Below are 54,934 nucleotides of genomic sequence, written 5' to 3' on the forward strand. Positions count from 1 at the left end.
CCCTCCTCCCACGGTGTCCCCGGCTACCCGGGCCGGGCGATGTTCCGGCCCGGTGCGAGCAACCCGTATGTCACCCGGCTGGGGAGGCAACTGGTGCGGAAGGGGTTCGGCAGGTTCTACCCGGACCGGCCGGGCCCGCGCTGGGGCGAGTCGGACCGGCGAGCCGTCGAGGCCTTCCAGCGTTCCCAGGGCTGGCGGGGCGGAGCGGCGGACGGCTTCCCGGGGCCGGAGACGTGGCGGCGGCTCTTCTCCTAGCACCCCGGCACGGGGCCCACCCGTTGTGACGCATCTGGCGCGGAGGCTGGAGGCACGCATGACCACGACCACTTCCCACACGTCCGAGCCCGACGGACCGGCCGAGGGGCCGGCCAGGCCCGCCCGGCTCATCCAGAACGAGTCGACCACCGAGATCCCCGTCCATCTGCTGTTCCGCGACGACCCGGACCCGGCGCCGCTGAAGCCGGCGGTCGTCGGCCGCCGGCAGGGCACGGGGGAGCAGCCGCGCCTCAGGCGCCCGGCCGCCCTGACGCCGCGCCCCGTGCCGCAGGTCGACCCCGACCTGGTGGAGCGGCCCGCGCGGGTGCTGCCTGGTGGGGCGGGCGTGCTGGCCGGAGCGTGCGGGGTGGCCGGGTGCGTGGCCACCTCCTGGTGGGCCGGGGTGCTGCCGCCGCTCGCCGTGGAGGCGCTGCGGCTGCCCGCCCACGCCGGGGCCGGGCTCGGCATGGCGCAGTGGGCGGCGTACGCGGGAGCCGGGGCGCTCGCGCTGTTCGGGTTCGGCGGGCTGGCCCGGGGCCGGACCGGGCGGGCCTCGGTGCTGGATCTGTTCGGCCGCTACCGGGGGACCGTCCGGCGCTCCGGCCTGCTGTGGGTCAACCCACTGCTGCTGCGCCGCCGGGTGGACGTACGGCTGCGGCACTGGCGCAGCGAGCCGGTGCCCGCGACCGACGCGCACGGGGTCGCGCTGCGGGTGGTCGTCCTGGTGGTGTGGCGGGTGCTGGACACCGCGCGGGCCACGCTGGGCGTCGAGGACCACGAGTCGTACTTGCGCGAGTGCGTCGAGGCGGCGCTGGCCCGGGTGCCGGTGGTGCTGCCGGGCGGCCCGAGGGGAGCCGGGGACGCGGCGGCCGAGGCGCTGACCCGGCTGGTGACGGCTGAGGCGGCCCCGGTCGGCCTGGAGGTGTTCTCGGTGCAGCCGCTCCGGGCGGAGTACGACCCCGAGGTCGCCGCCGCGCTGCACCGCCGCCGGATCGCCGCGCTGGACGCCCAGCACCGGGCGAGCGTGCTCACCTCGGTCGTGGACTCGGTGGAGGACACGGTGACCCGGCTGACCATGCGGGGGCTGGTCGAACTCGACGACTACGAGCGGAAGGTGCTGGTGAAGGACCTGACGGTGGCGTTCTGCGCGGGGCGCGGAGAAACGGGCCCGTGATTGGTATGGACATGTTCAACTAACCCTCCTACATTCAGACTTGGTCTAGACCTACCTGCACGGCTCACTGAACATCCCCCACGTTCTCCAGGAGCGGCAGCATGCGCACAAGGACCAAGTTGTCCGCAGCCGCGGTGGGACTGGCCACGACCGGAGCCCTCGTACTCTCCTCCGGCGGCGCCAGCGGCCACGGCTACACCGACCTCCCCATCAGCCGGCAGAAGCTCTGCCAGAACGGCACCGTGACCAACTGCGGATCCATCCAGTGGGAGCCGCAGAGCGTCGAGGGCCCGAAGGGCTTCCCGGCGTCCGGTCCGGCCGACGGGCAGATATGCAACGCCGGTCTCGGCCACTTCGGCCAGCTCAGCGCACCGCGGACACCGTCCGGCGGCGCCTGGCCCGCCACGAAGGTGACGGGCGGCCAGAACTACACGTTCCGCTGGCAGTTCACGGCCATGCACGCCACGACCGACTTCCGGTACTACGTCACCAAGCCGGGCTGGAACCAGAACCACAACCTGGCCCGGTCCGACCTCAACCTCACGCCGTTCTTCACGGTCCCGTACAACGGCCAGCGGCCACCGTCGACGCTGTCCCACAGCGGCAGGCTGCCGTCCGGGCTGAGCGGCCGTCACGTCATCGTCGCCGTATGGACGATCGCCGACACGGCCAACGCGTTCTACGCCTGCTCGGACGTCACGTTCTGAACCTTCAGAGGTTCTCTTGAGTCACCGGTGCGGCCGGTGTGGGTAGGTTCCTCCCACGCCGGCCGATCGAAGGCCGCGCGGGGCCTTCGGGGGAGCTCATGGAAGTCCTGTTCTACATCGTGCCCACGCTCATGATCGCGGTGGTTTCCTGCGTCGCGGTCGTTGTGATCCGCCGCTCCGTGCGGGTCAGCCGCGCCTGGAACAGCGGCCTGACCGCAGAGGCGCGCTGTCTGCGGACGTACACCACGACGAGTGGTGGCGGCGACAGTTCGGTGCGCACGACTCTGCACCACGTCTACGAGTTCACCACGCGCGACGGTCGCGGCGTCCGGTTCGAGGAGCCGGGCGGGCCGGGGACGACCCTCGAGGGCGACATCGTCACCGTGCACTACCCGGCCGACCGCCCGGAGCACGCCACGGCCAGGCCCCCGGCGCGGGGGAGGCTGGCGGCGGGCACGGGATGCCTGCTCGCCTTCCTCGGCACGTTCATCCTCTTCGCCCTCGGCTTCATGGCCGTGACGTACGCGATGTTCTCCGCCATGGGCGAGTCGCCGCTGCCGTAGCGCTCCACATCTGACGGTACGTCAACTATGGTGCGCCTTCATGGGAGCCACTACGGGGCGCACGGTCGCGGAGCTCGTGGCGGCGCGGTGGGATGACCACCGGCCGGGGCTGTGGTTCGAGGGCGGGGTGCTCACGCAGCACGAGGTGGCGGCCGGGTCCGCCGTCCGGGCGGCGCTCCTCGCCGACCTGCTGCCACCCGGCGCCGAACCGCACATCGGTGTGCTGCTCGACAACACCCCCGAGTACCCGATGTGGCTGAGCGCGGCCGCGCTCGCGGGAGCCGCCGTCGCCGGGATCAACCCCACCCGCCGGGGGCCCGAACTCGCCCGGGACATCCTGCACACCGAGTGCCGGGTGCTGGTCACCGAACGGGCCCGTCTGCACCTGCTCGACGGTCTCGAACTGCCCGGCGTACGCCTGCTGCTGACCGGCTCGGAGGAGTACGACGCCCTGCTCGCCCCGTACGCCGGCGCCCGACCCGACCCCTCCCGCGCCGCCCCGCACGACCGGCTCCTGCTCTACTTCACCTCCGGCTCGACCGGCGCGCCCAAGGCCGCACTCTGCTCCCAGGGCCGCCTGGCGGCCGCCGGCCGCTCCCTGGCCGGCCAGTTCTCCCTGGGCCCGGACGACGTCCACTACATCTGCATGCCGATGTTCCACGGCAACGCCGTGATCGCCGACTGGGCACCCGCGCTGGTCACCGGGGCGGCCGTCGCTCTGCGCCGCCGCTTCTCGGCGTCCCGCTTCCTGCCGGACGTACGCCGCTACGGGGCGACCTACTTCACCTACGTCGGCCGGGCGATCCAGTACGTCCTGGCCACCGAGCCGCACCCCGGGGACCGGGACAACCCTCTCCGCCTGGGCTTCGGCACGGAGGCGGGCGCGGTGGACGCGGCGGCCTTCGAGCGCCGGTTCGGGGTGCGGCTGGTCGAGGGGTACGGCTCGTCGGAGGGCGGGGCGGCCGTGCAGTGGTCGCCGGGCACGCCGGCGGGAGCGGTCGGGCGGGCGGCACCCGGGCTGGTGGTCCTGAACCCGGAGACGGGCCGGGAGTGCCCACCGGCCCGCTTCGACGCGGCGGGCCGGCTGCTCAACGGGGACGAGGCGATCGGCGAACTGGTCAACCAGGGACCCAGCCCCTTCGAGGGCTACTGGCGCAACCCGGCGGCGGAGGCGGAGCGCCGCAAGTGGGGATCCGCCGGCTCGAGCGAAGCCGAGAGCGGGGGAGGCTGGTACTGGACGGGCGACCTCTTCTGCCGCGACGCCGACGGCTACCTCTACTTCGCCGGCCGCACCGACGACCGCCTCCGCGTCGACGGCGAGAACCTGGCCGCCGCGATGATCGAGAACATCCTCGCGCGCTACGAGGGGGCGGCGGCGGTCTGCGTGTACGCGGTGCCGGACCCGGTGACCGGCGACCAGGTGATGGTGACGATCGCCGGCACCTTCGACCCGCTGTCCTTCGCGGAGTTCCTGCTCGCCCAGCCCGACCTGGGGACGAAGATGGCCCCTCGGTTCGTCCGGGTGACGGACCGCATGCCGGTCACGGCCACGAACAAGATCCACCGGGCGGCGTTGCGCGGGGAGGGCTTCCACTGCACCGATCCGGTGTGGTGGCGGCCGCCGGGGAAGGGCACCTACCGCAGGCTGACCGGGGAGGACCTCGAACACGCCGAAGGGCCTCTCGCTCCCACGAGAGGCCCTTCACCGGTGCGCCGCCAGGGACTCGAACCCCGGACCCGCTGATTAAGAGTCAGCTGCTCTAACCAACTGAGCTAGCGGCGCATGACTCGCGCCGACCGGCGGAACCACGTTCCGCGGTGGGCGACGGGAAAATAATACCCGGTCTCCAAGGGTGCTCCGGACCACCCGGCGTCGTGCTAGATCGCCATGGACAGCAGGACCGGTGCCGCGTTGCGGTTGAGGGCGTCCGCGGCCTGGCGGAGGCGGTGGGCGTGCTCGACCGGGAGGGACAGGGCCAGGCAGCCGACGGAGGAGCCGGCGGTGATGGGGACGGCCGCGCAGACCGTGCCGACCGCGTACTCCTGGAGGTCCAGGACGGGCACGGTGGCCGGCTGGGCCTCCAGCCGGGAGAGCAGCAGGCGGTCGCTGGTGATGGTGCGCGAGGTGAGGCGGGCCATCTTGTGCCGGGCTAGGTGGTCGCGGCGGCCGGCGTGGTCGAGCTGGGTGAGCAGGCTCTTGCCGATGGCGGTGGCGTGGGCCGAGGAGCGGAAGTCGACCCACTCGTTGACCTTGGGCGTGGCCGGGCTGTCGGCGTACTGGGTGATGCTGATCTCGCCGTCGACGTAGCGGCTCATGTAGACGGCGGCGCCGACCGAGTCGCGCAGCCGGTCGAGGGTGTGCTGGAGCTTGTCGCGCAGGGCCTGCTCGCGATGGCGGGTGGAGCCGAGGCGGGCCAGGGCCTCGCCCGTGACGTACGCGCCGTCGGCGATCTGCTCGACGTAGCCCTCGCGGCGCAGCATGCGCAGCAGCGCGGTGAGCCGCTCCGGTCCGATGCCGGTACGCCGGGCGAGCTCGGTGTCGGTGACGCCGGAACTGTTTCGCGCCACCGTCTCCAGGACGCGCAGGGCTTCCTGGGCCGAGTGGTACGGGGTGGTCGGCTCGTTCCTCAGCGCCACGGTGGTCTCCCCCTGCGCTTGCTGTTGGGCCGTAATCCGGACAGCGAATCATCTCCACGATAACCGGCAAAGGGGTTGTGGAGAGCGGGGGTTGACAAGATTTCGGGCCCTCGGGCTGGGGCATTGACCCTCTGGCATATGTCAGGAGCATGCCCCAATCCGAGGGCCCGACGTCGGCCTGCCTCACGGGCCGTAATTACAGCACCGCGCTGAGGAACTCCCTCGTCCGGTCCAGCTCCGGGTCGCTGAAGATCTTCTCCGGCGGGCCCGACTCGATGACCCGGCCCGAGTCGAACATCAGAACCTGGTCGGAGATGTCCCGGGCGAAATTCATCTCGTGGGTCACGCAGAGCATGGTGATGTCCGTGCTGCGGGCGATGTCCCGCAGCAGGTCCAGCACGCCCGCGACCAGCTCCGGGTCGAGCGCGGAGGTCACCTCGTCCAGCAGCAGCACCTTGGGCTGCATCGCCAGGGCCCGGGCGATCGCCACACGCTGCTGCTGACCGCCGGAGAGCTGGGCGGGGTGGGCGTCGCACCGGTCGGCCAGGCCCACCATGTCCAGCAGGCCCTTGGCCCGCTCCACCGCCTCGTCCTTCGACATGCCGAGGACGGTGACCGGCGCCTCGGTGAGGTTGCGCAGCACGGTCATGTTCGGGAACAGGTTGAACTGCTGGAACACCATCCCGATCTTCTTGCGGACCTCGCGGACCTCCTTGTCGGAGGCGGGGAACAGCTTCTGCCCGTCGACCGTGATCGTGCCCTCGTCGGGCTTGAGCAGGGTCATCAGCAGCCGCAGGATCGTGGTCTTGCCGGAGCCGGACGGCCCGATCAGGGTGACGTGCTTGCCGGCGTCGACCGAGAAGTCCAGGTGGTCCAGAACGGTGTTCTGGCCGAACCGCTTGGTGACCTGTTCCAGCCGGATCAGCTCGCCGGTGCTCTTGGCGGGGTTCTTCTCGGGATTGGGGAGAGTGTCAGTGGGCAAGGCGTCGCTCCAGGGCTCGCAGGGCAAGGGAGGCCAGGTAGGAAATGACGATGAAGGCCACGCCGATCACCGTGAGGGGCTCGGTGAACTGGAAGTGCTCCTGAGAGAACAGGCGCGCGTGGCCGAGCATCTCCAGGACGGTGATCGCCATGAGCATCGGCGTGTCCTTGAGCATCGCGATGACGTAGTTGCCGAGTGCGGGGACCACCCGGCGCACCGCCTGCGGCAGGATCACCGCGGTCCACGTCTTCCGCAGCGGCAGGTTCAGCGCCGTCGCCGCCTCCCACTGGCCGACCGGCACGGCCTCGATGCCGGCCCGGTAGACCTGCATCGTGTACGTCGAGTAGTGCAGCCCGATCGCGACGACACCGGTGGTCAGCGCCGAGAAGGTCAGGCCCCACTCGGGCAGCACGTAGAAGAGGAAGAACAGCTGCACCAGCAGCGGGGTGTTGCGGACGAACTCCGTTACCGCCCCGACCGGCCAGGTCACCCACCGCGACGGCACCCGCATGAGCAGCGCCCACACCAGGCCCAGCGCGAACGAGATCAGCGAGCCGAAGAGCAGGATCTGGAGAGTGACCAGCAGGCCCTCCCAGAAGTCCGGCATGAAGTCGGAGACCGCGCTCCAGTCCCAGTTCACGCGACAGCACCTCCACCCACACCGGTCGTCTCAGGCCGGCTCAGTTCCTGGTCGGCGGTCGACCCGACGGGCTTGCCCGTGCCGGCCTTGAGTTTCTTCTCCAGCCCGCGCATGACCCGGGTGAGCAGGAAGGCGATCACGAAGTAGATGAGCAGGATGTACGTGTAGATCTCCGCGCTCTCCTGAAGCGCGAGGCGCACCAGGTTGCCGCTGAACGCCAGGTCGCCCATGCCCATGATCGACACCAGTGCGGTGCCCTTGAGCAGCTCGATGAGCAGGTTGGAGAACGGCGGGATCATCTCCGGCACCGCCTGCGGCAGCAGGATCAGCCGCATCCGCTGCCAGGGCGTGAAGCTGAGGGCGATCCCGCCCTCCTTCTGTGCCGGGTCGACCGCGCTCAGCGCGCCGCGCACGATCTCCGAGCCGTACGCCCCGTAGGTCAGGCCGAGCGCGAGTGTGCCCGCCCACAGCGGCACCAGTTGCCAGCCGAAGGCCGGGGGCAGCACGAAGAACACCCAGAAGATCATCACCAGGGCCGAGGTCCCGCGGAACACCTCGGTGTAGAAGCCCGCCAGGAAGCGGACGATCCACAGCCGGTGGGTGCGCGCGACGCCGACCACGAAGGACACCGCGGCGGCCAGCAGGGTGCTGCAGACGAGCAGCTGGATCGTGACCCAGATGCCCTTGAGTACGAGTTCCCAGAGTCCCGAGGTCATCCGCCGCACAGCTCCTTCGCGGTCAGATCCGTCATCTCGGCCTTGGTGAAACCGAAGGGCTCGAGGATGCGGAACAGCTCGCCGCTCTTCTTGAGCTTGCGCAGCTCGACGTTGAAGGCGTCCCGCAGCTTCGTCTCGGTGGGCCGGAACGCGAAGGCGCCTCCGTCGACGTGCGGCTTGCCTCCCACGAGCGGCGCGAACGGCTTGGTCGCCTCCGCCTTGGCGGACTTCTTCACCACCTCACGGGCCGTGAGCGCGGTACCGGCGAACACGTCCACGCGTCCGGCCTCGACGGCGTTCAGGCCCGCGACCTGGTCCGGGACGATGAGGATGTCGCTCTCCTTGTACCCCGCTTCCACGGCGTACTGGATCTCGGCGTAGCCGGTCCCGGTGGCGAACTTCGCCTTCTTCGCGACGACGTCCTTGTAGCTGTGCAGCCCCTTCGGGTTGCCCTTGCGCACGATGAACGCGTCGAGCATCTGGTAGTCGGGGTCGGAGAAGATGACCTGCTCGCAGCGCTCGGGATTGACGTACATCCCGGCCGCGACGACATCGAACTGCTGGGAGTTCAGGCCCGGGATGAGCGAGCCGAACTCGGTCGGCACGGGCTGCACCCGGTCGACGCCGAGACGCTTGAAGATCACCTTGGCCAGCTCCGGTGCCTCGCCGGTGAGCTCGCCGTTCTTGTCGATGAACCCGAACGGGATCTCGCCTGCGATGCCGAGGCGGACGACGCCCGCGGCCCGGAGCCGGTCGAGCAGGTCACCGCCCTTGACGTCCGACGCGGTGGCGACCCGGCTGCATCCCGCGGCGCCCAGCGCGCCGAGCGCCGCGACCCCCGCGAGCAGCGACCGGCGTGTGGGCCCGGATACGGACCGGGCTATGGGTTCGTAACCTCTGAGTGGGCTTCTCTGTGGTGGAGCCATGGGCGCGCGGCTACCCGACCGCACCTGAGTTATGCCGATCTTTTCAAGCCCCGCACTCTGCCGATGCGCCCTTGACCGCGGAGCCGAGGGGCACTCCCATGGAGGGCATGGCTGATCGCTACATCGAACTCTCGCTGGTCAAGCGCGACGTGACCTGCACGGCCAAGCTGCTGGACGACCGCGCGCCGATCACCTGCGCGGCCGTCTGGGACTCTCTTCCGCTGGCCGGTGACGTCTACCACGCAAAGTACGCACGCAACGAGATCTACGCCCTTTTCCCGCCTTTCGCTCAAGCCGAGCCACCTCTGGAGAATCCGACTGTTACTCCCATTCCGGGTGACCTGTGTTATTTCACCTTCGCGGGTGCGGAGTTGGGGACCAAGTCCTACGGCTACGACCGCGAGGTCCGCGCCGGGACCACGCTCGTCGACCTGGCCCTGTTCTACGAGCGCAACAACCTGCTGCTGAACGGCGATGTCGGCTGGGTACCCGGCATCGTCTGGGGCCAGGTCGTCGACGGCCTGCAGAACATGGCCGAGGCGTGCAACGACCTGTGGAGGTCGGGAGCGGCGGGGGAGACGCTCAGCTTCCGGAGGGCCTGACCCCGCCGGCGGACGCCACCCCGGCCTCGTACAGCGCGTGGGCCGCCCGTAGCACCAGATCGTCCCGGTGCCGGGCGGCCACGAGCTGCAGACCGATCGGCAGACCGTCCCCGTCCGCGCCGACCGGCACGCTCGCCGCGGGCTGCTGCGTCATGTTGAACGGGTACGTGAACGGCGTCCAGCCCGTCCAGCGCCGGTGGCCTGATCCCTTCGGTACCTCGGCGCCCGCCTCGAACGCCGTGATCGGCAGGGTCGGGGTGACGAGCAGGTCGTAGGTGTCGTGGAAGTCGCCCATCCGGCGGCCCAGGTCCATCCGGACGTCCACCGCGGCCAGATAGTCCAGCGCGGAGTAGCGGGCGCCCTGTGTGCAGATCTCGCGCAGGCCCGGGTCCAGCAACTCGCGCTGGTGCGGGCCCAGGTGCTCGGTCACCCGGGCCGCCCCGCTGAACCACAGGGTGTGGAAGGCCTCCACCGGGTCGGTGAGGTCCGGGTCGGCCTCCGTGACGTACGCGCCGAGCTCCGCCAGCCGCATGACCGCCCGCCGCACCGCCGCCGCCACCTCCGGACGCACCGCCACCTGCCCGCCCAGCGACGGCGAGTACGCCACGCGCAGCCCGCGCACCCCGCCCGCCAGGCCGTCCGTGTACGAGCCGGGCGGCGCGGTGAGCGCCGACCAGTCGCGCGAGTCCGGGTGGCCGATCACATCCATCAGCAGCGCCGAATCCGCCGCGTCCCGGGTCATCGGCCCGACGTGCGCCAGCGTGCCGAACGCGCTCGCCGGGTAGAGCGGCACCCGCCCGTACGTCGGCTTCAGCGCGAAGATCCCGCAGAACGACGCCGGGATACGGACACTGCCGCCGCCGTCCGTGCCCAGCGACAGCGGCCCCGCGCCGAGCGCCACGGCTGCCGCGCTGCCGCCGCTCGACCCGCCCGCGGTGCGCGAGGGGTCGTGCGGGTTGCGGGTCACGCCGCTGAGCGGCGAGTCCGTCACGCCCTTCCAGCCGTACTCGGGGGTCGTCGTCTTGCCGATGAAGACCGCCCCGTGCTCTCGCAGCCGGGCCACGGACGGGGCGTCCTCGTCCCAGCGCCCCGCCGGATCCACGGCCTTCGACCCGCGCAGGGTCGGAGCGCCGCGCTGCAGCAGGATGTCCTTCACCGTGACGGGCACCCCGTCCAGCAGCCCCTGCGGCTCACCGCGCCGCCATCGCTCCTCCGACTCCCGGGCCCGGGCCAGCGCGTCCTCGGCGGTCAGCCGGACGAAGGCGTTCACCTCCGGCTGGATCGCCTCGGCCCGCTCCAGCGCCGCCCGGGTCGCCTCCACGGGACTCCACTCGCCCTTGCGGTACCCGTCGAGGAGCCGTACGGCGGTCAGGTCGGTGAGCTCGATCATCCACCCTCCAAGGAACGTCAGTGACCAGGTACGTACCCACGCTGCTTGTCGACCACGTTCCTCAGTGGCTCCCCGTTCGCCCAGAGTTCGTACAGGTCCACGAACTGGGCGCCGAGTTCGTCCCGCCAGCCGACGATGTCGCCGCTCATGTGCGGGGACACGATCAGGCCCGGGAGCTGCCACAACGGGCTGTCGGGGGTGAGGGGTTCGGCCTCGAAGACGTCCAGCGCGGCGCCCGCGATCCAGTGCTTGGCCAGGGCGTCGGCGAGGGCGTCCTCGACGACGAGCTGGCCCCGGCCGATGTTGACGAACCGGGCGGACGGCTGCATCACGCCGAAGCGGCGGGCGTCGAACATGCCGTGCGTCTGCTCGGTGAGCGGCGCCGCCGCGATCACCCAGTCGGCGCGCGCCAGCAGCCGGTCCAGGTCCTCCGGGCCGTGCACGCCGGTGCGCGGGGCGCGGCCCACGAGCGCGGTCGTGATGTCCAGCGCCCCGAGCGTGCGGGCGATCGCCCGGCCGATCGGCCCGGAGCCCACCACGACGGCCCGGCCGCCGGCGACCTTGTGCGACTCGCGGTGCCGCCAGGTCCGCTCCCGCTGCAACTCCAGCGTGCGCGGCAGATCCTTGGCCATCGCCAGCACGAGCGCGGCGACGTACTCGGCGATCGGCTGGTCGAAGATGCCACGCGCGTTCGTCACCACCGTGTCGGAAGCGGCGAGTTCCGGACACATCAGATGGTCCACACCGGCGCTCGCCGTATGCACCCAGCGTGGCCGCGGACCCTCGCCCGGCCACGCGTCCCGCACAGCGCGCGAGGTGAAGTCCCACACGAGCAAAGCGTCCGCACGCGGCAGGCGCTCGGCGAGACCCTCCGCGTCGGTGTGCTCGATATGGGCGCGGCCGGTGAGGCGGCCGAGGCGGGGGAGGGGTTCGGCGTCCAGGACGAGGAGGGTGGGAGTGGGCATGAGCAGCCGTTTCTCCAGCCGTGCGGCGGGGCGGGCCGATCTTCGGGCGTCGGCCGGTGACGACGAGTTAACCGGGTGTTGACCAAGGAGTGATCCGGGCGGATTGACCACGCTCGCACCCGAACCTACCGTCGTCAACACGGGCGTTCCCACGATCCGTTGCACACTAGTTGCCCAGCGTGAGGCCGGTGCCTGCCATGGACGTCTCTTTTCTCGGCGGGCCCAGCCCGCAGCGCGGGGTCGGCGTTGTCGCACCCTTCGACTTCGCACTCGACCGCGAGCTGTGGCGCTGGGTGCCGGACGAGGTCTCCCTGCACATGACACGAACACCGTTCGTGCCGGTCGAGGTGAGCCTCGATCTCGCCCGCCTGGTCAGCGAGCACGAGACGCTGAGCGAGGCGGTCCGCACGATCAACGCGGTCGCCCCCGAGGTCATCGCCTACGCCTGTACGTCGGGCAGCTTCGTCGGCGGCGTCATGGGCGAGCGGGCGATGTGCGAGGCGATGAGCCGGGCGGGTGCCGTACCGGCGATCACCACCTCGGGCGGGCTGCTGGAGGCCCTGGTGGAGCTGGACGTACGGCGGGTGGCGCTGGTGACGCCGTACACGGTGTCGGTGACCCAGTCGCTGGAGGCGTACGTCGCCCAGGCCGGCGTCACGATCTCCGGATGCGCCTTCATGGGCCTGACCCGGCACATCTGGAAGGTCCCCTACCGGGAGGTGGTGGACATGGCGCGGGAGGCCGTACGCGGCGACGCCGACGCCCTGTTCATCAGCTGCACCAACCTGCCCACCTACGACGTCATCCCCCAGCTGGAGGCCGAGCTGCGGATCCCGGTGATCTCGGCCAACCAAGTGACGATGTGGGCTGCGCTGCGCCGACTGGGTACCCGTGCGGTGGGACCGTATCAAGCGCTGATCAATCCGGAGGCGCGTTCCGGTCTGGTATCGCCGGGGGCCGACCCCGGCCCTGTAGTGCCGGAAGAAGAGCAGCAGCAGGAAGGCTGGACATGACAGCACTGGGATTTCTCTACCCGGGCCACTCCGCAGAGGACGACTATCCGCGCATCGAGCAGTTGCTGGGCAGCGACATCCGGGTGGACCTGGTGCACACCGATATCGGTGAGGACGCGCACCGGGTGGACGCGCTGCTGGAGATGGGCTCCGCCGGGCGGTTGGCGGCGGGCGTCCAGGAGCTGCGGCACGCGGGCGCGGAGGCCGTCGTGTGGGCCTGCACGAGCGGCAGCTTCGTCTACGGCTGGGACGGCGCCCAGGAGCAGGTCCGCTCCCTGGCGCAGACGGCTGGCATGCCCGCCTCCTCGACGTCCTTCGCCTTCGCGCACGCGGTGAAGGAGCTGGGAGCACAGCGGGTCGCGATCGGTGCGACGTACCCGGACGACGTGGCGCGGCTCTTCGCCGAGTTCCTGCGGTCGGACGGCGTGGAGGTCGTGTCGGTCAACAGCTCAGGCATCATCACGGCCGCCGAGGTCGGCACCTGGGGCGAGGCGGAACTCCTGGCCCTGGCCCGGAACTCCGACCACCCCGACGCCCAGGCCCTCCTCCTCCCGGACACGGCCCTGCACACGGCCGCGCACATCCCGGCCCTGGAGAAGGAACTCGGCAAGCCGATCCTCACCGCCAACCAGGTCACGGTCTGGGAGTGCCTGCGCCTGGCGGACCGCCGGGTGAACGCGCCGGAGCTGGGGGCGCTGTTCACGAGGGAGCCGATCGTCCAGGCGTGAGCGCGCCGCCCTCGCCGCCTGCACGGCTTCACGCTCTCCGTTCAGGCGGCGGGGGCGGGGGATACGGCGGCGGGGGCGCGGAAGGCGGTTCCCGGCGGCGGCGACGGGACAGGGCGTACGGGAACACAAACCCCGCGGCTCCTCCCGCAGCAGCGCCGACCAGCATGGCCAGCGGAAAGTCCCAGCTGATACCGGAGTCGAACAGCTCCTGCGGCCCTGCGACCACGCACCCGAAAAGACCCGCCGCGAACGCGCCGTGCCAACGGTCGTGCAGACCCGGCCCCTTCCTGCTCATGACGGCGCCCGTCCGGTCCTCGCGCGACGCCACCGAAGCACGCGCAGCACCACATAGGAGACAAGGGCGACCGAGAAGATCACGCTGACTGTCGCTCGAGCCACCAGCCAGGCGATTCCCCCCGGGTCCCAGACGGCCTCGACCAGATTCATGCCGACGGCCACCGCGAACGCCGCTTTGAGCCGGGTGGCTGCGGCCGCCACCCGGTACGCCGGGGGCGCGCCCTGCGCGGTCGGCTTGGTCTCGGGATTGTTCGCCATGGATTCCTACCTCGGGTGAGCGAACTCGACCGCCTGCCCCCTCTGCCGTGCCCTCGAACACGCCTTCCATGTGGGCCGGAATCGGTCCCACCTCTTCTTCGGTACGGATCGGGGCATACATGCTCCAATGGCCCACCCAAAGCTGAGGAATACTCAACTCCGCCACCTCAAGCGGCACTTGGGTTGTCCGAAAGCGCGTTCCCCTTCAGTTGTCCATCCCGTGCACACTGGCCACGTCCGCAGCCAGTCGTGCCGTGAAGGACTCCCCGATGGCCGGAACGGGCCCGTTCAGATCTTCTGTAAGCGCTGTCCAACTGTCCGGGCGCCTGCTGTGCTGGAGCCTGGCGGCGGCGATGATCAGCGCCGGCGTCGATGCCGTCCTCGATCCGCGGGCGGACTGGTGGGGTGCCGTGTGGTCCCTGCCCTGGTGGCTCGCCTGTGGAGCCGCCCTCGCGTGGATCGCCCTGCGGGCCCGCGAGAAGGCCAGGCGGCGACCGCCGCGAGGCGGAGCGCGAAGCGACTGGGCGCAGGCCGCCTGACGCCCCGGGGAATAACCGGAGACAGTCCCCTGTTAGAGCCGGAACGACAGCACACGGCCCACAGCAGGAGGCACCCCACCGTGGCGGCAGACGAGATACGCGGCGACGAGATACGCGGCGCGGCACAGGGCAGCGCCCCCGTCCCCCTCTCCGTACTGGACCTGGTCACCGTGGGGGCCGGCCGCACCGCCTCCGACGCGCTGCGCACCAGCGTCGACCTGGCCCGCCTCGCGGAGGCCCGCGGCTTCCACCGCTACTGGGTCGCCGAGCACCACTCCATGCCGGGCGTGGCCTCGTCGTCCCCCGCCGTGATCCTGGCCCATCTCGCCGCCCACACCGACCGCATCCGGCTCGGCTCGGGCGGCGTGATGCTGCCCAACCACGCCCCGCTCGTGATCGCCGAGCAGTTCGGCACGCTGGAGGCGATGGCCCCGGGGCGTGTGGACCTCGGCCTCGGCCGCGCCCCCGGCACGGACGGCGCCACGGCCGCCGCCCTGCGCCGCACCGACCGGCTGAACGAGGGCGCCGACGACTTCCCCGAGCAGCTCGCCGAGCTGATCCGCTTCCTCGACGACGACTTCCCCGACGGGCATCGGTACCGCCGTATCCACGCCGTACCGGGTCCGGTCCAGGCCACGTCCCCGGGCGGCGTCCAGTCCCCGCACCGGCCGCCGGTCTGGCTGCTCGGCTCCTCCGGCTTCAGCGCCCGCCTCGCCGGTGTCCTCGGGCTGCCCTTCGCCTTCGCGCACCACTTCTCGGCGCAGAACACCGTCCCCGCCCTTGACCTGTACCGGGAGTCCTTCCAGCCGTCCGCCGTGCTCGACCGGCCGTACGCCCTCATCGGCGTCTCCGCCCTCGCCGCCGACGAGGAGAAGGAGGCCCGCCGGCAGGTGCTGGCCGCGGCCCTCAGCATGGTCCGGCTGCGCACCGGCCGCCCGGGTCTCGTGCCCAGCCCCGAGGAGGCGGCGGCCTACGAGTTCAGCCCCATGGAGCGCGACTTCGTCGACTCCTGGAACGCCAACGTCATCCACGGCACCCCGGACGAGGTCCGCTCCGGCCTGGACGACCTCGCCAAGCGCACCGGCGCCGACGAGCTGATGATCACGGCCAACGCGCACGGCGGTGACGTGCGCGTCCGAAGCTACGAACTCATCGCCGACGCCTACGGGTTGCCGACGCCCGCCTGAACATCCGGCGTGCCCAGCAGCTCGGAGATACGGTCCGGCGACACCGGACGGGAGTACAGCCAGCCCTGTCCGGTGTCGCAGCCGATGCGCCGCAGCCGGACCGCCTGGGCCGAGGTTTCCACGCACTCGGCCGTCACGGTCAGCCCGAGCCGGTGGGCGAGCTGGATCATCGCCTCGACCACGACCTCGTCGGCGGGGTTCGGGCGCGCTGCCGCGTCCCGGTCGTCGTACTGGAAGCCCCGCACGAAGGAACCGTCCAGCTTCAGCACCGACACCGGCAGCCGGCTCAGGTACGCGAGGTTCGAGTAGCCCGTGCCGAAGTCGTCGATGGCGATGCGCACGCCCATGTCGCTGAGGGCCTTCAGTGCCTGCAGCGGCCGGCCGCCCGACCCCATCACCGCCGACTCGGTGAGCTCCAGCTGGAGCAGGTGCGGCGCGAGGCCCGTCTCGGCCAGGGTCTCGGCCACGTCGGCGACCAGGTCCGAGTCCCAGACCTGGCGGACCGCCACGTTGACGCTGACGAAGATCGGCGGCTCGTCCGGGTGCTCCCGCTGCCAGCGGCGGGCCTGCCGGCAGGCCGTACGAAGCACCCAGCGGCCCAGCGGGACGATCGAACCGTCCTCTTCGGCGAGTCCGATGAACCGATTCGGCGTCAGTACGCCGAACTGGGGATGATTCCAGCGGATGAGCGCCTCGACCCCGTGCAGCCGGTCGTCCTCCATGCCGACCAGCGGCTGGTACTCCAGCCGGAACTCGCCCCGGTCGATGGCCGGCCGGAGCGTGGAGGCGAGGGCCTGGCGGGTCATGCGGTGGGCGTTGCGCTCCGGGTCGAACAGCGTCCAGCGGGCCTTGCCGTCGGCCTTCGCCCAGTACAGCGTCGTGTCCGCCGCCTGCACCAGGGCGGTGGGGGTGGTGCCGGCCGCGTGCCGCTCCACGACACCGATCGACGCCGACACCGACAGCCGCTGGCCGGAGATGTCGAAGGGGGCCTGGATCGCCCGCAGCACGGCTTCGGCCAGCTCGGCCAGTTGTTCGGTGCCCGTGGAGTCCTCGACGAGCAGCGCGAACTCGTCGCCGCCGAGCCGGGCCACCAGAGGGGTGCTGGTGCGGGCGAAACCCGTCTCGTCCGCGCAGCGCCTCAGACGCTCGGCGACGGCGGCCAGCAGCCGGTCGCCGACGCGGTGGCCGAGGGTGTCGTTGATGGCCTTGAAGCCGTCCAGGTCCAGGTAGCACAGCCCGATCCGGCCCGTGCCGCTCTGCTCGTACGACTCCGCCTCCAGCGCGGCCGACAGGCGTTCGAAGAACAGCGTGCGGTTGGGCAGCCGGGTCACCGCGTCGTGCATCTGCAAGTGCCGCAGCCGGGCCTGGAGTTCCCGGCGGGAGCTGATGTCCGCGACGGACATGAGCACGCCCCGGTCGTCGGCGGGCAGCGGGGCGACCGTCACCTGCACCCACAGCGAGTGCCCGTCGGGATGTTTGAGACGGCGTGTGCAGCGCAGCCGGGACTGCCGGCCGCGCAGCACCTCGCGGTAGGCGTGCCAGGTGCGGGCGTCGGAGGTGAGGTCGACCAGATCGGCGGCGACGGCCCCGGCGAGTTCGTCCGGGGCGGTGCCGAGCAGCGCGGCGAGTGAGTCGTTGGCGCTGACGACCGTGCCCTCGCGGTCCACGACGGCCATGGCGAGTGGGGCGGCCGTGAAGACGGATCGATAGGGCGGCTGCGACACGTGCTCGGTACGGGGGGACGTATCGATCTCACTCTCTGTGACGACCGGCCGGTCGAGGTCTGCCGCGGGCGCCGGCCCTTCGGAGGTTCCGCTCACCGCTCGCTCCCGCATGTATTCGATCTCTGTCCGTGCAGGAAAGGTCAGGAAAGTGTGCCGATCATAGAGGCTGGCCCCAGGGCCTTCCAGCCGGTGTCCAGTGTTCCCGACCAACCGGCCCTTCTGCCAGATCGTTTCTGCTCGCACCTGGACGGCTTCTTCAGGCCCCCGACCAGTTGTGACATTCCGTGAGTGCTTCTGGGGTGTCGGCTTCCGCGATTTTTCGGCTCCTTCACCCAACTGGTGCAGGCAAACAGGGCGCAGTACTACAAATCACCACAGGCTGGGTGCGGTGTCCCGCGAACCGTACCCGGAGGTATCCGTGCCGCGTCAGTTCTCGCGCGCCCGACTGCGCAGTACCGCGGCCGTGTTCACCACCATGTCGGCCCTCGCCGCCACCTCCCTCGGCACCGGCCACTCGGCCGCCGGACCCGACTCGGCCGAGCCCTGCGCCCTGACCCGCACCGACGCCCACCACTCGGAGGGCCTGGACACCTGGAACGCCGCCTATCCGCGCCCGGCCCGCTCCCTGGACGCGGTCATGGTCTTCCTGTCCTTCCCGGACGCCCGTCCGCTGACCACACCGCAGGAACTGACCGCCGACCACTTCCCGGACACCACCCGGTTCTTCGAACGGGCTTCCTACGGCCGTTTCACCCTGCGTCCGCACCCGCTCGGGCACTGGATCCAGATGCCGCGGCCCTCCACGGCGTACGCCATACAGCGCGACTGGAGCGCCGAGCACCGGGCCGCGTACCTGCGGGACGCGCTCTCCGCGGCCGACCCGCAGGTCGACTTCTCGCGCTACGACGTCGTGTACTTCGTCGCCGACCCGGACGCGCCCGGCGTGGACTCCGACGCGACCAAGGTCGTCAACCTCACCAGTCCGATGCGGGCCGACGGCACCGACCTGCGCCGGGTCGTCACGGTGTTCGAGCAGCATCCGCCGGACCGGCTCGTCCTCGCCCACGAGACCGGGCACGTCTTCGATCTGCCCGACCTCTACCACCGGCCCGCCGACGGCAAGGGCGACTGGGACACGCACGTCGGCGACTGGGACCTGATGGGCAGCCAGTTCGGACTCGCCCCCGACCTGTTCGGCTGGCACAAGTGGAAGCTGGGCTGGCTGAATCCGCGGCAGGTGCGGTGTGTGCAGGACGCCGGGCCCGCCAGACTGACCCTGGAGCCGCTGGCGGCGGCGCCCGGAATGCCGGTCTCGGGTGCCGCCGGCGCGCCGGTCCTCGGTCTCGGGCGGGGCACCAAGCTCGCGGTGGTGCGCACGGGCCCCGACAGTGTGCTCGCCTTCGAGGCGCGGGGGCCGGTGGGCAACGACACGGCCGCGTGCCGGCAGGGGGTGCTCGTGTACCGGGTGCGGGGCGAGGCGCAGTCCGGGGGCGGTCCCATCGAGGTGATCGACGCCCATCCGCGGACCGAGGCGTGCTGGGAGGACTCGGTGTACCCGCCCCTCGCGGACGCGCCGATCGCCCTCGGGGAGAGCTTCACGGTGCCGGGGGAGGGGGTGCGGGTGGAGGTGGAGGGGCGTACGGCTTCGGGGGCGTGGACGGTGAAGATCATGGTCCGCTGAGGATGGTGCGGACATGCGGACATGCGAAAGACCCCCTCGCTCTCGCGAGGGGGTCTTTCACCGTCTGTGCGCCGCCAGGGACTCGAACCCCGGACCCGCTGATTAAGAGTCAGCTGCTCTAACCAACTGAGCTAGCGGCGCCTGCTGACGTCGTAGACCTTAGCACCCTGGTCGGCGGGAGGAAAAATCGAAATCCGCACCGCCGAACGGGCCGCCCGCACGGCCGCCCACAGCAGCACTTCCGGGCCCGGAAGCCAGGGCTGCCGGGTGTCGGGGGCGACGAGCCAGCGGCAGCCGGAGCGGGCGGGGGAGGTGGACTCCGTCGGCGCGGGGATGGTCACGGCGTCGCCCGTGCCGTGGCACAGCAGGGGCGGTACGGCGCCCGTGCGGCCGGTCTCCCCGCCGTCCCGGCCGTGTGCGCCCCACTCCTCCCACTCCAGCAGCGCCGGCAGCCGCTGGGCCGTGCCCGGTGCGGCGAACAGCAGCATGCGGCCGCGGAACTCCGCGACCGGGCCCGAGCCGGGTCCGTCGTCCCAGAGCCGGTCGAGCATCCGCCGCCCGAACATCGAGGGCGCGCTGACCACGTCGAAGACCGCCCCGCAGGGCAGCACGATCGGCGCGTCCGGCCGCTCCTCCCAGAGGGCGAGCGTGCTTCGCGGATAGGTTCCTGCCGAAGCGAGCCAGGCGGCTCCGTCCGGCGTGACATGGGAGGCGTTCCATCCGCTGCTCATGACATCTACATCTACCGGCCGTGAGCGTGCGGTTCCCGAGGGTTGCGGGAAACCGGGACAGGAGGGGGTGGGAGGGAGTATCTTGCCCGCCTGGCATATGCCACGTAGATCACACCGGGTCGACAGGCCCCCGGCCCTCGACGCCGCCCCGCAGCAGGTCCCGGCCGAACTCGACCATCTTCTTGGCGTAGTCCTCGGTCCACTCGGCCCGCTCGGCGATGTCCGCGGTCGTCAGCCGGTCGAACCGCCGTGGATCGGCCAGCTGCGCCGCCGCGATCGCCTGGAACTCCACGGCCCGGTCCGCCGCGGCCCGGAACGCCAGTGTCAGCTCCGTCGACCGGGCCAGCAGCGCCCGCGGATCGTCGATCGACTCGAGGTCGAAGAAGTGCTCAGGGTCGGAGGCTGCCTCCGCGGGCTCGAAGAGCAGGGGCGCGGGGCGTAGCCGCGGTTCGTTCCGACGCGGCGTGGGCTCCGCCATGTCTTCTCCTCCTCGTACGTCGCGCACGGCCCTCCCGGTGGAGTGGGCCACCGTCCATTGTCTCGCGGGCGCGCAAGTGGGCATCGCAGGAGTGGGTACGGCTGCCACACCACCCGGCGTTCGTCAGGCCCGCCAGGACACACGATGTTCGGCCAAATGTGCCAGCGGGTGTCTCTGCCTGTGCAGGCTACGGGCGCCACACCACTCGGTGCTCCGCCAGGTGCGACAGCACCGCGTGATTCGCCTCCCACCCGTCCGGGCTGCATCCATTGGCCGCCTCCGGCGGCGTGCCGGCCTCCGGACGGCGGAGGGGTGGGTGGAGATGGGTGTGTGGATCACGGCCGATACATGACCCTGTGCTCCGCCAGGTGTGCCAGCACCGCGTGATTCGCCTCCCACCCGTCCGGAAACTTCACCAGCGTCCCCAGCTGCACCGGCTCCGTCGACGGATAGTCGTCCAGCAGGTCGCTCACTCCCGCCCGGCACACCACGATGCACGCGTGCCGGTGCCGGGAGGCCAGGACGCAGAGGCGGCCCGTCTCCAGGTGGAAGGCCGTGGCGTCGGGGCGGCCGGAGAGGGGGTGCAGGACCACCGTGACGTCGTACTCACGGCCCTGCAGCCGGTTCGCCGTGTCCACGACCACGTCGGTGACGCCGAGGTCGGCCAGGGCGGCACGTACAGCCGCCGCCTGGTCCCGGTGTGCCGTGCCGACGGCGATGCGATCGGCGGTCAGGGGCGAGGGGTCCGGTGCGCGTTCCGACGTCGCCGCGCCGCCCCGGTCCAGCAGGCGCCGTACGACCGCCGCCACCGCCCGTACCGCCTCCGGGTCCGTGCGCGGGGTGTGCCGCGCGGGCAGTTCCAGCAGGCCCCAGCCCGACACGGCCGCCTCGTCGATCACCCGGTCCGGGCCCGAGCCGTCGGAGGGGACGGCGAAGGACAGGGCGCGGTCGCCCGGGCCGGTACCGCTGCGGAACGGCGTGTACGGGTAGAACGCGTCCGAGACCAGGGGAGCGGCGGAGGCCGGGAGCCGCCAGGAGACCGGCAGGCGGTGCTGGGGCAGGTCCGGGTTGTGCGCGAGCAGGGTCGTCACCGCCGAGGCCGACGGATCGTACGCGAGGCCCGCCCACTGCTCGCTGCCCACGATCGCGAACGGGTCCAGCTGCCCGGGGTCGCCCACGAACAGCGCCCGCTCGAACAGCCCGGCCACCGCGAGCAGAGCGTCCGAGCGCATCTGGTACGCCTCGTCGACGATCGCGTGCCGCCACGGTTCGTCGACCTTCACATGCGCCCACTTCGCCGCTGTCGAGAGCACCACGGCCAGCCCCGCGAGGTCGCCCGCCTTCGCCGACTTGCGGACGTTCGGCAGGTCGTCGAGCGCCTTGTCGTAGGGGTCGGCGTCGCTGCTGTGCAGTCGGCCCACGGGCAGCTCGGGGTTCTTCTCGGCGAGCCTCAGGACGAGGTCGTCGACCTGGGCGTTGGTCTGCGCGACGACCATCAGCGGGTGGCCGGCCTCGGCGAGTTCCAGGGCCGCGCGGACGACGAGCGTGGACTTGCCGGCGCCGGGCGGGGAGTCCACGACCACACCGCGCGCGGTGCCGTGCAGCGTGTCGTGGAGGATCGCGTCGGTGGCCTGTGTCGCGGCGGCGGAAGGGTCGAAGACCGTCGTCACAGAACGTCCTCCTCGGTCACCGGGTCGGCGGTCTCCAGGGTCAGCTCGCCGGGCGGCCCGCCGTGCGTCCACGGCGTCTCCTCCGGGTCGGGCAGCTTCGCGCCGCCCCGCTGCTCGTGCTCGAAGAGCGTGAAGCAGATCCGGTCGCCCTTCTCCGGCACCGACCCCCGCTCGGGCTCCTTGCCGCGGCCCATCTTGTCGAGGACCCGCAGCACGACGTACGCGCCGTCCTCCTCGTCCCCGACGAACTCCGCCGACTGCGGCTTCCCGCCCAGCGACCTGTACACCTTCGTCCGCTCCCCGAGATGCGGCCGGTCGTCCGTGCGGACCGTGACCAGGGGACGCGGGCTGGGCCGCTTGCTCTCGCTGTACGCCATCACGACGTCGGTGACCTCGCCCGCGAACGCCTCCCCGGACAGCCGCCGTCCGGCCATCACCAGCGGATCGTCCAGGGCCTCCTGCGCCTCAAGCCGGGCCTGTTCGCGCTCGCGCGTGGCCAGCTTGTTCGCCGCGGTGACCGCGTCGTCGCGGCGCGGCTGCGGGGGTTCGCCGGCCAGGACCCGGTCGCGGTGGCCGGTGAAGGACCAGCGGTCGCGCGTCCACCGCTCCTCGGTATGCGCCCCGGCGGGCAGCTCCCGCAGCAGGTCCAGGCCGCGCCAGATCGCGTCCCAGGTGGGGCGGGTGCGGCTGAGCACCAGGTCGCGGATCTCCCGCTCCGCGGCGGTCAGCGAGCCGAGCCGGTCGTCCGCCTCCAGACCGTCCTCGGCGACGGCGTGGGCGGTGCGGGCCCGGTCGTAGCGCTCGATGGCCGGGGCGAGCAGCTTGTTGTCGAACGCCGGGTCGGTGGCCGGACCGGCCGGGGGACACGTCAGCTGGCCCCGGTCGTCCCGCTCCAGCTCTGCCCGCAGCGCCGCCTCGGCGCCGGACAGGCCCTCAGGCGGGTCGATCCAGGCGAGCAGCGCCCCCAGGTGCTGGTCCTCCAGGGTGGACTGCCCGGTCGCCCAGTGCCGGCCCAGGACGTCGGTCATCGCCAGCAGCAGTGAGGAGCCGGGCACCCGGGCCCGCTCCCCGAAGTGCGTCAGCCACCGCCCGAGCAACGGCACCCGGGGCGGCGCCGGATACGGGGCTTCCGGATCCTGTTCCGCCGTACGCCTGAAGCGCGTGGAGCGCCCGAGCAGCCGCACCAGGTCGATGCCCGCACGGCTCGGCACGATCAGCTGCGGGGCGTCCGCGCACAGCTCGACCTCGACCTTGACGCGCTTGCCGCTCTCCGGGTCGGTCTCGGTGCGCTCGGCGGCCTCCACGACCTCGGCGTACGCGTCGACGTACGGCAGCACCACGTCGGCCAGTTCGGCCAGGAACGCGAACCTGAGGTCGCGGTCGCGGGGCTGCGGGACGGCCAGCAGCCGCGGCGCGTCCCGGTCGGTGCCGACCAGAGCGCCGAGCGGGGCGCCGGCCTCACCGGCGGTGATGAGCGGCACGAACACCAGCGGACGGTCGCCGAGATGCCGGTGCCGGACGGTGGCCGCGGGTTGGGCGCGCCCGGTGCTGACGGCCTCGAGCCGGGCCAGGGTGGAGATCAGCGACACGCCGCCTCCAGTGCCTCGGCGCGCAGGGCCGCCGCCCGCCGCAGCGCCGCCACCGCCGGGTCGCCGGGATCCCCGGCCTCCCCGCGGGCCGCCGCGAGGACGTCCTCGACGGTCGCGAGGCCGCCCAGTTCCGCCCGCGCCGGGCGGCCGAGCGTCGTCACCGCGCCCGCCTCCCGCGACCGGCCCCGGCAGTGGAAGGCCAGCTCGCACGCGGACAGGCACTCGGGCGCGTACGTCGCCGGAACGGACTCCACGGCGGCCGTCAGCTCGTCGGCGGGCAGCTCGGGGGAGAAGCACGTGCCCTCGGGGAGCTCATCGGCGATGTCCTCGATGCGGGTCAGCCGGGCCAGCTGGCGGGCCGTCACCGCGCGCTGCTTGCGGATGTCGACGGCGGACGCGGCCGGCAGGTTGGAGAAGTCCCGGGGGCAGACGAGCAGGATCCGGTGCCGCACGCGCGGGGAGGGATCCAGACGGGCCGCGACCTCCTCCAGCGCCAGCACGTACACCGCCGCCTGCCGGGCCGCCGCCCCGACCTTCGCCGGGTCCGCCGAACCGTCCAGCAGCGGGAAGGACTTGATCTCGACCACGGTCCAGCTGCCGTCGGGATGGACCACGACCGCATCCGGCTCCAGGAACGCCGGGGAGCCCGCGACGTCCAGCGCGAGCATCGGGTGGTCGAGCAGCGTCCACGCGCCGGGGTGCGCGGTGGCCTCGCGCAGCTCCAGCGCCGTACGGGCGGTACGCCCCTGGGGGCCGGTCGCGGTCAGGTCGGGCACGCGCGCCTCGGCGGGCGGCTCGGCGGCCCGGTCCAGCCTCTCGTGCACCAGCCGCAGCAGCTCCGCGCCGCCGTCGGCCTTGACCCGCGCCTCGAACGCGTTGCCCCGCGTGAGCGCGAACTGGGACTGTCCGAAGGCCGACGGCGCACCCAGCGCGCTCGCCAGCGCCGCCTTGTTCACCCCGGCACCGTCGAGGATCGCGCGCCGCGCACAACCGGGGTTGGCGGCCAGCGCCGCCAGAGCGCGCGCGTCCAGTGCCTTCGCGGGGACGTCGGGGCCGCGCAGCTCAGCGAGCCGGTGCCGGAGCGCCGTCCCCCGCGTCCTTGGGAGAGGCACTCGGGTCGGCTCCCGCTGGGAACCGCGCATCGCGCTGCCGTGGAATTCGCTCACCCGCGGAAGTCTGGCATCCGGCACTGACATTCGAGGAACCCACGGCGGAAGTGTCCGCCGCGACCGGCGCGACAGGCGGCACGAACCGTGCCCTGACCCGGTCCGCCGTGCGCATCACCAACGGCGCCAGCAGCAGTCCGACGCCCATGACGGCCGCGCCCGCGAGCGCGTCGAGGAAGTAGTGGTTGGCGGTGCCCATGACCACGATCGTGGTGATCAGCGGGTAGGCGACAGCGGCCGCCTTCGCCGTGCGCGTACCGCCGTAGCGCCACAGCATCACTCCGCACCACAGGGCCCAGCCCACGTGCAGACTCGGCATGGCCGCGTACTGGTTGGTCATACCCCCCAGGCCCCGTGGGGCGCTGGCCTCGCCGCCCCACCAGCCGTACGAGCTGTACTGGGCCATCGTGTCCACGAAGCCGTGGCTCGCTTCGAGCAGCCGGGGCGGGCAGGTCGGCAGCAGGGTGAAGCCGATCAGGCCGACGAACGTCGACGTCCACAGCCAGGTGCGCGCGGCCCGGTAGCGCACGGTCCGGTAGCGGAAGAGCCATATGAGGATCGCCGGCGTGACGAGGTAGTGCAGCGACGCGTACCAGAAGTCCGCCGGTATGCCTATCCATGCCTCGCGCGTGAAGAGGCGGTTGAGCGGGTGCTCGGCGTTGAGGAACAGCGCCTTCTCGATCCGCAGGATCGCCAGACCGTTGTCGACCGCCCCGGAGACGTCGCCCCGCACGAGGAGCCGGCCCGCCGAGTAGCACGCGTACACCAGCAGGATGAGCGGCAGCTCCGTCCACCAGCGCAGCCGGGGCACAGGGGCCGCCTCGGTGCCTGGTGTCTCGGTGTGCGGCATCCGATCGCCCTCCCCCTTCGTCGTCACGGCTCCCCGCCGGCCGGTCGTGCCACCTTACGGCGCATGTGGGCGCCCTGGGGGCGCCCTCCGGACCTCAAAGACGCAGAGATCGCCCCCCGGGTTGCCCCTCACCAGCGTGCGCGATGATGGAGGAGTTCCGCTCGCGTTTTTCTCCCGGAAAGGTCCCCCATGGCTCCGCGCATCCTGCTGGCCCGGCACGGACAGACCGAGTGGTCCCTGTCCGGCAAGCACACCGGCAGGACCGACGTCCCTCTCCTGGAGGAGGGCCGGCGCGGCGCCAAGCTGCTCGGCGAGCGCCTGCACCGGGCCCCGTACGACGGCCTGCCCGGAGTCGAGGTGCGCACCAGCCCGCTGGCACGCGCGCGTGAAACATGTGAACTGGCCGGTTTCGGCGACCGCGCGCGTGCTTGGGACGCGTTGCTGGAGGTCGACTACGGGGCCTACGAGGGCATGACCCCGGCGGACATCCGGGCCGTCCGGCCCGGCTGGCTGATCTGGCGCGACGGCGTCCCCGAGGGCGAGACCCTCGCCGAGGTGACGGCCCGGGCGGACGAGGTGGTCTCCTGGGCCCGCTCCGAGGACCGTGACGTCCTGGTCTTCGCCCATGGGCACATCCTGCGCACCCTCGGGGCGCGATGGCTGGGCCTGCCGATCGACTTCGCGGCGCGGATACGGCTGAATCCGACGTCCCTGTCGGTACTGGGGTGGGCGTACGGGGAGCCGGCGATCGAGAGCTGGAACGACCTCGGGCACCTCGGGTAGCTAGTTCCCCGACAGGCAACGTCCGCTCCTTGACGGGCCAACGTTGCCTGCCGGGGCACTAGGTGACCCTCGGCACCGACGCGTGCCTCTCCAGGAACGACGACACCCCCGAAGCCCGGCGATGCGGCAGCAGCACGCGTGCCGTGGCCGCCAGCATCGTCTGGATCCGGGACGACTGGACCTCCTCCAGCAGATCCAGCACCCGCATCCCCGCCGTCGCCGCCTCGTCGGGCCGTCCGCCCCGAGCGAGGTCGTCCGCCAGCTCCGCCGTGTACAGCGCGATGTTCCGAGTGAAGTGCGGATCCTGGAGGTCCGCCGCCCGCCGCGCGTGCCGTGCCGCCCGGGGCCAGTCGCCGAGCGCGGACCAGCACTGCGCCTCCAGGCCCTCCAGTTCGGCCTCTCCGTAGAAACTCATCCACTCGGGGTCGGCCTCCGAGGTGCCGCGTTCGAAGAGGGCCTGCGCCCGGGCCAGCGCCTGCTCGCAGCCGACGCGGTCGGCGAGTCCCGCCCAGCCGCCCGCCTCGCGCAGCGCGAGCAGCGACATCAGCCGGGCCGAGCCCACCGGCCGGGCCACGCGCTGCGCGGCCTGGGCCGCCCGGACCGCCTCGCGCGGCCGGCCCGCGTCGCGCGCGAGGAACGCCGTGTTGCAGAAGGCGTGCGCCTCCAGGCCCGGGTCGCCGGTCATCCGGGCGGTCGCCAGCGCCTCCGCGTAGTGGGAGCGGGCATCGTCGAAGCGTCCCGAGTCGTGGGCCAGCCAGCCCACGGAGATGGCCAGTTCACCGGCTCCGGAGTAGAGCCGGTCCGCTGTGGTCTGCCGGGTCGCGCCGGCGTCCAGCAGGGCGTAGGCGGTACGCAGCGGAGCGGCCGCCCGGCGGTAGAGGCCGTCGGCTCCGTGCCGGTCGTCGAGCAGCCGGATGCGGCGGACGGCTTCTTCCAGGGCACCCGCGTCACTCGCCCCGGCGCGGCGCACGGGGCGCTGTGCCGCCGAGGCGTCGAGGGCGAGGCCGACGGGTCCCAGCGAGGCGGCGGCCACGGTGGCGCCCCCGCTGGTCATGAATGCGCGACGTAGCACGTCGCTCTCCTCGTAGGTGTCGTGCGGGTGGTACGGGTCGTACGGGTTCTGTGTTTCATACGGCTCGCACGCCCCGCTGGTCTCACTCGTGGCGTTCGCCGGGTTCGTGGTGCACGTCAGGGGCGCGTCCTCGGTGTCGCGCGCCCGGCGTCCGCGTACCGACGAGCGGGGCGCGAATCCCAGGTCGGTGAGCGTGCGGCCTGGGAACATATGCAGGAACACCCGTTCGTACGCGTAGTTGGGGCAGCGGATCTCGCCCGCCTCGACCCGGCCGATGTACCGGGCGTCACAGCTGACCTGCTCGCCGATCTCGAGGGCGGCCCGGCGGATCACCGCGGCGAACTCGGCCGGCGAGCGCTGTCCGCGCAGCTGCCGGAAGGCGAGGTTCGGCCGTGGCGGCCGATCGGGTCGGGACGAGGTCACTGTTGACGACGCCATGGCCGGGTCCTCTCGTGCGAACCGTCGAACCATGCCGGAAATGGAGAGACTTGTGCGTATTGCCCGTAAGGCCTCGCCTTGCGTCCGGCGAGCAAGAACGTACCTGCTGTGCCGGAGTCGTCACGCTGGGTTTGGCTACAAACCGGATATCTCATACGTGATCTGCCATGAACTGCCATCCTTTGCGGCTGACTTCCTCCGTAGCCGTTGACAGGCAGCCGCGTTGAACCCCACGGACCGGGAGGCCCCCGACTTCCGACCACTCGTCCAAGCAGGGGTTCCGTGGTGGAGGCCGGGATGGAGATCAGCCGGATCGACCGGATCAACGATCCTTGTACGCCGCCGAGTACGCAGGCGGCCTGCTGCGATGTCGTGACGGTGCCGGCCCGGCAAGGGCTGGAGGCGGTCGACATCCTGCGGCGCGGCACCGCGGAAGCCGTCGGGCCCGTCCTGCATGACGACGGGGGCGGCACCCTGGGCTTCCTCGTGCCGCCGGGGACGGCCGCGGCGTGGGACGTGCCGGGGAGCACCTGCACCGGGACCGACGGGCGCGGTATGACCCTGGCCCCCGAGCCGCCGGTGGAGGGTTCGGACTGGCTGCTGCCGCCCGGGGAGGCGGAGCTCGCGACGGACCCCGCGGTACTGCGCCAGGCCCTGGGGGAGGCGGCCCGGATGATCAAGGCGGCGGACAGCTGCCGCTGAGGAGCCGGAGCGGCTGCCCCGGAGCGTACGCCCCGCATACCGACCCGACCCCGATAATGAACCCATGGGAAAGTCGAGGAGCGGCCGGCGCAGGCAGGCCGACGCGGAGGCCGTCGTCGAGAGCGTCGACGGCGGACTCGCCGAGCTGATCCCCGACCGTGAGCGGGCTCGCGCCTGGAGCCTGGTGATCGACGGAGCCCCGCAGTCGCACGTCGACCTGGACGACCCGGCGTACCTGTCCTTCGAGTACCAGCGCCGGCTCGGGCACGTCATCGACCTCGTCGCCCCGCCGGGCCGGCCCGTGCACGCGGTGCACCTCGGCGGCGGCGCGCTCACCCTCGCCCGCTACGTCGCCGCCACCCGGCCCCGCTCCACCCAGCAGGCCGTCGAACGGGACGCTGCCCTCGTGCAACTGGTCCGCCGAGAGCTGCCGCTGGACCCGAACGCGCGGATCAGGGTGCGCTCCGTCGACGCCCGCGAAGGGCTCGCCAAGGTGCCGGACGGCTGGGCGGACCTGGTCATCACCGATGTGTTCAGCGGTGCCCGGACACCGGCCCACCTGACCTCGACCGAGTTCCTCGACGACGTCCGCAGGGCCATCAAGCCCGGCGGTGTCTACGCCGCCAACCTCGCCGACGGGCCGCCGCTGACCCACCTGCGCGGCCAGATCGCCACCGCCGCCGCCCGTTTCGAGCAGCTCGCGCTGATCGCCGACCCTGCGGTGCTGCGCGGCAAGCGCTTCGGGAACGCCGTCCTGGTCGCCTCCGACCACCCGCTGCCCGTCGCCGAACTGACCCGCCGCGCCGCCTCCGACCCGCATCCCGGCCGGGTCGAGCACGGCAGGACGCTCACCGACTTCACCGGCGGGGCCGTGCCCGTGACGGACCTCGCGGCGGTGGCGTCACCGGCGCCGCCCGCCTCGGTGTTCCGGTGACCCCGTACGGCACTCCGTACTTCTCTCAGTAGTTCCCGATCTCCACGCGCGGTGGTCCGTCGTGCCAGGTGCAGAACACCGACACCCGGTCCGCGCCCGAGGAGAACTCCACGCGGATCCATGACTCCGTCTTCCACACCTGCATCGACCAGCCCGCCCCGGGGGTCGCCGAGACCAGGGAGGCGGAGGTCCGCCCGAGGTCGAAGACGACCCGGCCGCCGTCGGTGTCGTAGCTCCTGACCTCTCCGGAGGCGGAGGCGCGGGCGGGGGCGGGGGCCGTGCGGGAGGGCCCGGGCGGCTTCGTGGGGGTGGGGCTCGGCTTCCTGGCGGCGGGCGGTGCGCTCGGGGTGCGCTGCGGCGGACTCGGCCGCTGCGTCGGCGTGACCGACGGCTTCGGCTTCTGGCCGGGCGCGTCGGCGGCCTTGACGGGCAGGGCGCGCGGCGGGTCGTAGGCCGTGCCCGCCATCACCGTGTGGACACCCCACCACGACAGCGTGACCGCCGCGCCCGTGGCGAGCAGCCAGGCCAGCACGTGTACGAGTCCTCTGCGCATCGAGGGCCATACTGCCGCACAGGTCCCACGAGTTGTCCACCTTGCTTTCGGGCAGGTGCCCGGTCCTTCAGGGCCGGGGTGAATGCCCGTTCCCGCGGAGCGAGGCAGGGGAAGCCGAATCGCCGGCAGGGCGATTCGGCGTCGTCGTCCATGATGCTGAGGCCGGCCGCGGACAGGTGGTGGCGACGGGTTGGGAGGTTCTGGGGTTGGTGGCCGGTGGCCGTTCGGGCGTGGTCACTCGCATGGGTGACGGTGATCGATGGTGTGCGCGGTCGGGGAATGTGCGGTCTAGGTTCGCGGTGTGGCACGGTTTCGGATGTACCCGACGAGTGAGCAGGAGCAGCAGATGCTGCTGCACTGCGCGCATGCCCGGTACGTGTGGAATCTCGCCGTCGAGCAGCACGCACACTGGCGCAGGGACAAGGCGCATCACCGGCCCGATGGCAAGCGCACCGGGGCCCCCTCGTTCGCCGAGCAGTGCCGTCAGCTCACCGAGGCCCGCGCTGCCAGCGCATGGCTGGGTGCCGGGAACCAGACCGTCCAGGCGCAGGCGCTCAAGGACTTCGCCAAGGCCAAGGCCGCGCGTTTCACGTCCGGGTTCGGTGAACCTACCTGGCGCAAGAAGTTCGTGCACGAGGGCTTCCGCGTCATCGGTGACGATCGTGTACCCGAGTACGAGCCGGACGGCCGACCGCGCATCAACCCCAAGACCAAAAGGCAGGTCATGGGCCGCGCTGTCATAGTGGACCAACTCAACCGCCGTTGGGCCCAGGTGAAGGTGCCCGGCTGCGGATGGGTCCGCTTCCGCCTCAGCGTCAAGGGCAAGGGCGCCCGGCTCCCCGCGGCCAAGACGTTCCGTGTCACCCTCAAGGACGGCCAGTGGCATGCCGCGTTCGCCGTCATCCCCGACCCGATCGACAAGCCGGGCACGGGCGAGGCCATCGGCATCGACCGTGGCGTGACCATCACCGCCGCGCTCTCGGATGGCCGCACCCTCAACTGCCCCCAGCTCACCACCCGTGAGCGCGCCCAGATCCGTAAGCACCAGCGCCGCGCCGCTCGCGCCAAGAAGGGCAGCGAGCGGAAGACGGCCGAATACGCGAAGGTGGCCAAGCTCAAGGCCAAGGAGGCGAACCGGCGTAAGGACTGGTGTGAGAAGACCTCGACCATGCTCGCCCGTACCTATGACCTGGTGCGGTTCGAGAAGCTGAACATCAAGACGATGACCGCCAAGGCCAAGGCGAAGCCCGATCCCGACCAGCCCGGCCAGTACCTCAGCAACGGCCGGGCGGCCAAGGCCGGGCTGAACCGGGGCATCCTCGCCCAGGGGTGGGGCCTGCTGCGGCAGCGCACCGGGCACAAAGCCCCCGGCCGGGTCGAAGACGTACCCGCCCCCTACACGTCGCTGCGGTGCAGTGCCTGCGGATGGATCGACAAGAACTCGCGCAAGAGCCAAGCCGAGTTCGTCTGTTCCTCCTGCGGCTTCATCTGCAACGCGGACACCAACGCCAGTATCAACGTCGCGGCAGGACAGGGCGGGATTCCCCGCCCCCGGCGATCAGCCGGTGCCGGAGGGGCGACAACGGCCACCAGCCGTTCGAGCGCCCGTGAACCTCAACCCAACTGGGTTGGAATCCCCCTCTTTTAAAAGGGGGAGGATGTCAAAAGCGAGAGTTGTCCACAGGCCCGCACCGGGCTGTTCGAGATGGCGTACGGTGCGGCGCATGGCACGTGTACTCGTGGTCGAGGACGACCAGTTCGTACGCTCGGCGCTCATCCGGCACCTGACCGACGCCTCGCACACCGTGCGCAGCGTGGGGACGGCGCTGGAGGCGCTGCGCGAGGTCGCCCACGTCCGCTTCGACGTGGTGATCCTGGACCTCGGACTGCCCGATCTCGACGGGTCCGAGGCCCTGAAGATGCTGCGCGGCATCACGGACGTGCCGGTGATCGTCGCCACGGCCCGGGACGACGAGACGGAGATCGTCCGGCTGCTGAACGCGGGAGCGGACGACTACCTGACCAAGCCCTTCTCGGTCGAGCACCTGTCGGCCCGTATGGCGGCCGTGCTGCGCCGCGCCCGCTCCGGAGCGGGCGAGGGGGAGCCGTCCCCGGCGATCCGGGTCGGCGGTCTGACCGTCGACCCGCTGCGGCGCCAGGCCGAGCTGGACGGCGCGCGGCTCGACCTCACCCGCCGCGAGTTCGACCTGCTCGCCTTCCTGGCCCGCCGGCCCGGTGTCGTCGTCCCCCGCAAGGAGCTGCTCGCCGAGGTGTGGCAGCAGTCGTACGGCGACGACCAGACCATCGACGTCCATCTGTCCTGGCTGCGCAGGAAGTTGGGTGAGACGGCCGCGAACCCGCGCTATCTGCACACCCTGAGGGGCGTCGGGGTGAAGCTCGAACCGCCGGCGGAGGCGCCGCGATGAGGTGGGCCCTGGTCAAGGTGTCGCTGGCGGTGACCACCATGGTCGTGCTCGCCTTCGCGGTGCCGCTCGGACTCGTCATCCGCGAGCTGGCCCGGGACCGCGCTTTCTCGGGCGCCGAGCGGGAGGCGGCGGCCGTCGCCCCCGCCCTGTCCATCACCACCGACCGCGATCAGCTCGAACGGGTCGTCGCCTCCGCCGGCTCCGACGCGGGGATGGCCGTGCACATACCGGCGGGCGACGGTCAGGACGCCATCGAGCTCGGGCGGCAGCGCGCCGCCGACCAGGACATCGCGGCCGTGCGGAAGCTGGGCCGTGCCTCCACCACCGGCGTCACCGGCGGCTCGACGCTGCTCCAGCCGGTCGCGCTGAGCACCGGCGAGATCGCGGTCGTCGAGGTGTATGTGCCGGAGTCCGAGGTCACCAACGGCGTGGGCACGGCCTGGGCGGTGCTCGCCGCGGTCGGAGCCGCACTGATCCTCGGCTCGGTCGCGGTCGCCGACCGGCTGGGCGTGCGAATGGTCCGGCCCGCGAAGCGCCTGGTCGAGGGGGCGCGTGAACTGGGGGAGGGCAAGCTCGGCTCCCGTGTGCCCGAGGAGGGCCCGACCGAACTGCGGCTCGCGGCGGTGGCGTTCAACTCGATGGCCGACCAGGTCGTCCAACTGCTGGCGAACGAGCGCGAGCTGGCGGCCGACCTGTCCCACCGGCTGCGTACGCCCCTGACCGTGCTGCGGCTGAACACCGCCTCGCTCGGTGAGGGACCGGCCGCCGACCAGACCCGGACCGCGGTCGAGCAGCTGGAGCGCGAGGTCGACACCATCATCCGTACGGCCCGGGAGGCCAAGCCGCAGACGGCCGCGGCCGGTCCGGGCGCCGGGTGCGACGCGGCCGAGGTGGTCAGGGAGCGGATGGCGTTCTGGTCCGCGCTGGCGGAGGACGAGGGTCGCAAGTGGCGGGTGGCCGGGGCCGAGCGGCCGGTGCGCATACCCGTGGCCCGCGCCGACCTGGCCGCCGCGCTCGACGCGCTGCTCGGCAACGTCTTCCGGCACACCCCGGATGGCACCGCCTTCGCGGTCGACCTGCACAACGGCGAGGACGCGGTGATCGTCCTCGTGTCCGACGCGGGCCCCGGCATACCCGATCCGGAGGCCGCGATGGCACGGGGCCGCGGCTCCGGGAGCGACGGCTCGACCGGCCTCGGCCTGGACATCGTGCGCCGGCTCGCGGAGTCGACCGGAGGGGACGTACGGATCGGCTCCTCGGTGCTGGGCGGGACCGAGGTGCGGATCTGGATCCAGCTGGACAGGAGGGCACCTGTCGGCAGGGGACACCGCGGGGCGGTGCGACGCCGGCGGCCCGGCAGGCTGGCGGCCGCCTTCAAGCAGACCTGACCCTTCGCTCTCACAGGTCGGTCACGTTTCGACAAATGGGGTCAACGGCTCTTGACGCATGACCGGACATACGGCTGTCATAGCGCCACCGTGTTCGGTCAAGTTGATTTCTGGTCGATTACGACCGGGTTTCACGCCACACCCTCGTGGCCGAACCCTGCCCTCAGGAGCCGTTCATGCACGACCTCTCTCCCTCGGGACTCGCCCTCCCCGCTCCCGGCCGCCGGACCCTGCTGCGCGGCATAGGCGGCGCGGCCCTCCTCGGCGCCGGCATACCCCTGCTGAGTGCCTGCGGCGGCGGTGGCGCGGCCGCCGATCCGAAGACGGTCAGTCTCGGGTCGAACTCCTCGGACGCGGTGCCGAAGAAGGCGTTCGCCGAGATCTACGCCGCCTTCACCAAGAAGTCCGGCATCAAGGTCGACGTGAACACCAAGGACCACAACACGTTCCAGGAGCAGATCAACTCCTATCTGCAGGGCGCGCCGGACGACGTGTTCACCTGGTTCGCGGGGTACCGGATGCAGTTCTTCGCGTCGAAGAAGCTCGCCACCCCGATCGACGACGTGTGGCAGAAGATCGGCGGGGACTTCCCCGAGGCGATGAAGAAGCTCAGCAAGGGTGCGGACGGCAAGTACTACTTCGTGCCGCTGTACACCTACCCCTGGGCGGTCTTCTACCGAAAGAGCGTCTTCGCGCAGCACGGCTACGAGGTCCCCACCACCTGGGACGACTTCGTCGCCCTGTGCAAGCGGATGCAGCAGGACGGGCTGGTCCCGATCGCCTTCGGCGACAAGGACGCCTGGCCCGCGATGGGCACCTTCGACCAGATCAACTTCCGTACCAACGGCTACGACTTCCATGTCGAGCTGATGGCGGGCAAGGCCTCCTGGACCGATGCGAAGGTGCGCAAGGTCTTCGATCACTGGACGGAGATCCTGCCCTTCCACCAGGAGGGCGCGGTGGGCCGCACCTGGCAGGACGCGGCGCAGACGCTGGTGGCCAAGAAGGCGGGCATGTATCTGCTGGGTACCTTCGTCGGCCAGCAGTTCACCGACAAGGCCGACCTGGACGACCTGGACTTCTTCGCCTTCCCGGAGATCGACCCGGCCTTCGGGCAGGACACGGTCGAGGCGCCGACCGACGGCTTCATGCTCTCCAAGGCGCCGAAGAACAAGGCGGGCGCGGTCAAGCTGCTGGAGTACCTCGGCACGCCCGAGGCCGAGCAGATCTACCTCAAGGCCGACTCCAGCGTGGTGGCCGCCTCGGCGAAGGCCGACACCTCCTCCTACACCGCGCTGCAGAAGAAGTCCTTCGAGATGATCTCCGGCGCGAAGAGTCTGACGCAGTTCATGGACCGCGACTCCCGCCCGGACTTCACCTCCACGGTGATGCAGCCGGCGCTGCAGAACTTCGTCCGCAACCCCAAGAACGTCGACAGCATCCTCTCGTCCATCGAGCGCCAGAAGAAGACGATCTTCGCCTCCGCATGAGCACCGACACCACCACCGAGAACCCGGAGGCGGCCGCCGAGCCGTCTCCGGGAGCCGCTCCCCGCAAGAGCCCGACGGGCCACCGTCGCCTCCTCACCCGCCGCGACCGGATCACCCTCGGTCTGATGGCGGGCCTTCCCACGATCCTGCACGTCGCCCTGGTGTGGCTGACGGCGCTCGCCTCCATCGCGCTGGCCTTCACCAGCTGGAACGGCATCGGCTTCGACTCCATCCAGTGGGTCGGCCTGCAGAACTTCAGGGAACTGTTCACCAACAACCCGCAGTTCTGGCCGGCCGTCGAGCACAACGTCGTCTGGTTCGTGGTGCTCATCCTGCTGCCCACGCCCTTCGGGCTGTTCCTCGCCGTGCAGCTGGACAAGAGGATCCGCTTCAGCCGCGTCTACCAGACCGCCTTCTTCCTGCCGGTCGTGATGTCGCTGGCGGTCATCGGGTTCGTCTGGCAGCTCGTCTACAACCCCGACACGGGCCTGATCAACAGCGTCATCGGCGCCAACAAACCCGGCCACTACATCGACTGGATCGGCGACCCGGACCTCAACCTGTGGGCCGTACTGATCGCTGCCTCCTGGCGGCACGCCGGCTACATGATGATCCTGTACCTGGCCGGCCTGAAGGGCGTCGACCCCGCCCTGCGCGAGGCCTCGTCGCTGGACGGGGCCAACGAGTGGCAGACGTTCAAGAACGTCGTCTTCCCGACGCTGCGCCCGACCAACACTGTCGTCCTGGTCGTCACCATCATCGAGGCGCTGCGCGCCTTCGACCTGGTCTTCGTCTTCAACAAGGGCGCCCAGGGCACCGAACTGCTGTCGATCCTGGTGACCAACAACATCATCGGCGAGTCCAGCCGCGTCGGATACGGCTCGGCCATCGCCGTGGTCCTGCTGGTGATCTCGCTCGCGGTGATCATTCCCTATCTGATCGCCACCTTCCGGAAGGAGCGGCGCGCATGAGCACCGTCGCAGGCGCTCCCAGGCAGCGCACCCCGATCCGCCCCGCCCGGATCCTGCTGCACACCTTCCTGATCGTCACGGCGCTGGCCTGGCTGGCGCCCCTGCTGTGGGCGCTGCTCGCGGCGATGCGGCCGTACGCGGAGACCAGCGAGAAGGGCTATGTCTCCTGGCCCGACAAGCTGACCTTCGACAACTTCACCAACGCCTTCCAGCAGTCCGACATGCTGCACTACTTCGGCAACACGCTGCTCATCGCGGTGCCGGCGGTGCTGCTGACGCTGTTCCTGTCGTCGATGGTCGCCTTCTACGTCAGCCGCTTCGACTTCCGGGTCAACCTCTCCCTGCTGCTGGTCTTCACGGCGGGCAACCTGCTGCCCCAGCAGGTCATCATCACCCCGCTGTACCGCCTGTACCTGCTGATCGACCTGCCCGGCATCACGATGAGCGGCAAGCTCTACGACTCCGCGCTCGGCCTGGTGCTGATCCATGTGGCGTTCCAGTCCGGCTTCTGCGCGTTCGTGCTCAGCAACTACATGCGCTCGCTGCCGCACGAGCTGACCGAGGCCGCGCTGGTCGACGGCGCCTCCGTCTGGCGGCTGTACTGGCAGATCGTGCTGCCCCTGTGCAAACCCGCGATGGCCGCCCTCGCGACCCTGCTCTCCATCTGGATCTACAACGACTTCTTCTGGGCCATCGTGCTCATCTCCACCGGCGAGAACATGCCGATCACCTCGGCGCTGAACAACCTCTCCGGCCAGTACTTCACGGACCCCAACCTGGTCGCCGCCGGCGCCCTGCTCACCGCGATCCCGACGCTGATCGTGTACTTCGTGCTCCAGCGCCAGTTCGTCAGCGGCCTGACCCTGGGGGCCAACAAGGGCTGACCCTGTTACGCGAGCGAGTGCGGGATCTCAACGCCTGGAAAACACCGGCGTCCAGCGGCCGCTGTAATGGAGGTCGGCCTTCCGGAAGCCGGACAGCGGCGTAAGGCTCTTTCCGTCCAGGCTCACCAGGACCAGCTGGTTGCGGAACTCGCCCTTGCCGGGGTCGCACCGCTCGGGGTCGCATCTCCATGCGATGAGCGCGTCGTCGTCGGCCCAGGCGAGCAGTTGCTGACCGGGAACGAGCGCGACGCGTTCGCCGTTGCTCGCATCCAGCACCTCGGAAACGATCTGGCCGTCATCGCCGGCGAACTTACCCGTGACGAGCTTCTTGTCGGGGGAGAGGAGCGCCCCGGGAGAGCCCAGTTTCGCCTCCCGTTCCGGAACGGGCACCTCCTTGCCGTCCACGTCGTAGAAGACCTTGCCCGCCTTGTTCGCCCAGGGCTCCCACAGCAATGTGCTGTCTCGGCTCCACATGAAATCCTGGCGTCCGCCGCGGGTGTGCGAACCGCGGTCGTCCTTCCTGGGCGGGCGCTCGGTGAAGTCCGCCCGTCCGGAGGCGACGTCGGCGACGTAGAAGCCGGTCCGGCTCGGCTTGGGCCCCGGCACCGTCTTGTCGTTCAGCTGGTACGACGCGTCCTTGAACAGACCATCCGGGTTGAGGTCGTAGGCGGTCGCCACAAGGCGCTTGCCGTCGGGGGAGAACCGCACCCCGCCCACACCCCGGTCCACCTTGATCCAGCGCTCCACCTTGCCCGTGGCCAGATTCAGCAGTCCGATGCGATCGACCGGCAGATCGCGCTCCAGCACCGCGGCGGTTTTCATCCCGGGAGCCACATCGAGCCAGGCCCAGTCGGTCTTCCGGTAGCGGTCGGTGGTCGTGTCGAGCAGGCTCCACTCGTACGCGACGACGCCGTCACCCTGTGGCCGCTGCACGGTTCGCGCGGTGAAGTACGCCGAGACGGCGACCCTCCCGGCGGCGATGCGCTCCCGTGGTGGCGACTGATCCGGATGTGCCATGACGTCCGGGGCCGGAAGCCCGCCCGCGGACCGCTCCGGCGAACGGTCATCGCCGGCCGTGGCCAGCGACACCGCCACGCCGCATGCGACGACCGCCGCGACAGCGGCGGTCACCACGATGCCTCGTACCGTCTTCATTCCGGTTTACTCGTTGAACCACTCGGACTTCACTTCGTAGCCGTCGCCGTTCCACGAGAGCTGCATCTGGTACGAGCCGAATTGACCGACGTCGTAGCCACCCTTGCCGCAGCCGGAGTCGCCGCCGTCGGTGATATAGAGCTTTTCGTTGTGGTTGTTGTCGATCAGGCGACCCGAGACACCATGGCCGTCCGCCCTCGTGTCGCAGACCTTGAACACGTCTCCATCGTCGATGAAGGTCATCGTGCCCCGGCCGCCCGGAAGCGAGATTTTCTTGTCGCTGTCGAGAGTGGAGAAATCGGAGGCCTGAGCCGTCGACGTGGTGCCGGCGAAGACCGTGGCCACAGCAGCACCGGCCACGGCTATCCGGGTGAACGATCTGAACACTGAGTTTCCCTTTCACCGCAGGACTGCGGAGCAGCCCCACGGCCCCCCGCCCTGATCGACATCGACCTTAGACGCATGATGATCAGACGGGAAGCGAATTTAGGACACCGCGAATTACCGGAATGCAGAATTCCAAAGTTCCGAGTGTATGAATTATTCGTGGGTGATCTGCCTCACAATTGAAAACAGCGGGGCGCGGCACCCCCGTCGGGTACCGCGCCCCTTTCCCCGCTCCCCCAGGGGCGGCCTAAGCGGCCGGCTCCAGTGGCGGCAGCGCCCCGGTGCGCGCCGCCTTCCCGTACCAGAGAGCGCTGGACTTCGGCGTCCGCTGGAGCGTCGCGTAGTCCACGTACACCGCGCCGAAGCGCTTGCCGTACCCGTACGCCCACTCGAAGTTGTCCAGCAGGGACCACAGGAAGTAGCCGCGCACATCGGCGCCGTCGGTGATCGCGCGGCGGACCGCGGACAGATGACCGTGGAGGTAGGAGACACGCTCCGGGTCGTGCACCCGGCCGTCCGAGTCGATCTTGTCGTCGTAGGCCGCGCCGTTCTCGGTGATGTACAGCGGCAGGCCCGGCGCCTCCCGGGTGTAACGCATGATCAGCTCGTGCAGACCGGTCGGGTCGATCGTCCAGCCCATCTCCGTGCGGTCACCGGGCGTCTGGTGGAAGGCGACGTCGCCCGCGGCCGGCCACGGCGAGTGGTCGCTCGCCCCGTGACCGTCGGCACGCGGCGCCCGCGCCGCCGCGTCCGCCGCCGAGACCAGCGCGGGCGTGTAGTAGTTGAGGCCCAGCGCGTCCAGCGGCTGGTTGATCAGCGTCAGGTCGCCGTCCAGGACGTAGTCCCAGTCGGTGAGGTCCGCCGTCGCCACGTACAGCGACTCGGGGTAGGCGCCGTGCAGGATCGGTCCGTGGAAGACCCCGTTGGCCAGGTCGTCGATCTTCCGGGCCGCCGCCAGGTCCGCCGGGCTCTGCGAAAGCGGCCGCACGGTCGCGGAGTTGAGGGCGATCGCTACCTGGTTGCGGGCCGGCATCACCGACCGCAGCGCCGACGCGCCCAGCCCGTGCGCCAGGTTCAGATGGTGCGCGGCACGCAGCGAGGCCGCCGGATCCGTACGGCCGGGAGCGTGCACACCGGACGCGTAGCCGAGGAACGCGCTGCACCACGGCTCGTTGAGCGTCATCCACTGCTCCGCGCGGTCACCCAGCGCCTCGCCGACGATCTGCGCGTACTCCGCGAAGCGGTACGCCGTGTCGCGCTCCGGCCAGCCGCCCGCGTCCTCCAGCTCCTGCGGCAGATCCCAGTGGTAGAGCGTGACGGCCGGCCTGATGCCCTTGGACAGCAGCTCGTCGACCAGCCGGCGGTAGAAGTCCAGGCCCTTCTGGACCGCCGGGCCCCGGCCGGTCGGCTGCACCCGCGACCACGAGACGGAGAAGCGGTAGGCGCCCAGGCCCAGGTCCGCCATCATCGCCACGTCCTCGCGGTAGCGGTGGTAGTGGTCGACAGCGATGTCACCGTGGTCGCCGCCGACGGTCTTGCCAGGCGTATGGCTGAAGGTGTCCCAGATCGACGGCGTCCGGCCGTCCTCCCGCACCGCGCCCTCGATCTGGTACGCGGAGGTGGCCGCGCCCCAGACGAAAGCGGGAGGGAAGGTCACCGGAGTGGCCGGGTTCTCGGAGTCAGGCATGGAAGCGCTCCCATTGGGGGTCGTGGAGACCGACAGGTGAAGGGGGAAGGGGGAGGGGCGGGACGAACAGGGGCCGGAGCGGCACTGGCCCGGCCCCCTGGGACAAACGAACGAGGGCGTCAGCCCTTCACGGCGCCCTGCATGATGCCGCCCACGATCTGCTTGCCGAAGATCGCGAAGACCAGCAACAGCGGCAGCGTGCCCAGCAGCGCGCCCGCCATGATCAGGGACTGGTCGGGGGTGTACCCGCGGCCGAGACCCGCGACCGCCACCTGCACGGTCGGATTGCCCATCTGGGTCAGCACCAGGAACGGCCACATGAAGTCGTTCCAGGTCTGCACGAACGTCAGCATCCCGAGCACGGCCATCGCCGGCCGCGCCGCCGGGAACACCACGTGCCACACCACGCGCCAGCTGCTCGCCCCGTCGACCCGGGCGGCCTCTATGATCTCGTCCGGCAGCGCCTGGATCAGGTACTGCCGCATGAAGAACACGCCGAACGCGCTCACCAGGGACGGCAGGATCACCGCCTGCAACTGGTCCGTCCAGTCGAGCTTGGCGACCATCATGTAGAGCGGGATCACACTCAGCTGCGGCGGCACCATCATCGTGCCGATCACGAGCAGCATCAGCGCGCCACGGCCCCTGAACCGCAGCTTGGCGAAGGCGAAACCGGCGATCGTCGACAGGAAGACGATGGTCAGCGCCGACGTACCCGCCACGATCGTGGTGTTGAAGAACGCCTCACCCAGATTGGCGTCCTTCCAGGCGATCTCCAGCTTGTCGAACAGGCCCGAGCCGAACCAGAACGGCGGCGGTGTCTGCGCGAGACGCTGGTTGTCACGCGAGGCGGCGATCGCCGTCCACACCAGCGGGAACAGCGAAACGATCGTGAACACGATGAGGATCGCGTACGCGATCGGACCTCCGTGCAGCTGCCCTCCGGCCCGTGCGGCCTTCGGCACACGCGGGCGTTTGGACTCCTTCACGGGCGCACCGGGCGGCGGCGCGTCGGGGGGCGTCACAGTCGTCGTCACGGCCGGACCTCCTTAGCTACTGGCGCGCAGCCGGCGCGAGATGACGTAGTTGACGATGCCGATGACGATCAGGATGAAGAACATCGTCCAGGCGATGGCCGAGGCACGGCCCAGGTGCTGAGCGACCCAGCCCTGCTCGTACAGATACAGGCCGAGCGTCTGGAACTGGTGCTCCGCGCCACCGGAGGTGCCCTTGTTGGAGTCGAACAGCAGCGGCTCGCCGAACACCTGGCTCGCCCCGATCGTCGACACCACGCAGGTGAACAGAATCGTCGGGCGCAGCGCGGGCAGCGTCACATGGATGAACTGCTGCCAGCGGTTGGCCCCGTCCAGGGCCGCCGACTCGTACAGGTCCTGCGGGATCGCCTGCATCGCGGCCAGGTAGATCAGCGTGTTGTAGCCGGTCCAGCGCCAGATGATGATCGTCGAGACGGCGATCTGCGAGGCCCACGTGTCGTTCTGCCAGTCGACCGGGTCGATGCCGACCATGTCGAGCGCCCAGTTGATCATGCCGTAGTCACGGCCGAAGAGCAGCACGAACACCAGCGAAGCCGCGGCGATCGACGTCGCGTACGGCGCGAGCATCGCGACCCGGAAGAACGTCGAGGCCCGCAGCTTGTAGTTGAGGATGTGGGCGATGCCCATCGCCATCAGCAGCTGCGGAACGGTGGAGATGATGCCGATGGTCAGGGTGTTCTGCGCCGCGTTCCAGAAGAACTCGTCGTCGAAGATCCGGGTGTAGTTGCGCAGCCCGACCCAGTTCATGTCGGTCGGCGCGGTCAGCTCGACCTGGTGCAGCGAGGCCCAGCCCGTGTAGATCAGCGGGAACAGGCCGAACGCGATGAACAGCAGGAAGAACGGAGACACGAAGGCGTACGGGCTCCAGCGGATGTCCCGCTGCCAGCGGCGGGACAGCCTGTCCCGGCGTCGCTGCTCCTTCTCCAGGGACCCGGGGTCCGCGGGCGGGCGGCCCGGGGCCGCGCCCCCCTCGGCGGGGGACGCGGCGGTGTCGTGGCGGGTTGCCATACGGGTCACTGGTCCAGCTTGTTGTCGATGGTCTTGACCGCGGAGTCCCAGGCCTCCTTGGCGGACTTGCCCTTCGTGGCGAGGATGACGCCGTTGTCCGTCAGGCCCTGCATGATGATCTGGTCCTTCGGGCCGATCACCTGGACCGGGGCGGCCTTGGCGGCCTCCGCGAAGATCGGGCCGATCTTCTGGTCACCGGTCATCTCGTTCGTCGCGCCGGTCACTTCGGGCATCGCGTACGTGGACGGGGCGCTCGGGAAGCTGGCCTGCACCTTGAACAGCTTCGCCTGCTGCTCCGGAGCGGTCAGCCAGGTCACGAACTTCTGGGCCTCCTTCACGTTCTTGCCGCTCTTCGGCACGGTGAGGAAGGTGCCGCCCCAGTTGCCGCCCTTGGGCGCCTCGGCCACGGCCCACTTGCCGGCAGCGTCGGGCTTGGCGTTGCCCTTGATCGTGCCCAGCATCCACGGCGGGCAGGCGATGGTGGCGAACTTGTTGTTCGCGATCGTGGAGTTCCAGCCCGGCTGGAACTGCGTCTGCGACTGGACCAGACCCTTCTTGGCGGCCTCGGAGGTCAGGTCGAAGGCGGCCTTCACAGCCGGGTTCGTCTTGTAGATGACCTCGCCGGAGGAGTCGTAGAACTTCTCCTTCTCGCTGCCCAGGATCGCCTGGATCAGACCGCCGGGGGAGTCCATGAAGAAAGTGCCCTCGGGCGCCTTCGACTTGTACCGCTCGCCGACCTCGACGAGCTTGGCCCAGTCACCGGCCCACAGCTTGCCGACCTCGGCCGGGTCGGTGGGCAGACCGGCCTGCTTGAAGAGGTCCGTGCGGTAACAGATCGCCATCGGGCCGACGTCGGTGCCGAGGCCGATGGTCTTGCCGTCCTTGGTCGTGGCCTGCTGCCACTTCCAGGGCAGCCACTTGCTCTTGTCCACGCCCGAGACCTTGGACATGTCCTCGAGCTTGTCGGCCTGGGTGGCCGCGACCTCGGCGATATTGGCGACTTCGACCGCCTGGACGTCGAGCAGGCCGCTGCTGGTGGTGAGGTGGTTCAGCAGCGCCGGGTAGTAGTTCTCGTTCCGCTCGACGACGTTCTGGGCGATCTTGATCTTCGGGTTGAGCTTCTCGTACTCGTCGTAGAGGCCGGCCTCCTTGAAGCCCATGGTGCCGAAGAGCCCCACCGAGATCGTCGTCTTGCCGCTGCTGTCGCCAGACGAGGAGCCGGAACTGTCGTCGCCGCCGTCGTCGGCACAGCCGGCCAGCAGCCCGGCGCCCAGCGACGCGACGGCCGCCACGACCATCGCCTTGCGGGCGGTTCGGATGCGTGCTCGCATGTCGTCCTCCTGTTGCCCTGACGTGCCGACCCCCCGGCCAACTGCATTGTTGGACCCGTTTTTGCTCGCTTCGGCTCGGGCGGGGAACGTGCGGGTTGTGTATGTGTCAGGTACCGTGGGAGCGCTCCCACCAGTGATGTGTTGAAGGTTCGCCGGTCGGGGCGGGGGTGTCAAGGGACCGGACAGGGAGAGATGCGTTCAGTTATCGGGCTGTTAACTGGACCCGGGCCGGGGTCGGTTGCGGCCCGGGCCGGCGGTATCGAGCCATCCGAACCGGCTTGTGCGGCCCAAGCGGAAGGCCGGGGGCGGCAAGCCCTCGGTGGCCGTCACTACAGCTGACGAGCCTGTTAAATTCCAGGCCAGCCGCAGAGTGCGGGTGTGGACGGGAAGGCGGAGCCCATGGCAAGCCACGGAGCGCGGGGCCGAAGCGGTGGCCGGCCCACCCTCGAAGAGGTGGCGGCGCGCGCCGGTGTCGGCCGCGGCACCGTCTCCCGGGTGATCAACGGCTCGCCCCGGGTCAGCGACGCGACCCGCGCGGCCGTCGAGGCGGCGGTCGCGGAGCTCGGATACGTCCCCAACACCGCCGCGCGCGCCCTGGCGGCGAACCGTACGGACGCGATCGCGCTGGTCGTGCCCGAGTCGGAGAGCCGGTTCTTCGCGGAGCCGTACTTCTCGGACATGCTGAAGGGCGTCGGGGCGGCGCTCTCCGACACGGAGATGCAGCTGCTGCTGATCTTCGCGGGCAGCGACCGCGAACGCCGCCGCCTCGCCCAGTACTTGGCGGCCCACCGGGTGGACGGCGTCCTGCTGGTCTCCGTGCACGCGGACGACCCGCTGCCCGACCTGCTGGCCCAGCTGGAGATACCGGCGGTGATCAGCGGCCCGCGCTCGGCGGCGGAGACCCTCGCGTCGGTCGACTCCGACAACTACGGCGGCGCCCGCCAGGCCGTCGAGCACCTGTTGTCCGGTGGCCGCCGCCGGATAGCCCACATCACCGGCCGTCTCGACGTCTACGGTGCCCAGCGCCGTATCGACGGCTACCGCGACGCCCTGAGCGACGCGGGCCACGAGGCGGACGAGGCGCTGATCGAGGCGGGCGACTTCACGGAGGAGGGCGGCCGCCGCGCCATGGCGGCCCTGCTGGAGCGTCGGCCCACCCTGGACGCGGTCTTCGCCGCCTCCGACGTCACCGCGGCCGGTGCCCGCCAGGCCCTGCGCGAGGCGGGCCGCCGCATCCCCGACGACGTGGCGCTCGTCGGCTACGACGACTCCGCCATCGCCCGCCACATGGACCCGCCCCTCACCAGCGTCCGCCAGCCCATCGAGGAGATGGGCCACCACATGATCGACCTCCTGCTCACGGAGATCGCCGACCGCCGACCCGCGGCGTCCCGGGGCCTGGAACGACGCCAGATGGTCCTGGCCACGGAGCTGGTGTCCCGGTCGTCGTCTTAGGGCCTGTCGTTTGGATCACGTCCTGGCCGGTGCCGGCCGCCGGAGCAGGTAGGCGGCCGCCGTCGAGACCAGGACCGCCATGCACGCGATGAACACCAGGCCCGCGCCCTCCAGGCCGATGGGGCCCGCCAGCAGGCCGACGCCGATCACCGGGACCGAGATGCCCGCGTAGGCCACCACGAACAGGGTCGAGATCACCGCGGCGCGCTGGTGCTCGGGCGAGGCCTCGGCCACCTCGGACAGCGCGCCGCGGAACGCCAGTCCCTGCCCGGCCCCGCCGATGAGCGCGCTCAGCACCACCAGCGCCATCAGGTCCCACCGCAGCGCGCCCGCGAGCAGTGCGAGACCGGCGAGGAGCCCGGCGCAGCCCAGGGGGAGGGAGCGCCGTACACCGACCCGGCCGACCGCGAGTTGGCCGGCGGTCGAGGCGAAGAAGGCCAGCGCGACGATCAGCCCGCTCACGGCGTGGTCGGTCACGCCCAGGGACTCGGCGAGAAACTCCGGGCTGACCGACGTGAACACCCCGAACAGCGCGAAGCCCACGAACGAGGCGGTCGCCGCGGGTCCGAACACCGCCCGCACCTGCGGGGGCAGAGCGGGCCGCCGCGGCCGTACGGTGCGCAGCGGCCGCCGCTCCCGGACGGTCTCCGCGAGCCGCAGCAGGACGGCGGTCGAACCGGCCACCAGGACGAGGTGCGTGACGAACGGCAGGTACAGCGGCCAGGGGGCGTACTGCGCGAGCACCCCGGACAGCAGTGGACCGCAGCCCAGTCCGCCCATGTTGGCGGCCGTCGCCACGAACGTGGCCCGCAAGGCGCCGCCCTCGGGCGCCAGCTCCATCACGTACGCGGTAGCCGCGCCGGTGAACAGACCGGCGGACAGTCCCGACAGCAGCCGCCCCGCGTACAGCCAGCCGAGCCCGGTGGCGCACAGGAAGCAGACGGCGCTCGCCGCGGCGAGGCCCAGGCCGCACAGCAGCACCGGGCGTCTGCCCACGGCGTCCGAGGCGTTGCCGGCCAGCAGCAGCACGCCGATGACCGCGAAGGCGTAGAGGGCGTAGACCACGGTCACCGTCAGCTCGGAGAACCCGAACTTGCCCTGATAGAGGGGGTAGAGAGGGGTCGGCAGCGTGGTGCCGGCCATGCACACGGCGAACACCGCCCCGCTGAGCACACACGCGCGCCACGCTCGGCGTCCACCGTCCATGCCGCGACCGTAGCCCCGCCTGCCGCGCCGTCCCGGAGAGGCGCGCAAAAAGCTTCAGCCGGTGGCTTCATCGAAGCCACCGGCTGATTACTCAGGGTGAGTGACGGGACTTGAACCCGCGGCATCCTGGACCACAACCAGGTGCTCTACCAGCTGAGCTACACCCACCATGACCGGCTTGGAGGTCAGTGACTTCCCTGACCGGCCGAGAAAAAGTGTACAGGGTCCGAAGGGGTGCTCGCGCCCGGCTTTCGCGGCGCCCCTCGACGGGCACCCGGGCGTCCTTACTGAGCAGGCAGAACGTGCTTCGCGGCGATCTTCTTCGCGGTGTCCGAGTCGGGCCCGGGCTGCGGGACGAAGACGGCCTCGCGGTAGTAGCGCAGCTCCGCGATGGACTCGCGGATGTCGGCGAGCGCGCGGTGGTTGCCGTTCTTCTTCGGGCTGTTGAAGTACGCGCGCGGATACCAGCGGCGGGCCAGCTCCTTGACCGACGAGACATCGACGATCCGGTAGTGGAGGTAGCCCTCCAGCGTCGGCATGTCGCGCAGCAGGAAGCCGCGGTCCGTGCCGACGGAGTTGCCGCACAGCGGGGCCTTGCCCGGCTCCTTGACGAACTCCCTCACGTACGCCACGACCTGCTCCTCGGCGTCCTTCAGCGTCGTGCCGTCCGGCAGCTCGGCGAGCAGCCCGGACGCGGTGTGCATCTGACGCACCACATCCGGCATCGTCTCCAGCGCCCGGTCCGGCGGACGGATGACGATGTCCACGCCCTCGCCGAGCACGTTCAGCTCGGAGTCGGTCACGAGGGCGGCCACCTCGATGAGCGCGTCGTCCGACAGCGAGAGGCCGGTCATCTCGCAGTCGATCCACACCATGCGATCGTTCATGTGTCTAACCTTACGGCCCACCGCCCCGGGCTCGTCCCGACCGTGCGGTGACCTCGTGGCCGAAGTCCGCCCGCTCCGGAAACGGCGCCGGGCCCGCGGGGAGGCTTCCCTCCCCGCGGGCCCGGTCACCGGCTCACGTCGCGCTGCGTTGTCCCGGCAGACTCGCCCGGGCCGATATGTAGGACTCCCGCCCGTTGTCGGACGCGGCCGACGCCGACAGGGCCGGGGACGACCCCACCGCGCTCGCGGCCGCCGTACGGCGGGACTGGAGCGGGACCGGGTGCTCCGGGTGGAGCGCGGCGGGCGCCTGGCCGGGATGCCCCGTGTGGCCCGGCATGCCGCCCCCGGGACCGCCTGGTCCGCCGTCGACGTCCTGGGGCCGCTCGGCCTGCGGACGCCGGGCGCGGTACGCCGCCCGGTACGCGGCCGGGGACGAGCCCAGCTGGCGGCGGAAGTGCCCGCGCAGGGCGACCGGCGACCGGAAGCCGCAGCGTCCCGCCACCTCGTCGACCGAGTAGTCCGACGTCTCCAGCAGGCGCTGCGCCTGGAGCACCCGCTGCGTGATCAGCCATTGCAGCGGGGCACTCCCGGTCAGCGAGCGGAAGCGGCGGTCGAACGTACGACGGCTCATGTACGCGCGTGCCGCCAGCGTCTCCACGTCGAACTGTTCGTGGAGGTGCTCCAGCGCCCAGGCGACGACCTCCGCGAGCGGGTCGGCGCCGATCTCCTCTGGTAAAGACCTGTCGAGGTAGCGCTCCTGGCCGCCCGACCGGCGCGGCGGGACCACCAGGCGGCGGGCCAGCGCGCCGGCTGCCTCGTTGCCGTGGTCCGTCCGCACGATGTGGAGACAGAGATCGATTCCGGCCGCGGTGCCCGCCGACGTCAGCACGTCCCCGTCGTCGACGAACAGCTCGCGCGGATCGACGTGCACCGACGGGTAGCGCTTGGCCAGCGTCGGCGCGTACATCCAGTGTGTCGTCGCGGGCCGGCCGTCCAGCAGGCCCGCCGCGGCCAGGACGAAGGCGCCGGTGCACAGCCCGACGATGCGGGCGCCCTCCTCGTGGGCGCGGCGCAGCGCGTCGAGCGCCTCGTCCGGTGGCGGAGAAGTGATCGAACGCCAGGCCGGTACGACGACCGTGCCCGCGCGTGAGATCGCTTCCAGGCCATGTGGCGCGCTGAGTTCGAGGCCCCCTGTGGTCCGCAGCGGGCCGTCCTCACCGCCGCACACCAGCAGTCGGTAGCGCGGAACGCCGGCGTCCTGGCGGTCGATCCCGAACACCGACAGTGGTATGGAACTCTCGAAGATGGGGCCGCCGCTGAACAGCAGCACCGCGACGATCTCCTTGCGGCGTCGCCCGGAAAGTTTCCGGACGCCGGCTTCCGGCGCGGCAGTGGAGTCGTGGCTCATACTGCTAAGCCCCCCTCGGTGGTCGCGGCTCCTCGGTTGTGTCGCTCCTGCACGTTTCCCCTCGGTCCTGCACGAGTCCCCCGCCGTAGACAGTCAAGATCGAATCTACTGTGTCCCGCCGCGCCGAGATGGCCGGTTCGGCACTCGGCACATTGTCGACTTGGCAACTTGGCGTGAAGCATTCGATCACGAAGCGTTGCACTCGTGGGGCGTGCAGGGAAGTGCGCCTTGTCGCAGTGGCCAATCCGCGTAGGGTGCGCAGGTCCCCCGAGGCCCTTTCCGTGCAGGTCGAACGGGGGTTGGGGGGTGCTTCGGCGGGGTGATGCACGGGTGCGAGAAGTTGGCTGAAAACCAACGTGCACGTGCACTGAAACCGGTCAGCCGACCGGTGTATCTCCTCCGGTGTGCCGCCCGCCTCGGTGCGACCCCGTTCCGGTGCGGTGGTGCCGGCCCCGGTGGGGTGCCCGGTCCTCGGCCGCCAGCCGGGCCGCGCCGCGCTCGGACTGGCGCAGCAGCACCCGGCAGGCGCCCGTGACGGCGGCGAGCCCGAGGGCCGTGCCGGCGGCACCGGCCAGGGAGCTGCCGTAGCCGAGGAGCACGACCGGGACGAGCAGGCAGCTGAAGGCCGCCCAGCGAACCACATCCGTCGCGGTGTCCCGCGGCGGCGGGGCCGCGCGGTCCGCCTCGGAGGCGGGGCGTGGTCCGGACATGGGCGCTCCCTGTGGCGTGACTCACGGGGTTCAACGCGTGGCGGGGACGTCGGTCACTGGGTGAACGGATCACCGCCACGGGTAAGTGAATCCTGTGCAAACCGCCTGTACAACGCAGCAACCATTGCGTTACGGGCGTCGCCTCGTGCATGCTCCCTGGAACCCGCACGCACAGTGAGCGGGATCTGGGCTAAGGAGGCGTGCCGCCGTACCCTTGGGGGTATGGGGTTGGGAAGACCATTCCCGGACACAGCTCCGCCGCACACTGTTGTCCCCCATGTAAGGATCACAACGCCGAGACAGCCATGGCCGGTCACGAATTCTTCGAACCAGCGGACCGCAAGCGGCCCGTCGCCGATCCCACGGCGGCCGAGCCCCTGGCGGCACAAGAGCCACGCCATTCCTGCGATCCCGCCTTCAAGCACGGCGTCGTCGTCGGATTCGACGGCTCCACGTCCAGTGAGCGCGCCCTGGCCTACGCGATCGGGATGGCCCATCGCTCCGGGTCGGGCCTGATCATCGTCCATGTCGCCAACCGGCTGCCCACCACGGTGTGGGCCGGCTGCGAGCCGCCCGTCTTCGTGGACGTGCCGGACCACCGGACCGAGGTGCTCGGACTGGAGCTGGCCTGTGCGGAGTACCTCGCCGAGGTGCCCTGGATCCTCGTCGAGCGGGGCGGGGACATCTGCCACGAACTCGAAGAGGTCGGCCGGGAGTACGAGGCCGACGCGATCGTCGTCGGGTCGAGTCACGGCATCGTGGGGCGCATCTTCGGCTCGGTCGCGGGGCGGCTCGCCAAGCGGGCGCAGCGGCCGGTCATGGTCATTCCCTGACTCTCTGACTTCCTGAGCGTTCCCGGCGTACGGGCTTCCCCTGTGCAGTGCGTAAAACTACTTGCGCGTAGAGGTGTTTGTGCCCTTGTGAAGGGCATATAAGGGGCACCGCACAACTGCACATGCACGAAGGGAGCCCGCCGTGGACAAAGACGTCTCCGCGGGAAGCGGCATCACGACCGTGGTCGGTCGACTCGCCCTCGGAATCACCCTGTTGGCCTTCGGGTTGGGGCATACCGCTGTGATCGACGGTGTGTCAGCCACTGACGCTGTGTCAATCGCCCAATACGTGGGCGGAATCGCCCTCTTCGTCGCCGGGCTGATGGCCCTCCGGGAAGGGGACTCCGCCGGTGGTACGGCGTTCTCGGTGCTCGGGGCGCTGTGGTTCACGTGGGCCGTGGCGGGGGAGGCGTCCGCCAACGCGGCAGGGTTGTTCCTGCTGTTGTTCGCGCTTGTGGCGCTGTCTCTGACGCTCGCCGGTGGTGACCAGCTCGGTCAGGGGATGTACGGGCTGTTCTTCGTCGCCCTGTTGCTCATGGCGATCGCGAGTTTCGCCGGCAACGACGGACTCGTGAAGGTGGGTGGCTGGTTCGCCGTCGCTGCGGGGGCGGTGGCTTGGTACGCGGCGACCGCGGCCCTGGCGCACTGGCCTACGGCGCTTCCGCGACGCGCCGCCGGCCGGGGCGTGACGGCCACCGGTTAGCTGCGCGGGCCGGGGAGTTGGGCGGCTTCCCGGCGATGAAAACGGACCCCCTGTGCGTGGTGGCAGCACATGGGGTCCGTCCCTTCGTTTGGCCTGTGCGGGTGCGTGGGGGTTGTTCGCGCAGTTCCCCGCGCCCCTAAAGAGCCAATTACTCCACTGTCACTGACTTGGCCAGGTTGCGGGGCTTGTCGATGTCCCTGCCCAGAACCAAGGCCGTGTGGTACGCCAGGAGTTGGAGGGGGATGCCCATCAGGATCGGGTCGAGTTCGTCCTCGTTCTTCGGGACGACGATCGTCTCGTCGGCCTTCTCCTGGTGCTGGTGGGCGACCGCGAGGATCTTGCCGCTGCGGGCCTTGATCTCCTCCAGGGCCGCGCGGTTCTTCTCCAGCAGGTCGTCGTCGGGGACGATCGCGACCGTGGGAAGGGCCGGCTCGATCAGGGCCAGCGGGCCGTGCTTGAGTTCGGAGGCGGGGTAGGCCTCGGCGTGGATGTAGGAGATCTCCTTGAGCTTCAGGGAGGCCTCGCGAGCCACCGGATAGCCCCGCACCCGGCCGATGAAGAGCATCGAGCGGGCCTCGGCGAACTGCTGGGCCAGCTTCTTGACGTCCTCCTCGTGCTCCATGATCTCGGCGATCTGGGCGGGCAGCTTCCGCAGGCCCGCGATGATCCGCTTGCCGTCGCGGACCGAGAGGTCGCGGGTGCGGCCCAGGTGGAGGGCGAGCAGGGCGAAGGCGACCGTGGTGTTGGTGAAGCACTTGGTGGAGACCACGCAGACCTCCGGCCCGGCGTGGACGTAGATGCCGCCGTCGGCCTCGCGGGCGATCGCCGAGCCGACCACGTTCACGACGCCCAGGACCCGTGCGCCCTTGCGCTTGAGCTCCTGCACGGCGGCGAGGACGTCGTAGGTCTCGCCGGACTGGGAGACCGCGACGTAGAGGGTGTCGGGGTCGACGACCGCGTTGCGGTAGCGGAACTCGGAGGCAGGCTCGGCGTCCGCGGGGATGCGGGCCAGGCCCTCGATCATCTGGGCGCCGATCATGCCCGCGTGGTACGAGGTGCCGCAGCCGAGGATCTTCACGCGGCGGATCCGGCGGGCCTCGCGGGCGTCCAGGTTGAGGCCGCCCAGGTGCACGGTGGAGAAGCGGTCGTCGATGCGGCCGCGCAGCACGCGGTCCACGGCGTCGGCCTGCTCGTGGATCTCCTTGTGCATGTAGGTGTCGTGGCCGCCCATGTCGTAGGAGGCGGCCTCCCACTCCACGGTGGTGGGCTCGGCCGTGGTGCGGGTGCCCTCCGTGGTGTAGGTGCGGAAGTCGTCGGCCTTGAGGGTGGCCATCTCGCCGTCGTCCAGGGTGACGATCTGGCGGGTGTGGGCGACCAGCGCGGCGATGTCCGAGGCGACGAACATCTCCTTCTCGCCGATGCCGAGGACGACCGGGGAGCCGTTGCGGGCGACGACGATCCGGTCGGGGAAGTCGGCGTGCATGACGGCGATGCCGTACGTGCCCTCGATGAGCCGGAGGGTCTCGCGGACCTTGTCCTCCAGCTTGGTGGCCTGCGAGCGGGCGATGAGGTGGGTCAGCACCTCGGTGTCGGTCTCGGAGAGGAATTCGACGCCGTCCGCCTCCAGCTTGCGGCGCAGGTCGGAGGCGTTGTCGATGATGCCGTTGTGGACGACGGCGACCTTGCCCTCGGCGTCCAGGTGCGGGTGGGCGTTGACGTCGGAGGGGGCGCCGTGGGTGGCCCAGCGGGTGTGGGCTATGCCGGTCGTGCCCTTGAAGCGGGCCGGGACCTTGGCCTCCAGGTCGCGCACGCGGCCCTTGGCCTTCACCAACTTCAGGCCGGAGGTCTTCGGGGACGTGACGACGATGCCCGCGGAGTCGTAGCCGCGGTACTCCAGGCGCTGCAGGCCCTCCAGGAGCAGGGGAGCGACGTCACGCTTCCCGATGTAACCGACGATGCCGCACATATATACGCATTCCTAGCCGTAGACGATGCGCCGCAGCTGCCTGAGCGAGAGCTCGGGCGGTGCCACCGCGCGATATTTGAGATCCGCCTCGATCCGTTCGAAGATCGCCGTGTTCACCAGGCCCTGGGCCTGGAGCTCACGGTGGCGGCGACGGACGTACTCCTCGGTCGTCTCGTCGAAGTACGCGAGCACGTCCTGGATCACGCGCAGCGCCTCGCCCCGGCTGAGGGGGCTGGACCGCGTCAGATGATCAACGAGTTCGTCGTGCACTCGCTAGATCCTGAGGCACCGGCGGCACTTTCGCAAGAATTCTGCCCGGTATCGGGCAGATGAGTGTTGGAACACTTATGGGGCGCCCATGGGAGTCTGATGGGCGGTTGTTCCCCGGGCGGATGTGTAAGGCGAGCAGCTTGTGACGCCATGGACATTCCTCGTATGGGCGTACCCGAGCGGCTTGCCGAGCGCATGAGCATGGCCGAGCAGCACGAGTACCTGCGCGCCGGATTCTCCCGGCGCACGATGATCAGAGGCGGCGCCGTCACACTCGGCGCCGTCGCGGGTGGCGCCTTCGTTCCGGGGGCCACCGCCCAGGCGGCCGTACCGACCGCCCGCACCGCTTCCGCGGCCGAGACCGTCGACGGCGCCTTCGTCGCCCCCTTCGGCCGCCACCTCGCCTACGGCGCCGACCCGCGCACGGAGATGACCGTCTCCTGGCAGGTCCCGGTCGCCGTCAAGAAGCCGTTCATCCGGATCGGCGCCCACCCCACGGACCTCTCCCGCAAGATCGACGTGGAGGTCCGCACCCTCTTCACCCCCGCCGGTGTCGGCGCGAGCGGCGACCACACCCAGTACTACGTGCACGCCGAGCTGACCCGTCTGCGCCCGGGCCGGACGTACTACTACGGCGTCGGCCACCAGGGCTTCGACCCGGCCGCACCGCATCTGCTGGGCACCCTCGGCACCTTCACCACCGCCCCAGCACACAAGACGCCGTTCACCTTCACGGCCTTCGGCGACGAGGGCGTCAGCTACCACGGCCTCGCCAACAACAGCCTGCTGCTCGGCCAGAACCCGGCCTTCCATCTGCACGCCGGCGACATCGCCTACGCGGACCCGTCCGGCTCCGGCCAGACCTCCGACACCGGCTTCGACTCGCGCATCTGGGACCAGTTCCTCGCCCAGACCGAGTCCGTCGCCAAGTCCGTCCCGTGGATGCCCGCCTACGGCAACCACGACATGGAGGCCTGGTACTCGCCGGGCGGCTACGGCGGCGAGGAGGCCCGCTGGAACCTCCCGGGCAACGGCCCCGACAAGAAGAACCTGCCGGGCGTCTACACCTTCGTCCACGGCAACACGGCGGTCATCTCGCTCGACGCCAACGACATCTCCTTCGAGATCCCGGCCAACCTCGGCATCTCCGGCGGCACCCAGACCAAGTGGCTCGAGGCCCAGCTCAAGAAGTACCGGGCCGCGTGCGACATCGACTTCGTCGTCGTGTTCTTCCACCACTGCGCCTACTGCACCTCCACCTCCCACGCCTCCGAGGGCGGGGTCCGGCAGGAGTGGGTGCCGCTGTTCGAGAAGTACACGGTGGACCTGGTCATCAACGGCCACAACCACCAGTACGAGCGCACGGACGTCATCAAGGGGAACAAGGTCACCAAGAAGCTCCCGATCGGCGGCACGGCGTACCCCGAGACCGACGGCGTCGTGTATGTGACGGCCGGTGCGGCGGGCCGCAGCCTCTACGCGTTCAGCGCCCCGCTGTCGTACGAGGGCAACGAGCAGGACGTGGACTCCGTGGCCTCGTTCGTCAACGTCAAGGGAGGCAAGCAGAACGAGACCGTCGCCTGGTCCCGGGTGCGCTACCTCGACTACTCCTTCCTGCGCGTGGACGTCACCCCTGCGCCGACGGGACGGACGGCCACGCTGAAGGTGCGCGGTATCGCCGAGAGCGGTGAGCAGGTGGACCACTTCACGGTGGCGCGCCGGGCGAAGTAGCGCCCCCGGCTTTTCCGGGGGGTCACATCCGCT

The 54,934-nt window shown here is 70.7% G+C and carries 54 protein-coding genes and 3 tRNA genes (2 of these 57 only partly in view); 24 read left to right on the forward strand and 33 right to left on the reverse strand.

Annotated elements, in window-relative coordinates; translation table 11 throughout:
• From OG542_RS25485 to OG542_RS25505, 5 genes are all read left to right on the forward strand, one after another.
• Positions 1-255, forward strand: the final stretch of a protein-coding gene (locus OG542_RS25485; RefSeq protein ID WP_328413795.1) for a peptidoglycan-binding protein. Its footprint begins 1,062 nt before the window's first position; the window shows 255 of its 1,317 coding nt (coding positions 1,063-1,317); the start codon falls outside the window, past its left edge; its stop codon occupies positions 253-255.
• Between the two features lie 58 nt (positions 256-313).
• On the forward strand, positions 314-1,429 hold the full coding sequence (locus OG542_RS25490) for an SPFH domain-containing protein (RefSeq protein ID WP_328413796.1): 1,116 nt from the start codon (positions 314-316) through the stop codon (positions 1,427-1,429).
• A gap of 101 nt (positions 1,430-1,530) precedes the next feature.
• Positions 1,531-2,136 carry a lytic polysaccharide monooxygenase auxiliary activity family 9 protein gene (locus OG542_RS25495; RefSeq protein ID WP_193478274.1) on the forward strand — a complete coding sequence of 202 codons (606 nt, stop codon included), beginning with the start codon at positions 1,531-1,533 and terminating at the stop codon, positions 2,134-2,136.
• 98 nt (positions 2,137-2,234) lie between these two features.
• The gene (locus tag OG542_RS25500; RefSeq protein ID WP_328413797.1) at positions 2,235-2,699 is read left to right on the forward strand and encodes a DUF3592 domain-containing protein; all 465 of its coding nucleotides are present in this window, start codon (positions 2,235-2,237) and stop codon (positions 2,697-2,699) included.
• Positions 2,700-2,739: 40 nt separating this feature from the next.
• Positions 2,740-4,443, forward strand: coding sequence for a long-chain-fatty-acid--CoA ligase (locus OG542_RS25505; RefSeq protein ID WP_328413798.1), 1,704 nt, complete (start codon positions 2,740-2,742; stop codon positions 4,441-4,443).
• Here OG542_RS25505 and OG542_RS25510 read toward each other — a convergent pair.
• The 6 genes from OG542_RS25510 to ehuB form a co-directional block, all read right to left on the reverse strand.
• Positions 4,409-4,482 (reverse strand) — tRNA-Lys (locus OG542_RS25510). The two genes, OG542_RS25505 and OG542_RS25510, sit on opposite strands and share 35 nt — an antisense overlap.
• 95 nt (positions 4,483-4,577) lie before the next feature.
• Positions 4,578-5,336 carry an IclR family transcriptional regulator gene (locus OG542_RS25515; protein WP_328413799.1) on the reverse strand — a complete coding sequence of 253 codons (759 nt, stop codon included), beginning with the start codon at positions 5,334-5,336 and terminating at the stop codon, positions 4,578-4,580.
• A gap of 196 nt (positions 5,337-5,532) precedes the next feature.
• The gene (ehuA, locus tag OG542_RS25520; RefSeq protein WP_184593065.1) at positions 5,533-6,318 is read right to left on the reverse strand and encodes an ectoine/hydroxyectoine ABC transporter ATP-binding protein EhuA; all 786 of its coding nucleotides are present in this window, start codon (positions 6,316-6,318) and stop codon (positions 5,533-5,535) included.
• The gene (ehuD, locus tag OG542_RS25525) at positions 6,308-6,958 is read right to left on the reverse strand and encodes an ectoine/hydroxyectoine ABC transporter permease subunit EhuD (RefSeq protein WP_193478270.1); all 651 of its coding nucleotides are present in this window, start codon (positions 6,956-6,958) and stop codon (positions 6,308-6,310) included. The genes ehuA and ehuD overlap by 11 nt, the downstream gene beginning before the upstream one ends.
• The gene (ehuC, locus tag OG542_RS25530) at positions 6,955-7,674 is read right to left on the reverse strand and encodes an ectoine/hydroxyectoine ABC transporter permease subunit EhuC (protein WP_311125890.1); all 720 of its coding nucleotides are present in this window, start codon (positions 7,672-7,674) and stop codon (positions 6,955-6,957) included. Before ehuC ends, ehuD begins: the two co-directional genes overlap by 4 nt.
• Positions 7,671-8,600 carry an ectoine/hydroxyectoine ABC transporter substrate-binding protein EhuB gene (ehuB, locus tag OG542_RS25535; RefSeq protein WP_261682195.1) on the reverse strand — a complete coding sequence of 310 codons (930 nt, stop codon included), beginning with the start codon at positions 8,598-8,600 and terminating at the stop codon, positions 7,671-7,673. Before ehuB ends, ehuC begins: the two co-directional genes overlap by 4 nt.
• A gap of 107 nt (positions 8,601-8,707) precedes the next feature.
• Between ehuB and OG542_RS25540 the strand changes: the two genes are divergently transcribed.
• The gene (locus OG542_RS25540) at positions 8,708-9,202 is read left to right on the forward strand and encodes a DUF3830 family protein (protein ID WP_311125889.1); all 495 of its coding nucleotides are present in this window, start codon (positions 8,708-8,710) and stop codon (positions 9,200-9,202) included.
• On the opposite strand, the gene OG542_RS25545 is transcribed toward OG542_RS25540, so the two are convergent.
• On the reverse strand, positions 9,183-10,592 hold the full coding sequence (locus OG542_RS25545; protein WP_328413800.1) for an amidase: 1,410 nt from the start codon (positions 10,590-10,592) through the stop codon (positions 9,183-9,185). The two genes, OG542_RS25540 and OG542_RS25545, sit on opposite strands and share 20 nt — an antisense overlap.
• Positions 10,593-10,609: 17 nt before the next feature.
• Positions 10,610-11,557: a D-2-hydroxyacid dehydrogenase gene (locus OG542_RS25550; protein WP_328413801.1), complete on the reverse strand. Its 948-nt coding sequence runs from the start codon at positions 11,555-11,557 to the stop codon at positions 10,610-10,612.
• A gap of 197 nt (positions 11,558-11,754) precedes the next feature.
• Here OG542_RS25550 and OG542_RS25555 point away from each other — a divergent pair, with 197 nt between their 5' ends.
• Both OG542_RS25555 and OG542_RS25560 read left to right on the forward strand, forming a co-directional pair.
• Complete coding sequence (locus OG542_RS25555; RefSeq protein ID WP_193478265.1) at positions 11,755-12,570, forward strand: maleate cis-trans isomerase family protein; 816 nt, start codon at positions 11,755-11,757, stop codon at positions 12,568-12,570.
• Entirely contained in the window at positions 12,567-13,298 is a 732-nt protein-coding gene (locus OG542_RS25560; protein WP_184593049.1) for a maleate cis-trans isomerase family protein, read from the forward strand. Before OG542_RS25555 ends, OG542_RS25560 begins: the two co-directional genes overlap by 4 nt.
• Before the next feature lie 291 nt (positions 13,299-13,589).
• Here the strand turns inward: OG542_RS25560 and OG542_RS25565 are convergent, their stop codons facing one another.
• Positions 13,590-13,853 (reverse strand): hypothetical protein, encoded by a 264-nt coding sequence (locus OG542_RS25565; protein WP_328413802.1) that lies wholly within the window; start codon positions 13,851-13,853, stop codon positions 13,590-13,592.
• Between the two features lie 269 nt (positions 13,854-14,122).
• Here OG542_RS25565 and OG542_RS25570 point away from each other — a divergent pair, with 269 nt between their 5' ends.
• Together OG542_RS25570 and OG542_RS25575 are read left to right on the forward strand one after the other, a co-directional pair.
• Positions 14,123-14,392 carry a hypothetical protein gene (locus OG542_RS25570; protein ID WP_328413803.1) on the forward strand — a complete coding sequence of 90 codons (270 nt, stop codon included), beginning with the start codon at positions 14,123-14,125 and terminating at the stop codon, positions 14,390-14,392.
• A gap of 80 nt (positions 14,393-14,472) precedes the next feature.
• A complete protein-coding gene (locus OG542_RS25575; protein ID WP_328413804.1) occupies positions 14,473-15,579 on the forward strand; it encodes an LLM class flavin-dependent oxidoreductase in 1,107 nt (368 codons plus the stop codon).
• Here the strand turns inward: OG542_RS25575 and OG542_RS25580 are convergent.
• Positions 15,555-17,414, reverse strand: a complete 1,860-nt coding sequence (locus OG542_RS25580) for a putative bifunctional diguanylate cyclase/phosphodiesterase (protein WP_311125884.1) — start codon at positions 17,412-17,414, stop codon at positions 15,555-15,557. The two genes, OG542_RS25575 and OG542_RS25580, sit on opposite strands and share 25 nt — an antisense overlap.
• Before the next feature lie 277 nt (positions 17,415-17,691).
• Between OG542_RS25580 and OG542_RS25585 the strand changes: the two genes are divergently transcribed.
• The gene (locus OG542_RS25585; RefSeq protein ID WP_311125883.1) at positions 17,692-18,984 is read left to right on the forward strand and encodes a M6 family metalloprotease domain-containing protein; all 1,293 of its coding nucleotides are present in this window, start codon (positions 17,692-17,694) and stop codon (positions 18,982-18,984) included.
• A gap of 67 nt (positions 18,985-19,051) precedes the next feature.
• Here the strand turns inward: OG542_RS25585 and OG542_RS25590 are convergent.
• From OG542_RS25590 to OG542_RS25620, 7 genes are all read right to left on the reverse strand, one after another.
• A tRNA-Lys gene (locus OG542_RS25590) sits at positions 19,052-19,125 on the reverse strand.
• Entirely contained in the window at positions 19,116-19,715 is a 600-nt protein-coding gene (locus tag OG542_RS25595) for a bifunctional DNA primase/polymerase (RefSeq protein ID WP_328413805.1), read from the reverse strand. Before OG542_RS25595 ends, OG542_RS25590 begins: the two co-directional genes overlap by 10 nt.
• Positions 19,716-19,824: 109 nt before the next feature.
• Positions 19,825-20,193: a hypothetical protein gene (locus OG542_RS25600; protein WP_193478260.1), complete on the reverse strand. Its 369-nt coding sequence runs from the start codon at positions 20,191-20,193 to the stop codon at positions 19,825-19,827.
• A 335-nt stretch (positions 20,194-20,528) separates the two neighbouring features.
• Entirely contained in the window at positions 20,529-21,863 is a 1,335-nt protein-coding gene (locus OG542_RS25605; RefSeq protein ID WP_328413806.1) for an AAA domain-containing protein, read from the reverse strand.
• Positions 21,860-23,452 (reverse strand): hypothetical protein, encoded by a 1,593-nt coding sequence (locus OG542_RS25610; protein WP_328413807.1) that lies wholly within the window; start codon positions 23,450-23,452, stop codon positions 21,860-21,862. The genes OG542_RS25605 and OG542_RS25610 overlap by 4 nt, the downstream gene beginning before the upstream one ends.
• Positions 23,443-24,564: a hypothetical protein gene (locus tag OG542_RS25615; RefSeq protein ID WP_311125879.1), complete on the reverse strand. Its 1,122-nt coding sequence runs from the start codon at positions 24,562-24,564 to the stop codon at positions 23,443-23,445. Before OG542_RS25615 ends, OG542_RS25610 begins: the two co-directional genes overlap by 10 nt.
• Positions 24,515-25,468: a phosphatase PAP2 family protein gene (locus OG542_RS25620; protein ID WP_328418103.1), complete on the reverse strand. Its 954-nt coding sequence runs from the start codon at positions 25,466-25,468 to the stop codon at positions 24,515-24,517. The genes OG542_RS25615 and OG542_RS25620 overlap by 50 nt, the downstream gene beginning before the upstream one ends.
• 189 nt (positions 25,469-25,657) lie before the next feature.
• Between OG542_RS25620 and OG542_RS25625 the strand changes: the two genes are divergently transcribed.
• A complete protein-coding gene (locus OG542_RS25625; RefSeq protein ID WP_328413808.1) occupies positions 25,658-26,251 on the forward strand; it encodes a histidine phosphatase family protein in 594 nt (197 codons plus the stop codon).
• A 58-nt stretch (positions 26,252-26,309) separates the two neighbouring features.
• On the opposite strand, the gene OG542_RS25630 is transcribed toward OG542_RS25625, so the two are convergent.
• Positions 26,310-27,761 carry a hypothetical protein gene (locus OG542_RS25630; protein WP_328413809.1) on the reverse strand — a complete coding sequence of 484 codons (1,452 nt, stop codon included), beginning with the start codon at positions 27,759-27,761 and terminating at the stop codon, positions 26,310-26,312.
• Positions 27,762-28,058: 297 nt separating this feature from the next.
• Here OG542_RS25630 and OG542_RS25635 point away from each other — a divergent pair, with 297 nt between their 5' ends.
• Positions 28,059-28,463 (forward strand): hypothetical protein, encoded by a 405-nt coding sequence (locus OG542_RS25635; RefSeq protein ID WP_193478254.1) that lies wholly within the window; start codon positions 28,059-28,061, stop codon positions 28,461-28,463.
• 64 nt (positions 28,464-28,527) lie between these two features.
• Positions 28,528-29,397: a spermidine synthase gene (locus tag OG542_RS25640; protein WP_311125877.1), complete on the forward strand. Its 870-nt coding sequence runs from the start codon at positions 28,528-28,530 to the stop codon at positions 29,395-29,397.
• Positions 29,398-29,422: 25 nt separating this feature from the next.
• Here the strand turns inward: OG542_RS25640 and OG542_RS25645 are convergent, their stop codons facing one another.
• Positions 29,423-29,950 (reverse strand): hypothetical protein, encoded by a 528-nt coding sequence (locus OG542_RS25645; RefSeq protein ID WP_328413810.1) that lies wholly within the window; start codon positions 29,948-29,950, stop codon positions 29,423-29,425.
• A gap of 316 nt (positions 29,951-30,266) precedes the next feature.
• Here OG542_RS25645 and OG542_RS25650 point away from each other — a divergent pair, with 316 nt between their 5' ends.
• The 6 genes from OG542_RS25650 to OG542_RS25675 all read left to right on the forward strand — a co-directional run bounded on the left by OG542_RS25650 (position 30,267) and on the right by OG542_RS25675 (position 37,109).
• Positions 30,267-31,598 carry an RNA-guided endonuclease InsQ/TnpB family protein gene (locus OG542_RS25650; protein WP_328413811.1) on the forward strand — a complete coding sequence of 444 codons (1,332 nt, stop codon included), beginning with the start codon at positions 30,267-30,269 and terminating at the stop codon, positions 31,596-31,598.
• A gap of 76 nt (positions 31,599-31,674) precedes the next feature.
• On the forward strand, positions 31,675-32,376 hold the full coding sequence (locus OG542_RS25655) for a response regulator transcription factor (protein ID WP_261681765.1): 702 nt from the start codon (positions 31,675-31,677) through the stop codon (positions 32,374-32,376).
• On the forward strand, positions 32,373-33,764 hold the full coding sequence (locus tag OG542_RS25660) for a HAMP domain-containing sensor histidine kinase (protein WP_328413812.1): 1,392 nt from the start codon (positions 32,373-32,375) through the stop codon (positions 33,762-33,764). The genes OG542_RS25655 and OG542_RS25660 overlap by 4 nt, the downstream gene beginning before the upstream one ends.
• Positions 33,765-33,940: 176 nt before the next feature.
• On the forward strand, positions 33,941-35,254 hold the full coding sequence (locus tag OG542_RS25665) for an ABC transporter substrate-binding protein (RefSeq protein ID WP_328413813.1): 1,314 nt from the start codon (positions 33,941-33,943) through the stop codon (positions 35,252-35,254).
• Positions 35,251-36,225 carry a carbohydrate ABC transporter permease gene (locus OG542_RS25670; protein WP_193478248.1) on the forward strand — a complete coding sequence of 325 codons (975 nt, stop codon included), beginning with the start codon at positions 35,251-35,253 and terminating at the stop codon, positions 36,223-36,225. The genes OG542_RS25665 and OG542_RS25670 overlap by 4 nt, the downstream gene beginning before the upstream one ends.
• A complete protein-coding gene (locus OG542_RS25675) occupies positions 36,222-37,109 on the forward strand; it encodes a carbohydrate ABC transporter permease (RefSeq protein WP_311125872.1) in 888 nt (295 codons plus the stop codon). The genes OG542_RS25670 and OG542_RS25675 overlap by 4 nt, the downstream gene beginning before the upstream one ends.
• Positions 37,110-37,136: 27 nt before the next feature.
• Here OG542_RS25675 and OG542_RS25680 read toward each other — a convergent pair whose 3' ends face one another.
• The 6 genes from OG542_RS25680 to OG542_RS25705 form a co-directional block, all read right to left on the reverse strand.
• Entirely contained in the window at positions 37,137-38,264 is a 1,128-nt protein-coding gene (locus OG542_RS25680) for a WD40 repeat domain-containing protein (RefSeq protein ID WP_328413814.1), read from the reverse strand.
• 6 nt (positions 38,265-38,270) lie between these two features.
• Positions 38,271-38,651, reverse strand: a complete 381-nt coding sequence (locus tag OG542_RS25685; protein WP_328413815.1) for a hypothetical protein — start codon at positions 38,649-38,651, stop codon at positions 38,271-38,273.
• Between the two features lie 247 nt (positions 38,652-38,898).
• Positions 38,899-40,338, reverse strand: a complete 1,440-nt coding sequence (locus OG542_RS25690; protein ID WP_328413816.1) for a GH1 family beta-glucosidase — start codon at positions 40,336-40,338, stop codon at positions 38,899-38,901.
• A gap of 119 nt (positions 40,339-40,457) precedes the next feature.
• A complete protein-coding gene (locus OG542_RS25695) occupies positions 40,458-41,375 on the reverse strand; it encodes a carbohydrate ABC transporter permease (RefSeq protein ID WP_328413817.1) in 918 nt (305 codons plus the stop codon).
• Between the two features lie 12 nt (positions 41,376-41,387).
• Positions 41,388-42,401 (reverse strand): carbohydrate ABC transporter permease, encoded by a 1,014-nt coding sequence (locus OG542_RS25700; protein WP_328418105.1) that lies wholly within the window; start codon positions 42,399-42,401, stop codon positions 41,388-41,390.
• A gap of 5 nt (positions 42,402-42,406) precedes the next feature.
• Entirely contained in the window at positions 42,407-43,732 is a 1,326-nt protein-coding gene (locus OG542_RS25705) for an ABC transporter substrate-binding protein (protein ID WP_328413818.1), read from the reverse strand.
• Positions 43,733-44,131: 399 nt separating this feature from the next.
• On the opposite strand from OG542_RS25705, the gene OG542_RS25710 reads away from it, so the two are divergent.
• A complete protein-coding gene (locus OG542_RS25710) occupies positions 44,132-45,187 on the forward strand; it encodes a LacI family DNA-binding transcriptional regulator (RefSeq protein WP_328413819.1) in 1,056 nt (351 codons plus the stop codon).
• A gap of 15 nt (positions 45,188-45,202) precedes the next feature.
• Here the strand turns inward: OG542_RS25710 and OG542_RS25715 are convergent, their stop codons facing one another.
• The 5 genes from OG542_RS25715 to OG542_RS25735 form a co-directional block, all read right to left on the reverse strand.
• Positions 45,203-46,393, reverse strand: coding sequence for an MFS transporter (locus OG542_RS25715; RefSeq protein ID WP_328413820.1), 1,191 nt, complete (start codon positions 46,391-46,393; stop codon positions 45,203-45,205).
• A 95-nt stretch (positions 46,394-46,488) separates the two neighbouring features.
• A tRNA-His gene (locus OG542_RS25720) sits at positions 46,489-46,561 on the reverse strand.
• A 116-nt stretch (positions 46,562-46,677) separates the two neighbouring features.
• On the reverse strand, positions 46,678-47,280 hold the full coding sequence (gene orn / locus OG542_RS25725; RefSeq protein ID WP_311125865.1) for an oligoribonuclease: 603 nt from the start codon (positions 47,278-47,280) through the stop codon (positions 46,678-46,680).
• Between the two features lie 133 nt (positions 47,281-47,413).
• Positions 47,414-48,688, reverse strand: coding sequence for a helix-turn-helix domain-containing protein (locus OG542_RS25730; RefSeq protein ID WP_184592997.1), 1,275 nt, complete (start codon positions 48,686-48,688; stop codon positions 47,414-47,416).
• Between the two features lie 377 nt (positions 48,689-49,065).
• Complete coding sequence (locus OG542_RS25735) at positions 49,066-49,398, reverse strand: hypothetical protein (RefSeq protein ID WP_184592995.1); 333 nt, start codon at positions 49,396-49,398, stop codon at positions 49,066-49,068.
• A gap of 305 nt (positions 49,399-49,703) precedes the next feature.
• On the opposite strand from OG542_RS25735, the gene OG542_RS25740 reads away from it, so the two are divergent.
• A complete protein-coding gene (locus OG542_RS25740; RefSeq protein ID WP_193478238.1) occupies positions 49,704-50,231 on the forward strand; it encodes a universal stress protein in 528 nt (175 codons plus the stop codon).
• A gap of 142 nt (positions 50,232-50,373) precedes the next feature.
• Positions 50,374-50,934 carry a GPR1/FUN34/YaaH family transporter gene (locus OG542_RS25745; protein ID WP_184592991.1) on the forward strand — a complete coding sequence of 187 codons (561 nt, stop codon included), beginning with the start codon at positions 50,374-50,376 and terminating at the stop codon, positions 50,932-50,934.
• 148 nt (positions 50,935-51,082) lie between these two features.
• Here the strand turns inward: OG542_RS25745 and glmS are convergent, their stop codons facing one another.
• The gene (gene glmS, locus OG542_RS25750) at positions 51,083-52,900 is read right to left on the reverse strand and encodes a glutamine--fructose-6-phosphate transaminase (isomerizing) (RefSeq protein WP_311125863.1); all 1,818 of its coding nucleotides are present in this window, start codon (positions 52,898-52,900) and stop codon (positions 51,083-51,085) included.
• 12 nt (positions 52,901-52,912) lie between these two features.
• Complete coding sequence (locus OG542_RS25755; protein ID WP_184592987.1) at positions 52,913-53,170, reverse strand: hypothetical protein; 258 nt, start codon at positions 53,168-53,170, stop codon at positions 52,913-52,915.
• 165 nt (positions 53,171-53,335) lie between these two features.
• Here OG542_RS25755 and OG542_RS25760 point away from each other — a divergent pair, with 165 nt between their 5' ends.
• Positions 53,336-54,901, forward strand: a complete 1,566-nt coding sequence (locus OG542_RS25760) for a purple acid phosphatase family protein (protein ID WP_328418107.1) — start codon at positions 53,336-53,338, stop codon at positions 54,899-54,901.
• A gap of 22 nt (positions 54,902-54,923) precedes the next feature.
• Here the strand turns inward: OG542_RS25760 and OG542_RS25765 are convergent, their stop codons facing one another.
• A protein-coding gene (locus OG542_RS25765) for a DUF4429 domain-containing protein (RefSeq protein WP_328413821.1) crosses the window boundary here: on the reverse strand, positions 54,924-54,934 show its final stretch. 871 nt of this gene lie beyond the right edge of the window; 11 of the gene's 882 nt are visible here — the last part of the coding sequence; its start codon lies off the right edge, out of view — the gene reads right to left on this strand; its stop codon occupies positions 54,924-54,926.

It is taken from the genome of Streptomyces violaceus (assembly GCF_036014075.1).
Lineage (GTDB): Bacteria > Actinomycetota > Actinomycetes > Streptomycetales > Streptomycetaceae > Streptomyces > Streptomyces violaceus.

What these genes read in the sequence shown, in the direction of transcription:
- OG542_RS25570 (WP_328413803.1), top strand. Translation starts at nt 14,123, where the DNA reads ATGGCCGGAACGGGCCCGTTCAGATCTTCTGTAAGCGCTGTCCAACTG.
- OG542_RS25735 (WP_184592995.1), bottom strand. Translation starts at nt 49,398, where the DNA reads ATGTCCGGACCACGCCCCGCCTCCGAGGCGGACCGCGCGGCCCCGCCG.
- OG542_RS25640 (WP_311125877.1), top strand. Translation starts at nt 28,528, where the DNA reads ATGGGAAAGTCGAGGAGCGGCCGGCGCAGGCAGGCCGACGCGGAGGCC.
- OG542_RS25600 (WP_193478260.1), bottom strand. Translation starts at nt 20,193, where the DNA reads ATGGCGGAGCCCACGCCGCGTCGGAACGAACCGCGGCTACGCCCCGCG.
- OG542_RS25650 (WP_328413811.1), top strand. Translation starts at nt 30,267, where the DNA reads ATGTACCCGACGAGTGAGCAGGAGCAGCAGATGCTGCTGCACTGCGCG.
- OG542_RS25625 (WP_328413808.1), top strand. Translation starts at nt 25,658, where the DNA reads ATGGCTCCGCGCATCCTGCTGGCCCGGCACGGACAGACCGAGTGGTCC.
- orn (WP_311125865.1), bottom strand. Translation starts at nt 47,280, where the DNA reads ATGAACGATCGCATGGTGTGGATCGACTGCGAGATGACCGGCCTCTCG.
- OG542_RS25700 (WP_328418105.1), bottom strand. Translation starts at nt 42,401, where the DNA reads ATGGCAACCCGCCACGACACCGCCGCGTCCCCCGCCGAGGGGGGCGCG.
- OG542_RS25675 (WP_311125872.1), top strand. Translation starts at nt 36,222, where the DNA reads ATGAGCACCGTCGCAGGCGCTCCCAGGCAGCGCACCCCGATCCGCCCC.
- OG542_RS25705 (WP_328413818.1), bottom strand. Translation starts at nt 43,732, where the DNA reads ATGCGAGCACGCATCCGAACCGCCCGCAAGGCGATGGTCGTGGCGGCC.
- OG542_RS25490 (WP_328413796.1), top strand. Translation starts at nt 314, where the DNA reads ATGACCACGACCACTTCCCACACGTCCGAGCCCGACGGACCGGCCGAG.
- OG542_RS25680 (WP_328413814.1), bottom strand. Translation starts at nt 38,264, where the DNA reads ATGAAGACGGTACGAGGCATCGTGGTGACCGCCGCTGTCGCGGCGGTC.
- OG542_RS25690 (WP_328413816.1), bottom strand. Translation starts at nt 40,338, where the DNA reads ATGCCTGACTCCGAGAACCCGGCCACTCCGGTGACCTTCCCTCCCGCT.
- OG542_RS25670 (WP_193478248.1), top strand. Translation starts at nt 35,251, where the DNA reads ATGAGCACCGACACCACCACCGAGAACCCGGAGGCGGCCGCCGAGCCG.
- OG542_RS25730 (WP_184592997.1), bottom strand. Translation starts at nt 48,688, where the DNA reads ATGAGCCACGACTCCACTGCCGCGCCGGAAGCCGGCGTCCGGAAACTT.
- ehuC (WP_311125890.1), bottom strand. Translation starts at nt 7,674, where the DNA reads ATGACCTCGGGACTCTGGGAACTCGTACTCAAGGGCATCTGGGTCACG.
- OG542_RS25645 (WP_328413810.1), bottom strand. Translation starts at nt 29,950, where the DNA reads ATGCGCAGAGGACTCGTACACGTGCTGGCCTGGCTGCTCGCCACGGGC.
- OG542_RS25540 (WP_311125889.1), top strand. Translation starts at nt 8,708, where the DNA reads ATGGCTGATCGCTACATCGAACTCTCGCTGGTCAAGCGCGACGTGACC.
- OG542_RS25560 (WP_184593049.1), top strand. Translation starts at nt 12,567, where the DNA reads ATGACAGCACTGGGATTTCTCTACCCGGGCCACTCCGCAGAGGACGAC.
- OG542_RS25580 (WP_311125884.1), bottom strand. Translation starts at nt 17,414, where the DNA reads ATGCGGGAGCGAGCGGTGAGCGGAACCTCCGAAGGGCCGGCGCCCGCG.
- OG542_RS25505 (WP_328413798.1), top strand. Translation starts at nt 2,740, where the DNA reads ATGGGAGCCACTACGGGGCGCACGGTCGCGGAGCTCGTGGCGGCGCGG.
- OG542_RS25760 (WP_328418107.1), top strand. Translation starts at nt 53,336, where the DNA reads ATGGGCGTACCCGAGCGGCTTGCCGAGCGCATGAGCATGGCCGAGCAG.
- OG542_RS25630 (WP_328413809.1), bottom strand. Translation starts at nt 27,761, where the DNA reads ATGGCGTCGTCAACAGTGACCTCGTCCCGACCCGATCGGCCGCCACGG.
- OG542_RS25660 (WP_328413812.1), top strand. Translation starts at nt 32,373, where the DNA reads ATGAGGTGGGCCCTGGTCAAGGTGTCGCTGGCGGTGACCACCATGGTC.
- ehuB (WP_261682195.1), bottom strand. Translation starts at nt 8,600, where the DNA reads ATGGCTCCACCACAGAGAAGCCCACTCAGAGGTTACGAACCCATAGCC.
- OG542_RS25635 (WP_193478254.1), top strand. Translation starts at nt 28,059, where the DNA reads ATGGAGATCAGCCGGATCGACCGGATCAACGATCCTTGTACGCCGCCG.
- glmS (WP_311125863.1), bottom strand. Translation starts at nt 52,900, where the DNA reads ATGTGCGGCATCGTCGGTTACATCGGGAAGCGTGACGTCGCTCCCCTG.
- OG542_RS25495 (WP_193478274.1), top strand. Translation starts at nt 1,531, where the DNA reads ATGCGCACAAGGACCAAGTTGTCCGCAGCCGCGGTGGGACTGGCCACG.
- OG542_RS25565 (WP_328413802.1), bottom strand. Translation starts at nt 13,853, where the DNA reads ATGGCGAACAATCCCGAGACCAAGCCGACCGCGCAGGGCGCGCCCCCG.
- OG542_RS25545 (WP_328413800.1), bottom strand. Translation starts at nt 10,592, where the DNA reads ATGATCGAGCTCACCGACCTGACCGCCGTACGGCTCCTCGACGGGTAC.
- OG542_RS25500 (WP_328413797.1), top strand. Translation starts at nt 2,235, where the DNA reads ATGGAAGTCCTGTTCTACATCGTGCCCACGCTCATGATCGCGGTGGTT.
- OG542_RS25550 (WP_328413801.1), bottom strand. Translation starts at nt 11,557, where the DNA reads ATGCCCACTCCCACCCTCCTCGTCCTGGACGCCGAACCCCTCCCCCGC.
- OG542_RS25595 (WP_328413805.1), bottom strand. Translation starts at nt 19,715, where the DNA reads ATGAGCAGCGGATGGAACGCCTCCCATGTCACGCCGGACGGAGCCGCC.
- OG542_RS25620 (WP_328418103.1), bottom strand. Translation starts at nt 25,468, where the DNA reads ATGCCGCACACCGAGACACCAGGCACCGAGGCGGCCCCTGTGCCCCGG.
- OG542_RS25555 (WP_193478265.1), top strand. Translation starts at nt 11,755, where the DNA reads ATGGACGTCTCTTTTCTCGGCGGGCCCAGCCCGCAGCGCGGGGTCGGC.
- OG542_RS25740 (WP_193478238.1), top strand. Translation starts at nt 49,704, where the DNA reads ATGGCCGGTCACGAATTCTTCGAACCAGCGGACCGCAAGCGGCCCGTC.
- OG542_RS25715 (WP_328413820.1), bottom strand. Translation starts at nt 46,393, where the DNA reads ATGGACGGTGGACGCCGAGCGTGGCGCGCGTGTGTGCTCAGCGGGGCG.
- OG542_RS25655 (WP_261681765.1), top strand. Translation starts at nt 31,675, where the DNA reads ATGGCACGTGTACTCGTGGTCGAGGACGACCAGTTCGTACGCTCGGCG.
- OG542_RS25710 (WP_328413819.1), top strand. Translation starts at nt 44,132, where the DNA reads ATGGCAAGCCACGGAGCGCGGGGCCGAAGCGGTGGCCGGCCCACCCTC.
- OG542_RS25665 (WP_328413813.1), top strand. Translation starts at nt 33,941, where the DNA reads ATGCACGACCTCTCTCCCTCGGGACTCGCCCTCCCCGCTCCCGGCCGC.